At 55.7% G+C, this 54,513-nt stretch carries 60 protein-coding genes (2 of these 60 only partly in view); 23 read left to right on the forward strand and 37 right to left on the reverse strand.

Annotated elements, in window-relative coordinates:
* Positions 1-862: the end of an NAD-dependent DNA ligase LigB gene (gene ligB, locus OJ965_RS03050; RefSeq protein ID WP_265137751.1), read on the forward strand. Its footprint begins 890 nt before the window's first position; only the last 862 of its 1,752 coding nucleotides appear in the window; the start codon falls outside the window, past its left edge; its stop codon occupies positions 860-862.
* Here ligB and OJ965_RS03055 read toward each other — a convergent pair.
* From OJ965_RS03055 to OJ965_RS03095, 9 genes are all read right to left on the reverse strand, one after another.
* Positions 800-1,417 (reverse strand): trimeric intracellular cation channel family protein, encoded by a 618-nt coding sequence (locus tag OJ965_RS03055; protein WP_009088129.1) that lies wholly within the window; start codon positions 1,415-1,417, stop codon positions 800-802. The genes ligB and OJ965_RS03055 overlap by 63 nt on opposite strands.
* Positions 1,418-1,849: 432 nt before the next feature.
* Positions 1,850-2,494, reverse strand: coding sequence for an oligosaccharide flippase family protein (locus tag OJ965_RS03060; RefSeq protein WP_111207998.1), 645 nt, complete (start codon positions 2,492-2,494; stop codon positions 1,850-1,852).
* A gap of 762 nt (positions 2,495-3,256) precedes the next feature.
* On the reverse strand, positions 3,257-3,652 hold the full coding sequence (locus tag OJ965_RS03065; protein WP_009088126.1) for a hypothetical protein: 396 nt from the start codon (positions 3,650-3,652) through the stop codon (positions 3,257-3,259).
* Between the two features lie 135 nt (positions 3,653-3,787).
* Entirely contained in the window at positions 3,788-4,930 is a 1,143-nt protein-coding gene (locus OJ965_RS03070) for an alanine racemase (RefSeq protein ID WP_265137752.1), read from the reverse strand.
* 218 nt (positions 4,931-5,148) lie between these two features.
* A complete protein-coding gene (gene lpxP, locus OJ965_RS03075; RefSeq protein ID WP_009088122.1) occupies positions 5,149-6,072 on the reverse strand; it encodes a kdo(2)-lipid IV(A) palmitoleoyltransferase in 924 nt (307 codons plus the stop codon).
* Entirely contained in the window at positions 6,050-6,226 is a 177-nt protein-coding gene (locus OJ965_RS03080) for a hypothetical protein (RefSeq protein WP_158000249.1), read from the reverse strand. Before OJ965_RS03080 ends, lpxP begins: the two co-directional genes overlap by 23 nt.
* Positions 6,227-6,639: 413 nt before the next feature.
* On the reverse strand, positions 6,640-7,119 hold the full coding sequence (locus OJ965_RS03085) for a DUF943 family protein (RefSeq protein WP_154929311.1): 480 nt from the start codon (positions 7,117-7,119) through the stop codon (positions 6,640-6,642).
* On the reverse strand, positions 7,119-7,931 hold the full coding sequence (locus tag OJ965_RS03090; RefSeq protein ID WP_154929309.1) for a DUF3289 family protein: 813 nt from the start codon (positions 7,929-7,931) through the stop codon (positions 7,119-7,121). Before OJ965_RS03090 ends, OJ965_RS03085 begins: the two co-directional genes overlap by 1 nt.
* Before the next feature lie 297 nt (positions 7,932-8,228).
* Positions 8,229-9,092, reverse strand: coding sequence for a YicC/YloC family endoribonuclease (locus OJ965_RS03095; RefSeq protein WP_009088118.1), 864 nt, complete (start codon positions 9,090-9,092; stop codon positions 8,229-8,231).
* A gap of 157 nt (positions 9,093-9,249) precedes the next feature.
* Here OJ965_RS03095 and OJ965_RS03100 point away from each other — a divergent pair, with 157 nt between their 5' ends.
* A complete protein-coding gene (locus OJ965_RS03100) occupies positions 9,250-9,675 on the forward strand; it encodes a DUF3574 domain-containing protein (protein WP_265137754.1) in 426 nt (141 codons plus the stop codon).
* 35 nt (positions 9,676-9,710) lie between these two features.
* Here the strand turns inward: OJ965_RS03100 and OJ965_RS03105 are convergent, their stop codons facing one another.
* On the reverse strand, positions 9,711-10,895 hold the full coding sequence (locus OJ965_RS03105) for a NupC/NupG family nucleoside CNT transporter (protein WP_140029956.1): 1,185 nt from the start codon (positions 10,893-10,895) through the stop codon (positions 9,711-9,713).
* Between the two features lie 149 nt (positions 10,896-11,044).
* On the opposite strand from OJ965_RS03105, the gene rph reads away from it, so the two are divergent.
* Together rph and pyrE are read left to right on the forward strand one after the other, a co-directional pair.
* Positions 11,045-11,761 carry a ribonuclease PH gene (gene rph / locus OJ965_RS03110; protein ID WP_009088115.1) on the forward strand — a complete coding sequence of 239 codons (717 nt, stop codon included), beginning with the start codon at positions 11,045-11,047 and terminating at the stop codon, positions 11,759-11,761.
* 49 nt (positions 11,762-11,810) lie between these two features.
* Entirely contained in the window at positions 11,811-12,452 is a 642-nt protein-coding gene (gene pyrE / locus OJ965_RS03115; protein ID WP_009088114.1) for an orotate phosphoribosyltransferase, read from the forward strand.
* A 28-nt stretch (positions 12,453-12,480) separates the two neighbouring features.
* Here pyrE and slmA read toward each other — a convergent pair whose 3' ends face one another.
* From slmA to coaBC, 3 genes are all read right to left on the reverse strand, one after another.
* Positions 12,481-13,077, reverse strand: coding sequence for a nucleoid occlusion factor SlmA (slmA, locus tag OJ965_RS03120; protein ID WP_009088113.1), 597 nt, complete (start codon positions 13,075-13,077; stop codon positions 12,481-12,483).
* Positions 13,078-13,195: 118 nt separating this feature from the next.
* Positions 13,196-13,654 carry a dUTP diphosphatase gene (gene dut, locus OJ965_RS03125; RefSeq protein ID WP_033736106.1) on the reverse strand — a complete coding sequence of 153 codons (459 nt, stop codon included), beginning with the start codon at positions 13,652-13,654 and terminating at the stop codon, positions 13,196-13,198.
* Positions 13,632-14,852 (reverse strand): bifunctional phosphopantothenoylcysteine decarboxylase/phosphopantothenate--cysteine ligase CoaBC, encoded by a 1,221-nt coding sequence (coaBC, locus tag OJ965_RS03130; protein WP_058957376.1) that lies wholly within the window; start codon positions 14,850-14,852, stop codon positions 13,632-13,634. Before coaBC ends, dut begins: the two co-directional genes overlap by 23 nt.
* Before the next feature lie 180 nt (positions 14,853-15,032).
* Here coaBC and radC point away from each other — a divergent pair, with 180 nt between their 5' ends.
* From radC to mutM, 4 genes are all read left to right on the forward strand, one after another.
* Positions 15,033-15,689 carry a RadC family protein gene (radC, locus tag OJ965_RS03135; protein WP_009088110.1) on the forward strand — a complete coding sequence of 219 codons (657 nt, stop codon included), beginning with the start codon at positions 15,033-15,035 and terminating at the stop codon, positions 15,687-15,689.
* 240 nt (positions 15,690-15,929) lie between these two features.
* Positions 15,930-16,166, forward strand: a complete 237-nt coding sequence (gene rpmB / locus OJ965_RS03140; protein ID WP_006121249.1) for a 50S ribosomal protein L28 — start codon at positions 15,930-15,932, stop codon at positions 16,164-16,166.
* A gap of 20 nt (positions 16,167-16,186) precedes the next feature.
* Entirely contained in the window at positions 16,187-16,354 is a 168-nt protein-coding gene (gene rpmG, locus OJ965_RS03145) for a 50S ribosomal protein L33 (protein ID WP_001051798.1), read from the forward strand.
* 69 nt (positions 16,355-16,423) lie between these two features.
* Positions 16,424-17,233 carry a bifunctional DNA-formamidopyrimidine glycosylase/DNA-(apurinic or apyrimidinic site) lyase gene (gene mutM / locus OJ965_RS03150; protein WP_265137757.1) on the forward strand — a complete coding sequence of 270 codons (810 nt, stop codon included), beginning with the start codon at positions 16,424-16,426 and terminating at the stop codon, positions 17,231-17,233.
* Here mutM and coaD read toward each other — a convergent pair.
* The 11 genes from coaD to rfaD form a co-directional block, all read right to left on the reverse strand.
* Complete coding sequence (coaD, locus tag OJ965_RS03155; RefSeq protein WP_046100859.1) at positions 17,230-17,709, reverse strand: pantetheine-phosphate adenylyltransferase; 480 nt, start codon at positions 17,707-17,709, stop codon at positions 17,230-17,232. The two genes, mutM and coaD, sit on opposite strands and share 4 nt — an antisense overlap.
* A complete protein-coding gene (locus OJ965_RS03160; RefSeq protein WP_265137759.1) occupies positions 17,706-18,482 on the reverse strand; it encodes a glycosyltransferase family 2 protein in 777 nt (258 codons plus the stop codon). Before OJ965_RS03160 ends, coaD begins: the two co-directional genes overlap by 4 nt.
* A complete protein-coding gene (gene waaA / locus OJ965_RS03165) occupies positions 18,482-19,756 on the reverse strand; it encodes a lipid IV(A) 3-deoxy-D-manno-octulosonic acid transferase (RefSeq protein ID WP_009088102.1) in 1,275 nt (424 codons plus the stop codon). The genes OJ965_RS03160 and waaA overlap by 1 nt, the downstream gene beginning before the upstream one ends.
* Before the next feature lie 92 nt (positions 19,757-19,848).
* Positions 19,849-20,994 carry a glycosyltransferase family 4 protein gene (locus OJ965_RS03170; RefSeq protein WP_265137760.1) on the reverse strand — a complete coding sequence of 382 codons (1,146 nt, stop codon included), beginning with the start codon at positions 20,992-20,994 and terminating at the stop codon, positions 19,849-19,851.
* Positions 20,987-22,063, reverse strand: coding sequence for a putative lipopolysaccharide heptosyltransferase III (rfaQ, locus tag OJ965_RS03175; RefSeq protein WP_265137761.1), 1,077 nt, complete (start codon positions 22,061-22,063; stop codon positions 20,987-20,989). The genes OJ965_RS03170 and rfaQ overlap by 8 nt, the downstream gene beginning before the upstream one ends.
* 73 nt (positions 22,064-22,136) lie before the next feature.
* Positions 22,137-23,123: a glycosyltransferase gene (locus OJ965_RS03180; protein WP_223812786.1), complete on the reverse strand. Its 987-nt coding sequence runs from the start codon at positions 23,121-23,123 to the stop codon at positions 22,137-22,139.
* Between the two features lie 325 nt (positions 23,124-23,448).
* Positions 23,449-24,438, reverse strand: coding sequence for a glycosyltransferase family 8 protein (locus OJ965_RS03185; protein ID WP_150030372.1), 990 nt, complete (start codon positions 24,436-24,438; stop codon positions 23,449-23,451).
* Positions 24,439-24,447: 9 nt separating this feature from the next.
* Positions 24,448-25,524: a glycosyltransferase family 9 protein gene (locus tag OJ965_RS03190; protein WP_009088095.1), complete on the reverse strand. Its 1,077-nt coding sequence runs from the start codon at positions 25,522-25,524 to the stop codon at positions 24,448-24,450.
* On the reverse strand, positions 25,521-26,498 hold the full coding sequence (gene rfaC / locus OJ965_RS03195) for a lipopolysaccharide heptosyltransferase RfaC (protein ID WP_140924075.1): 978 nt from the start codon (positions 26,496-26,498) through the stop codon (positions 25,521-25,523). Before rfaC ends, OJ965_RS03190 begins: the two co-directional genes overlap by 4 nt.
* Complete coding sequence (gene rfaF / locus OJ965_RS03200; protein ID WP_009088091.1) at positions 26,486-27,541, reverse strand: ADP-heptose--LPS heptosyltransferase RfaF; 1,056 nt, start codon at positions 27,539-27,541, stop codon at positions 26,486-26,488. Before rfaF ends, rfaC begins: the two co-directional genes overlap by 13 nt.
* A 17-nt stretch (positions 27,542-27,558) precedes the next feature.
* Positions 27,559-28,491, reverse strand: a complete 933-nt coding sequence (gene rfaD / locus OJ965_RS03205) for an ADP-glyceromanno-heptose 6-epimerase (RefSeq protein WP_265137764.1) — start codon at positions 28,489-28,491, stop codon at positions 27,559-27,561.
* Positions 28,492-28,721: 230 nt separating this feature from the next.
* On the opposite strand from rfaD, the gene OJ965_RS03210 reads away from it, so the two are divergent.
* Positions 28,722-29,918: a glycine C-acetyltransferase gene (locus tag OJ965_RS03210; protein ID WP_265139253.1), complete on the forward strand. Its 1,197-nt coding sequence runs from the start codon at positions 28,722-28,724 to the stop codon at positions 29,916-29,918.
* 10 nt (positions 29,919-29,928) lie between these two features.
* Positions 29,929-30,957, forward strand: a complete 1,029-nt coding sequence (tdh, locus tag OJ965_RS03215) for an L-threonine 3-dehydrogenase (RefSeq protein ID WP_265137766.1) — start codon at positions 29,929-29,931, stop codon at positions 30,955-30,957.
* Positions 30,958-30,985: 28 nt separating this feature from the next.
* Here the strand turns inward: tdh and OJ965_RS03220 are convergent, their stop codons facing one another.
* The 4 genes from OJ965_RS03220 to envC all read right to left on the reverse strand — a co-directional run bounded on the left by OJ965_RS03220 (position 30,986) and on the right by envC (position 35,429).
* Positions 30,986-31,897, reverse strand: a complete 912-nt coding sequence (locus OJ965_RS03220) for a hypothetical protein (protein ID WP_265137767.1) — start codon at positions 31,895-31,897, stop codon at positions 30,986-30,988.
* The gene (locus OJ965_RS03225) at positions 31,890-33,119 is read right to left on the reverse strand and encodes a glycosyltransferase (protein ID WP_058957366.1); all 1,230 of its coding nucleotides are present in this window, start codon (positions 33,117-33,119) and stop codon (positions 31,890-31,892) included. Before OJ965_RS03225 ends, OJ965_RS03220 begins: the two co-directional genes overlap by 8 nt.
* A gap of 102 nt (positions 33,120-33,221) precedes the next feature.
* The gene (locus OJ965_RS03230; protein WP_058957365.1) at positions 33,222-34,124 is read right to left on the reverse strand and encodes a divergent polysaccharide deacetylase family protein; all 903 of its coding nucleotides are present in this window, start codon (positions 34,122-34,124) and stop codon (positions 33,222-33,224) included.
* A gap of 3 nt (positions 34,125-34,127) precedes the next feature.
* Positions 34,128-35,429 (reverse strand): murein hydrolase activator EnvC, encoded by a 1,302-nt coding sequence (gene envC / locus OJ965_RS03235; RefSeq protein ID WP_111207968.1) that lies wholly within the window; start codon positions 35,427-35,429, stop codon positions 34,128-34,130.
* A gap of 252 nt (positions 35,430-35,681) precedes the next feature.
* Between envC and OJ965_RS03240 the strand changes: the two genes are divergently transcribed.
* The 5 genes from OJ965_RS03240 (at position 35,682) to cysE (ending at position 38,809) form a co-directional block, all read left to right on the forward strand.
* Positions 35,682-36,113 carry a rhodanese-like domain-containing protein gene (locus OJ965_RS03240; RefSeq protein ID WP_140029944.1) on the forward strand — a complete coding sequence of 144 codons (432 nt, stop codon included), beginning with the start codon at positions 35,682-35,684 and terminating at the stop codon, positions 36,111-36,113.
* Positions 36,114-36,139: 26 nt separating this feature from the next.
* Entirely contained in the window at positions 36,140-36,394 is a 255-nt protein-coding gene (gene grxC / locus OJ965_RS03245) for a glutaredoxin 3 (RefSeq protein ID WP_008926942.1), read from the forward strand.
* Positions 36,395-36,432: 38 nt separating this feature from the next.
* The gene (secB, locus tag OJ965_RS03250) at positions 36,433-36,903 is read left to right on the forward strand and encodes a protein-export chaperone SecB (protein ID WP_009088070.1); all 471 of its coding nucleotides are present in this window, start codon (positions 36,433-36,435) and stop codon (positions 36,901-36,903) included.
* Entirely contained in the window at positions 36,903-37,919 is a 1,017-nt protein-coding gene (gene gpsA, locus OJ965_RS03255; RefSeq protein ID WP_181161969.1) for an NAD(P)H-dependent glycerol-3-phosphate dehydrogenase, read from the forward strand. Before secB ends, gpsA begins: the two co-directional genes overlap by 1 nt.
* A 68-nt stretch (positions 37,920-37,987) precedes the next feature.
* Positions 37,988-38,809 carry a serine O-acetyltransferase gene (gene cysE, locus OJ965_RS03260; protein WP_009088067.1) on the forward strand — a complete coding sequence of 274 codons (822 nt, stop codon included), beginning with the start codon at positions 37,988-37,990 and terminating at the stop codon, positions 38,807-38,809.
* On the opposite strand, the gene trmL is transcribed toward cysE, so the two are convergent.
* The 3 genes from trmL to cpxR are packed head-to-tail and all read right to left on the reverse strand — an operon-like array spanning position 38,806 to position 41,390.
* On the reverse strand, positions 38,806-39,279 hold the full coding sequence (gene trmL / locus OJ965_RS03265) for a tRNA (uridine(34)/cytosine(34)/5-carboxymethylaminomethyluridine(34)-2'-O)-methyltransferase TrmL (protein WP_265137775.1): 474 nt from the start codon (positions 39,277-39,279) through the stop codon (positions 38,806-38,808). The genes cysE and trmL overlap by 4 nt on opposite strands.
* Positions 39,280-39,315: 36 nt before the next feature.
* A complete protein-coding gene (gene cpxA / locus OJ965_RS03270; protein WP_009088064.1) occupies positions 39,316-40,695 on the reverse strand; it encodes an envelope stress sensor histidine kinase CpxA in 1,380 nt (459 codons plus the stop codon).
* On the reverse strand, positions 40,692-41,390 hold the full coding sequence (gene cpxR / locus OJ965_RS03275; RefSeq protein WP_009088062.1) for an envelope stress response regulator transcription factor CpxR: 699 nt from the start codon (positions 41,388-41,390) through the stop codon (positions 40,692-40,694). The genes cpxA and cpxR overlap by 4 nt, the downstream gene beginning before the upstream one ends.
* A gap of 148 nt (positions 41,391-41,538) precedes the next feature.
* Here cpxR and cpxP point away from each other — a divergent pair, with 148 nt between their 5' ends.
* The 6 genes from cpxP (at position 41,539) to OJ965_RS03305 (ending at position 47,020) form a co-directional block, all read left to right on the forward strand.
* Positions 41,539-42,048 (forward strand): cell-envelope stress modulator CpxP, encoded by a 510-nt coding sequence (cpxP, locus tag OJ965_RS03280; protein WP_046100843.1) that lies wholly within the window; start codon positions 41,539-41,541, stop codon positions 42,046-42,048.
* Between the two features lie 455 nt (positions 42,049-42,503).
* On the forward strand, positions 42,504-42,659 hold the full coding sequence (locus OJ965_RS03285; protein ID WP_003851267.1) for a con-10 family general stress protein: 156 nt from the start codon (positions 42,504-42,506) through the stop codon (positions 42,657-42,659).
* Positions 42,660-42,890: 231 nt separating this feature from the next.
* Entirely contained in the window at positions 42,891-43,793 is a 903-nt protein-coding gene (gene fieF / locus OJ965_RS03290) for a CDF family cation-efflux transporter FieF (protein WP_009088059.1), read from the forward strand.
* 205 nt (positions 43,794-43,998) lie between these two features.
* Complete coding sequence (gene pfkA / locus OJ965_RS03295; RefSeq protein WP_265137779.1) at positions 43,999-44,961, forward strand: 6-phosphofructokinase; 963 nt, start codon at positions 43,999-44,001, stop codon at positions 44,959-44,961.
* A 144-nt stretch (positions 44,962-45,105) separates the two neighbouring features.
* On the forward strand, positions 45,106-46,095 hold the full coding sequence (locus OJ965_RS03300; protein WP_009088055.1) for a sulfate ABC transporter substrate-binding protein: 990 nt from the start codon (positions 45,106-45,108) through the stop codon (positions 46,093-46,095).
* Between the two features lie 151 nt (positions 46,096-46,246).
* Entirely contained in the window at positions 46,247-47,020 is a 774-nt protein-coding gene (locus tag OJ965_RS03305; protein ID WP_167432373.1) for a CDP-diacylglycerol diphosphatase, read from the forward strand.
* A 26-nt stretch (positions 47,021-47,046) separates the two neighbouring features.
* On the opposite strand, the gene tpiA is transcribed toward OJ965_RS03305, so the two are convergent.
* Together tpiA and OJ965_RS03315 are read right to left on the reverse strand one after the other, a co-directional pair.
* Positions 47,047-47,814, reverse strand: coding sequence for a triose-phosphate isomerase (gene tpiA / locus OJ965_RS03310; RefSeq protein WP_009088051.1), 768 nt, complete (start codon positions 47,812-47,814; stop codon positions 47,047-47,049).
* A 120-nt stretch (positions 47,815-47,934) separates the two neighbouring features.
* Positions 47,935-48,525: a DUF1454 family protein gene (locus OJ965_RS03315; protein ID WP_009088047.1), complete on the reverse strand. Its 591-nt coding sequence runs from the start codon at positions 48,523-48,525 to the stop codon at positions 47,935-47,937.
* A gap of 96 nt (positions 48,526-48,621) precedes the next feature.
* On the opposite strand from OJ965_RS03315, the gene OJ965_RS03320 reads away from it, so the two are divergent.
* Positions 48,622-49,056, forward strand: coding sequence for a DUF805 domain-containing protein (locus OJ965_RS03320; RefSeq protein ID WP_009088044.1), 435 nt, complete (start codon positions 48,622-48,624; stop codon positions 49,054-49,056).
* On the opposite strand, the gene fpr is transcribed toward OJ965_RS03320, so the two are convergent.
* Positions 49,047-49,793: a ferredoxin--NADP(+) reductase gene (gene fpr, locus OJ965_RS03325; RefSeq protein WP_009088043.1), complete on the reverse strand. Its 747-nt coding sequence runs from the start codon at positions 49,791-49,793 to the stop codon at positions 49,047-49,049. The two genes, OJ965_RS03320 and fpr, sit on opposite strands and share 10 nt — an antisense overlap.
* A 273-nt stretch (positions 49,794-50,066) precedes the next feature.
* Here fpr and emrD point away from each other — a divergent pair, with 273 nt between their 5' ends.
* Positions 50,067-51,260, forward strand: coding sequence for a multidrug efflux MFS transporter EmrD (gene emrD / locus OJ965_RS03330; RefSeq protein ID WP_084690423.1), 1,194 nt, complete (start codon positions 50,067-50,069; stop codon positions 51,258-51,260).
* Here the strand turns inward: emrD and glpX are convergent.
* The 3 genes from glpX to OJ965_RS03345 all read right to left on the reverse strand — a co-directional run.
* The gene (gene glpX, locus OJ965_RS03335) at positions 51,250-52,260 is read right to left on the reverse strand and encodes a class II fructose-bisphosphatase (RefSeq protein ID WP_058957357.1); all 1,011 of its coding nucleotides are present in this window, start codon (positions 52,258-52,260) and stop codon (positions 51,250-51,252) included. The two genes, emrD and glpX, sit on opposite strands and share 11 nt — an antisense overlap.
* 96 nt (positions 52,261-52,356) lie before the next feature.
* The gene (gene glpK, locus OJ965_RS03340) at positions 52,357-53,868 is read right to left on the reverse strand and encodes a glycerol kinase GlpK (protein WP_009088036.1); all 1,512 of its coding nucleotides are present in this window, start codon (positions 53,866-53,868) and stop codon (positions 52,357-52,359) included.
* A gap of 30 nt (positions 53,869-53,898) precedes the next feature.
* Positions 53,899-54,513, reverse strand: the 3' portion of a protein-coding gene (locus OJ965_RS03345; protein ID WP_009088034.1) for an MIP/aquaporin family protein. Its footprint extends 240 nt past the window's final position; the window shows 615 of its 855 coding nt (coding positions 241-855); the start codon falls outside the window, past its right edge — the gene reads right to left on this strand; it ends in the stop codon at positions 53,899-53,901.

Raw genomic sequence — 54,513 nt, forward strand, 5'->3', positions numbered from 1 at the left:
GCCGGGCGAGGGGAGCTGGGCCGTTGCCTGGAAATATGAGCCTCCTGAAGTGAGCGCGGAAGTGCTCTCGGTCGATTTCCCCATCGGCCGGACCGGGAAAATCGCGGCGGTTCTCAATCTGCAGCCGGTTCAGCTGGATGATAAGACCGTCAGACGGGTCAGCATCGGATCGCTGCGTCGCTGGCAGGAGATGGACATCGTTGCAGGCGATCTGATTACGCTGAGCCTGGCTGGCCAGGGTATTCCCCGGCTGGAGCGGGTGATCTGGCGCGTGGCAGAAAGGCACTACCCTCAGCCTCCCGATGCGGCGCGCTACACGCCGCTGAGCTGTTTCACCTTCAGTGCCGCATGTCAGAAACAGCTGCTGGCAAAATTACGCTGGCTCAGCCAGAAAGCGGTGCTGAATATTCCGGGCGTAGAGCGCAGCACCTGGCTGCGCTTACTGGAAAGCGGCGCAATGACGCACCTCTTTGGCTGGCTGACGTTAACACCGGAACAGATCGCCGCCGCAACAGGCCTCTCTCCGGAACGGGCAATGGCGATCTGGCACCGCTTTAATCTCACCCGCCAGCAGCCCCTTCGCCGCTGGGTGGCGGCGTCAGGCATTTCGCTACCACGCAAGGCGCTGAACACGCTGCCCGACAGGCAGTGGGAAAGCTTAACGCAGCGGGATGTGATGGCCTGGCAGACCCTGCCGGGTGTGGGCGCAGCACTGGCCCGGCGCCTCGTTGCGCAGTTTCATGATGCCCGGCTGCAGGCCGTGATCGCGTTCCTGCAGCAGCAGAACATCCCCGCCTCCTCAATGCTCGGGATGGGGATAGTTGAAAATGGGCAAACCGAGACGGAAGCGCAGCGCCAGTAAGCGCGCAAAGAATCCGAACAGCAGAGTAATGATGATGACGGCTTCATGCGCCAGGGTTGTTTTCAGCAGCAGGATATACATCCAGCCCGAGGCGAAGGCGATACCGGCGTAGAGCTCTTTCTGAAACACCAGCGGAATGCGATTGCAGAACATGTCGCGCAATACGCCGCCGAAGACACCCGTAATCACCGCGCTGATGGCGGCAATAATCATGGCATGCCCGGAATCCAGCGCAACCTGTGCGCCAATGATGGAAAAGACCACGAGGCCCAGCGCATCCAGCACCAGAAACACTTTGCGCAGGTGTGTCATCAGGGGAGCCACAAATGTCGTCACCACCGCTGCTGCCGCAACGATCATGATGTATTCAGGGTGCTTCACCCAGCCCAGCGGATAGTGACCGAGCAGAATATCGCGCACCGACCCGCCGCCAATGGCGGTCACCGAGGCGATAATAATGACGCCGAACAGATCCATTTTGCGGCGACCGGCCGCTAGCGCGCCGGTCATGGCTTCGGCGGTAATACCAATGATGTAGAGAACAGTCAGTAACATAGCAGGCTCCAGTGAGACGGCGACAAGGCTACGGCATTACCTTAGCGCCAGCGACTGAGATTTTCTGGCGAGCGGCGTCCGGGATGAGCGCAGTTTATACCAGCCAGCGATGGCGTCAGCATATAAAGGCTCTCTGACGAGCGGACTGAGCTGAACGCATGAGAAAATCTGAGATGAAGGCGCAGAGATCCGGGGCATGTTTCTGTCCGGATTGCGCTTACGCAGAACGGGGGACGTCGTGACCGCAAAGGCTTTTTCGCTACCCGGCGAAGATTCATCCGGACAGGAAGGAATAAGCAGAGGTGAGGATAGAGGAAATAACCGGTCAGAGGGAAAAGATATCCGGCGCAATAAAAAAGAAAGGCGTGCTGGTTAACAGCACGCCAACGCATCGTTTCGGATGCTCAGAGCCCACCTTACAGACTTATTATATTATTTGTTTCTTGCACGAATTTTAGCAAAGGCATTCAGGCTAAAACGATATTCTGGCTGGAACCATGAACGACCGTAGTAGCAGTAAATCAGCATGCGAATAGACGCCATCGCCAGATAACCCCAGATTGCACATAATACGGAAGGTGTCAGCCAGACGGTAAATAAGGTCACGCCCAGTCCGGCCAGTACTGACGATGTTTCCGCAAAGGCGATACGGGTGTACTGTTTTTCGCGCTGTAATATCGCACGATAATGCTGGCCCTGTGGAATAATAATAAAGACCACTGAGACCATCTGCAGCATTAATGCCAGCTCGGGCTGATCAAACAGGTTACTGAGCAGATGGCTGCCAGAAAAGAGCAGGCCAAATATTGCCACACCCACCAGGACATTTCCCCAGTAAAGGATGGACAGATCATTGATCGAGAGCATGCAGCGGCGGATCAGTGAGTTTGAGAAGCCACGATCGGCCAGCGTATCGATAGCCAGCAGAGCAATCACGGCGATCGCCAGCAGGTTCAGTTCGTTTGCCTGCAGAATCTGCGCCAGCAACGAAAGCTGCAGAACGCCGATGCCAATAATTTTAATGGAAGAGAGCAGAGACCATTTTGCGCTATTAAGACTGCTTTCGCGTATTGCCATAATATACTCGTTAGAGTCCGGCGACTCTGTGAGAATGTTGTCTTTGTGCAACGGCAAGAGATGATTGCTGTGACACCGTTAATGAGTGCAATTCTTTCTGAGCGGAGTCCTGGAGAAATTTATCAGGCTTGCCCTGTTATTATGTGCTGCTTTAAATAATCCCGGAAAGTATCCCTGGTAAAGTCCCTGTTTCGTGTCATGGCGGAATTCCCTGCTATCACAAAGAATTCCGCCAGATCACGAATAAATCCTGTTGTTTTTTTATATTCTCCTGCCAGCATCCTTGCGGCAAACTCAACGCTTTCATTTAACGATGCGCTGAGCGGTCCATGACTTTTTACTGCTTTATCATTATGGGTATTGCTGTGTGTGAAATGATTTATACATTGTTTTATTTAATTTAACACCATAAGAAAAGTCTGATAACGGGGCCGCAGAAATAAATGGTTTCACTTTGTGCATGATAAATATTAAATCCTCAGTGGTGGCATAATAAACGCCGATTAAGGATTAATGTGTGCAGGAAACAATCAAAACATGCAGGAGGTATTAAAAGCCCTGAAATCCCGGGGAATCCCTGCTTCTGACAGGGTTTTCCCAGGAATTTTCCTGGAAGGGAAGCTTAAGCAGGGTTGTTACTAATGGTGAAGGCGCGGTCACCAATCAGATAAGTGCTTTATGCTTTCTCCGCGCAAATTTTTCTGTTTTTTTTCATTCCCGTCCAGCCATAATTACAGAAAGAAATCGCGCTAAGTTATTGATTTACTGAGTCAGCAGATGATTGAGCTTTTCAAGATCGTTGCTAACCCATTCAATATCCTGCTTAAATTTCTCATCAGAGGTAAATGGCTGGCGATAGACCGTCACCATCACTTCGGCGCCCTGTTCATTCGCTATCACGCGCATAGGCACGTAAATCTCTCTGCCAGAGCCGCTATCAATCCAGTGATCCATCACACCAAACGGATTATGGGGCGAGAAACGGAGCTTCACATTTCCCTGCGGGCCTTTAGCACGCCAGCGATTGCCATCAGGTTCTAACGCGCTGTGCGTCAGGCCGGAAGCCCACTTAGGAAAAAATTCGGGCTTCCAGATGGTTTCATAGAGATCTAACCAGTGGCGCGGAATCGTCAGGCTCAGCGTGCGCGAGGAGAGCATATAACCTCCGGGGGAGAAGCAAAAATGCATTAAAGCACGGCCACCGGTATGTTAAAACGTTGTAACGACAGAAGTGTGGTGCTGGCAGGGTTTCGTACAGGGCGCAGACAGCGTAAGGCGCTGTCTGCAACAGATTCAGATGAAGTTACCGCGCGCAGACACCGCCTGTTCTTCACTCTGGCCGGTAGCGTGACGCAGAACAAAGCCATCTGACTGGGCCATTACGGCGCAACTGTGATTGGGGAAAATGCGCAGCAGCGTGCCGACTTCAGGGCGATGATGCTGATAGAGCAGGAACCCATGTTCTTCCGATAGTTTCGTAACCTCATAGGTCTGACCTGCTTCATCCACGGCAATGCCAAAGCCGCTGGCATTGGTGCCGTGCGGCCCTTTATCCGAACTCAACATTTTTGATCCTGCATCCACAATCACAAAGTGATCGTTCACCGCGACCACACGGGTAGTCACGCTCATTGCCAGCTGATCGACGCGGCTTAAACCGAGACGGCAGGCGGTCAGGTCCAGCAGGGCATAATTGCCGGGCCGGATTTCACTGGTACCGGGCGCAATATCTGCCGCCAGCGCGGTCGGGGTTGAGCCGACAGAAACAGGGCAGTCGCCAAACCCGGCAGCCTGCAACTTTAACTGCAGTCGCTGCATCAGGGCCATTTCCTGTCGGGCAATCTCAGCGATGGCCGCGACATGACCGGCACCATAAGCGTGACCTGCATGCGACACCAGTCCGGCAAAACGTAACCCTTTGTCCCGCAACGCCTGCGCTATCTCCTCAGCTTCATCGCTCTCAGGGTTGACGCCAATCCGGTGTAAACCGACATCAACTTTAATCGCCACCGCCAGTTCGCATTGCGGTTGCTGTTGCCAGGCCGCAGCTATCGCCTCCACACCCTGCAGTCTGTCCGCAATCAGTGTGACTTTCGCCTGGTGTTGCACGGCGAGACGCAGTAATTCTGCCACGCTCTGTGGTTGCACCACCGGATAGGCTAACAGCAGATCGCGAATGCCACCCTGAATGAAGGTGATGCCTTCACTGGGTTTAGAAACGGTGACGCCCTGTGCGCCGAGCGCAAGCTGCTGCTGAGCAATCCAGACGCTTTTATGCGTTTTGATATGAGGGCGAAGTGCAACGCCTGCCGCCTGTGCTTTTTGCTGCATCTGCTGCAGGTTCTGCTCCAGTCGCGCTGCATCCACTTCAATATAGGGGGTAGGGCGGTCATCAATCAGCGGACGCTGCCACTGCTGTTTATCGTTGATATCCATATGAAGGTCCGGCCTTGAGGTAATAAGGGTGTTTATGATTGCTGAATTAACGATCTGATACCAGTCTGCCCACTCGCCGCGTGAGGCCGGACAGCAGAAATGACAGGAACAGGTTAAGCAAAGCCCGACAGGGAACCGGAAGAGGACGCGAACGCCAGACTGCAGGAAGGAAAAGCTAAAAAAATAAAGCAGGCGCGTGGCCTGCTTTATCCGTTAACTCAGACGTAGAGCGATGCTTCACCCGGTGGCCGGGTTTTGAAGCGACGATGCAGCCAGAGATACTGCTCGGGCGCACGCAGGATCTGATTCTCAATGACTTTATTCATATAAGCCGCTGCCGCTGCCTCATCCGTATGCGGGTAGTTTTCCAGCATCGGTTCAATGATCAGGTGGTAGCCATAATTATCGGGATTACGGATCAGCATAATCGGCACCATCGCGGGCTTCGCCAGACGCGACAGGACAAATGTCCCATTGGTGGTGGCGGCTTTTTCTACCGCAAACAGTGGCGCAAAGGTGCTGCCTTTAGGGCCGTAATCCTGGTCCGGTGCGAACCAGACTGATTCACCCTGTTTCAGCGCATGCACCATACCGCGCAGGTCGCGACGGTCGATCATCGCTTTGTTTGAGCGCATCCGACCCCGGGTCTGTACATACTCCATTGCCTGATTGTTATGCGGGCGATACATCGCCATCATCGGCTGGCAGAGACCGCTGATGCGACCGCCCAGTTCCAGCGACATAAAGTGCACGCCAATCAGCATCACACCACGCTTTTCGTTCTGCGCCGCATGAAGATTTGCCATCCCGGTGACATTAAACAGACGCCTTACGGCACGATCCGACCAGAACCATGCGATACCGGTTTCTGCCAGTGCCATGCCCAGTGAGGCAAAATTGCCGGCGATCATCGCCTCTGTTTTTTCTTCACTGATGCCCGGAAAGCAGAGTTCAATATTCCGGCGGGTGATGCGCTCGCGGCGCTGCAGGAAATGACGGGAGATCTTGCCTGCACCGGCACCCAGACGCATAAGAAGAGGGTAGGGAAGCTGGACGATGAGCCACAGCACACTAAGACCAAACCAGGTAAACCAATAACGCGGATGCAGCAGCGAGCTGCTAAATTTTCCGGTGTTTTTCATTAAAACCTTCATGAGATAAATGGATGCATCGCATAAAGAACACTTCCATAAAGTCTCCAGGCGCTACAGCTGTACTGATTTCGACCAGCACTTTATCAAAAAGTGCCTTCAAAGAAAGGGAAACTACTGACTCCACAGGATTGACCAGTTTCATGGAACGAGCGCATTGAGGGTATTCAGACGGGTTTTTTGTGAAAAAGTATTTTTAATTCAGTGTATTAGGAGGCATGCTTCTGAAAGGGAAAACGTGACAAACGACCGTTCAGGAACAGTCCGGAAATGATTATTTATCTATCTTTACGAAATCCCGCGGCACTTAAGCAGCACGATCCTTCTGTATGCCACTACATCTCAGCCCACCCTGTACAAAAAGTGAGTAAGCTGCCATCGCTGACGCTTACTCACTTTCCACCATATAAAGGCTTACTCAATATTAAGAATCTTAAGGTTGATTGTTTGAAATTAGTAATGCATATAAATTAAGTAACTGATTTATTTTGATATTTTGATTTTTCTCACTAAGTCACTCTTCAGTGAGCACTGCTACAAGCTCGTCGGCTAACAAGCTTACTTAATGATTGTCGTAAATCGCTCACCTTTGACCAGTTCACCGGAAGGTTTTCGATAGTAAGACTCGCCATCAAGTCGGTAGTAAGTGTATCCATCTTTTGTTTTAGTGATGTCCATAATCCAGTTTGACTTGTCTATACAATTTTCATCTGATTTCATGTCATCAAAGCACAGTAAGTAGTCAGTGTCGTGGTCTGGAAAAGCACCTGAGTTTTTAGGAGCGAGCTTTTGATACTTACCATCAGATTTCCAGATTGAAACATTGTAGGTTTCACGGGAAAAAATGGTGTTGACTCCATTTTTATCCCACCATTTTATTTTATCACTATCTGAGAAAGGCATGTTTTTAACCAAAAAATCTTTTCTGGTATCAGAACCATGAATTGCTAGCACTTTTGGAGAATTAAAGAAGCTAACATAAAATAATGCTAACATTGTCAATGCCACTATAAAAACTGTACTCTTTTTGAATCTCATTAATTTCTCCTGCTATTTATTTCAAACTCAGCTTTCATATTTGTTAAGAAAGGTTTGAAAGCGAAGTGTTCCCATCTTTGAAGGACAAACCAAATACGAAACGCTCTGATAAAATGAAACTTAGGATTCATGATGTCATTTTTATCGAGGCCGAAATGATCTTGCCCTGTAAATGTTATTTTTGCTACATAACCATTATCAGTTATATCGAGCTGATTTATCTGTATGTTTGTAGCATGAATATCATGTATCGACATGCCTAATCCATTGAAGCTGTCAGCCCATCTATTGAACTTGGGAAGTATCGAATTTCTTAAAGCCTGTGTTATTAGATCTTTATCTGTATCTGATAAGCTTTTTTGTCCAGAAATGACAATCTTATCTAATGAAGACTTAATTACAGTAAGGGGGGAAAGTGGCGAAGATTGTCCGCTCAAAATTAGACTTTTATATGCGCTATCAAGAAAAGGGCTGGAATAAATCTTTCCATTGCCGTGATAAAGATGCTTTACGAGATTGTTGAATATTTGGTGCTGTCCAAGATAATATGCAGGCATAGAAACACGAAGAAACTCATTGAAAAGAAGTTCAGCCATTTCTGATCTGGATTTTTGACGGGTATCCCGGAATGAGTTGAAGATTGATACTTCTTTTCCAGTCCAGGGATCAACCACTTCAGAAACATCATCCAGACCCAAATTGCCTCTGAGTTGCTTCTCAGTAAGATCACCACACTTCATATCATCAGTACTATAATCGTTAAACTTATGCTTTGTTTGATAGATCGTAGCAGGCAACGTTAATACTGACATGATAACCTCCTTGTGATATCAATATTTCGTACTCAATTTTAATATGATTAAAACTTTCAGAATCGCTACATCTGTAAAAAATCAACCCTTGTTTATTACAGTACAGTTCATAAAGCTACCACTCTAAAGATAGAACCGATCCCTGCAATGCTAAACGGCATAATTGAGAAAGTGAAGTGGTGTGTGTCTCACTTTTCATTTTGATTCAGTTTTTCCTGCTGAATTAACCGGAACTCAGGACCTATTTAAAAGCCCATTTAACATGGGCTTATGGATATCGGTGGATAGATATAAATATTACTCGATATTCTGAATCTGCTCGCGCATCTGCTCGATCAGTACTTTCAGCTCAATGGCTGAAGCGGTGATATCGGCGTTAATCGATTTTGACGCCAGCGTGTTTGATTCGCGATTAAACTCCTGCATCATGAAATCGAGACGACGGCCCACGGCCTCTTTCTTTTTCAGGATGTTGTAAGTCTCTTTAACGTGCGCATCCAGACGATCCAGCTCTTCAGCGACGTCAACACGCTGCGCCATCATCACCAGCTCCTGCTCAAGGCGATTATTTTCCAGCTGGACTTCCGCATCTTCCAGCTTAGCGACGAGGCGCTCGCGCTGCCATTTGATCACTTCAGGCATCTGTGCGCGAACCTTACTGACTTCCTGTGAAACGCCTTCCAGACGCTGTTCAATCATCGCTTTCAGCGCGGTGCCTTCGCTTTCGCGAGCCGCAACGAAGTTATCCAGCGCATTGTCCAGCGCCTGCAATAACTGCGTGTTGATGGCATCCAGATCCTGCTCCTGGGCAGACATCACGCCAGGCCAGCGCAGAATATCCAGCGGATTAATCGCGCCTTCATCGCTCTGCATTTTGACCCAGTTAGCGGCCTGAACCAGCTGTTTTGCCAGCGTTTCGTTCAGCATCAGCTCGCCCTGTGCGCTGGGATCGGCGTCATAACGCAGGTTGCACTCGATTTTCCCGCGCGTCAGACGCTGGCGAATGCGCTCGCGGATAACCGGCTCCAGCCCGCGAAACTGTTCCGGCAGGCGGATATAGGTTTCCAGATAACGCTGGTTCACGGAACGCAGCTCCCAGGCGGCGCTGCCCCATTCGCCTTTGGCTTCGCTGCGGGCATAAGCGGTCATACTGCGGATCATAAGTGGCACTCTTTTACGGAAAGATGGGTGAAGTATAGCGAGGCGAGCCACGGCATAACAGGCATAAGCGTCTCACAGGGCAATAACGAACGCTTTACGCCTTCAGTGACAGCCACTTATGATGACCACTGACCCCCTGTGTGAGGATTACTGATCGATGTCTCGCGTGATTGCTCTTCCCGTTATGCTGGCGCTGCTGCTGTCAGGTTGCCAGACTCGCCATCCGGCACCCACTAAACCGCAACCGATCTGCGCGGGTGGCGACATGATGATGCAGACCACCTTGTGGTTTGGACTGAGTAAGCCCGATGGCGGTTCGGTCAGCTCACTCGACTGGATGAACTTCGTGGACAATGAGGTCACGCCACGCTTCAAAGCGGGCCTGTCGGTCTATGACGCTAAAGGTCAGTGGCTGGGGGAAAACGGGAAGCTGGCACGAGAAAACAGTAAAGCGCTGCTGCTGATACACGGCATCGATCCCGCCATCAACCATGATATTGAGGCGCTACGCAGCCTCTATAAAAAACGCTTTCATCAGGAGTCGGTCATGCGGGTGGATGCGCCCGTCTGTGTCGGGTTCTAGGGCGAAGGGGCGGCAGAGCCACCGCCCCTGCATCATCAGATAAACAGACCGGCAAAGGCCGCAGAAAGCAGGCTGACCAGCGTAGAGCCGTAAACCAGCTTCCAGCCAAAGCGGGACACCACATTACCCTGCGTCTCGTTCAGGCCTTTTATCGCTCCCGCCACGATGCCGATTGAGGCGAAGTTGGCGAAGGAGACCAGGAAGACCGACAGAATCCCCAGTCCGCGTGCGCTCATACCTGCCGCTACCTTCTGCAGCTCGATCATCGCCACAAACTCATTTGCCACCAGCTTGGTCGCCATAATAGTGGCCGCCTGCAGGGCATCGGCTTTGGGAATGCCAATCAGCCAGGCCAGCGGATAGAACAGATAGCCGAGAAGCTGCTGGAAGCTGTACCCGAACAGCGCCGCGAACAGCGCGTTAACGGCGGCAATCAGGGCGATAAAGCCAATCAGCATAGCCAGAATGATCATGGCCACTTTGAAACCCGCCAGGATGTACTCGCCGAGCATCTCGAAGAAACTCTGCTCTTCATGCAGTTTTTCCAGGGCGATAGGCTGCTCATCCTGCTGTTTCATCGGGTTGATGATCGACAGGATGATAAAGGTGCTGAACATGTTAAGCAGCAGTGCGGCAACCACATACTTTGCTTCGATCATCGACATGTAGGCGCCGACAATCGACAGCGACACGGTAGACATCGCGGTCGCCGCCATGGTGTACATCCGGCGCGGCGGGATATCTCCGAGGATCCCTTTGTAGGCGATAAAGTTTTCCGACTGACCGAGAATCAGCGTGCTGACGGCATTGAACGATTCCAGCTTGCCCATGCCGTTAATTTTCGACAGCAGCGTTCCGAAAATACGGATCAGTAGCGGCAGGATACGCCAGTGCTGCAATATGCCGATCAGCGCGGAAATAAAGACAATCGGGCAGAGCACGCCGAGGAAAATAAAGGCCAGCCCCTGTTTGCTCATGCCGCCAAACACGAACTCCGTGCCCTGTGCGGCGAAGCCCAGCAATGTCTCAAAGAAGCCGGCGAACGAACTGACCAGCGCCAGCCCTCCGGCAGAGTGAAGGAAGAACCAACCCAGCGCGGCTTCCACCACAATCAGTTGAATAATAAAGCGCAGGCGAATCTGTTTACGGTCATGACTGACCAGCAGCGCAAGGGCGAAAATCACCACCAGCGCCAGCAGGAAATGAAGAATGGCGGCCATATGTTTTTTAATCAGAGTGAAAGGAACGCGCATTTAGCCACAGCTGGCGCGGAATTTCATCTGGAGCCTGCGCCCGACCAGCGCAAGAGACAGCGGGCATGGAAGTCCGTATAATGCGCAGCCAATCATTAGCAAGCCGGAGATAACCCATGCGTCCAGCAGGCCGTCGCGCACAGCAGGTGCGTCCAGTCACATTGACCCGCAATTACACCAAACACGCAGAGGGTTCCGTTCTGGTGGAGTTCGGCGAAACGAAAGTGCTTTGCACTGCCTCCGTAGACGAAGGGGTTCCGCGTTTCCTTAAAGGGCAGGGCCAGGGCTGGATAACAGCTGAATATGGCATGCTGCCGCGTTCGACCCACAGCCGCATGGCGCGTGAGGCCGCAAAAGGCAAGCAGGGTGGCCGCACGCTGGAAATTCAGCGTTTGATTGCCCGCTCACTGCGCGCCGCCGTCGATCTGAAAGCGCTGGGAGAATTCACGATTACACTCGACTGTGACGTGATCCAGGCCGATGGCGGCACCCGCACCGCGTCCATCACCGGCGCCTGTGTGGCGCTGGCCGACGCGCTGAACAAACTGGTCGCCAGCGGCAAGCTGAAAGCCAATCCGATGAAAGGCATGGTCGCCGCTATTTCCGTAGGGATCGTGGCGGGCGAAGCGCTGTGCGATCTGGAGTATGTGGAAGATTCAGCCGCAGAAACCGACATGAACGTCGTGATGATGGAAGATGGCCGCATGATTGAGGTTCAGGGCACCGCCGAAGGCGAGCCGTTCAGCCATGAAGAACTGCTGGCACTACTGGCGCTGGCACGCGGCGGAATTGAGGAGTTAATTCAGGCGCAGAAAGCGGCACTGAACAGTTGATGTAACAGGCGACCACAGAGTCGCCTTTTCTTTATTTGAGGAGTGAGAAATGAAAGCCTGGCAGCGTCAGTTTATTGAATTCGCCCTGAACAAACAGGTGCTGAAGTTCGGTGAGTTCACTTTGAAGTCCGGACGTAAAAGTCCCTATTTCTTTAACGCCGGTCTGTTTAACAGCGGACGGGATTTAGCGCTGCTGGGACGCTTCTACGCGCAGGCGCTGGTGGATGGCGCTGTCGATTTCGATCTGCTCTTTGGCCCGGCCTACAAAGGTATTCCGATTGCGACCACCACCGCGGTGGCGCTGGCCGATCATCATGACCGCGACGTGCCTTACTGCTTCAACCGCAAAGAAGCCAAAGATCACGGCGAAGGCGGCCTGCTGGTGGGCAGCCCGCTGCAGGGCAAAGTGATGCTGGTTGATGACGTGATCACCGCAGGTACGGCGATTCGTGAGTCGATGGATATCATTGGCGCGCACAACGCTACGCTGGCGGGCGTGCTGGTTTCGCTTGATCGTCAGGAGCGTGGCCGCGGTGACATGTCAGCCATTCAGGAAGTGGAACGTGATTATGGCTGTAAGGTGACGGCGATTATTACGCTGGCAGACCTGATTACGTGGCTGGAAGAGAAGCCGGAGATGGCCGATCACCTGGCTCAGGTGCGTGCCTATCAGCAGGCGTACGGGATTTAACACGGGCGGGCGTGATGCCCGCCTTTGCTCAGACCAGCTGGGCCGCGATAAGTGGCCAGCGGCTATCGAAGTCTGCGGTAGGACTGAAGCGAAACTCCGAGCGGACATAGCGCGACAGTAAGCCTTCACAGAAGGCCAGCAGCTGACTCGCCAGCAGTGCTTCATCAGCCTGAAAGGCTTCACCCTCACGCATTTTACGCTCACGCATGACCTGTCGCAGCTGCACTTCAATCCGCTCAAACAGCTGGTTGATGCGTCCCTGCAGCCGGTCCTGCTCAAACATCAGCGCATGACCGGTCAGAATGCGCGTCAGTCCCGGATTACGCTCACCAAAACCCAGAATCAATTGCACGATCAGACGCAGGCGCGTCATGGTCTCTTTTTCATCTTTGAGGATCAGATTGATGCGGGTAATGAGACTGTCTTCGATAAACTCGATCAGACTGTCGAACATCCGTGTTTTGCTGGGAAAGTGACGATAGAGCGCCGCTTCGGATACGCCCACGTTGGCTGCCAGTTTGGCTGTGGTAATACGCTGACTGCCATCACCGGACTGCAGCATCTGCGCCAGCGCCTGCAAAATCTCTTCACGACGATTTCGCTTCACGACTTTTTTTTCTGCCATGACCTTAAAAACCCCTGAAATTCACCTGAAACAGGCAACACCTACGCATCTGCCACAAGAACGCGTCTCATGGCGATGAGGAAAAATAACGGGCGTAAGTGAAAGTCGGTATTACGGGTTACTGGCGGCCTGAGTGGCCGAAGCCGCCTTCGCCGCGCAGGCTGGCGTCAAACTCTTCTACCAGATTAAATTCCGCCTGCACTACCGGAACGAAGACCAGTTGCGCCATGCGGTCGCCAGGCTGCAGTGAGAAGCTTTCCTGACCGCGGTTCCAGACGGAAACCATCAGCTGTCCCTGATAGTCGGAGTCAATCAGACCGACCAGGTTGCCCAGCACGATGCCATGCTTATGGCCAAGGCCGGAGCGCGGCAGGATGACCGCAGCCAGATCGGGATCGGCAATATGAATCGCCAGACCGGTCGGAACCAGCGTCGTGGTGCCCGGTGCGATGTCGAGAACATCATCAATACAGGCGCGTAAATCTAACCCAGCGGAACCTGACGTAGCGTAGGTCGGCAGCGGAAATTCTTTGCCGACGCGCGCATCGAGGATTTTAACGTCTATTTTTTTCATCATAACGGCTGACAATCTCGTCTATTAATTGTTGGCCAAGGAGAGACTTATCGCTGAGCGGTAAGCGCTTTTCTCCATCCTGCCAAAAAAGGTGAAGAGCATTGGTGTCGCTATTAAACCCCTGTCCGGTTTGAGCGACGTTGTTAGCGCAGATCAGATCCAGATTCTTGCGCACCCGTTTTTGCCGGGCGTATTCTTCCACATTCTGTGTTTCAGCAGCAAATCCAACGACGAATGGCCGGTTTTCCTGAAGTGCGGCGACGCCGGCAACAATGTCGGGATTCTTTATCAGGTTCAGCGTGACGGTATCATCGCCGCCCTGTTTCTTGATTTTATCGGCCGCAATATCGGCTGCCCGGTAGTCTGCCACGGCTGCGCTTGCAATGAAAATATGTTGTTTATCTATCTCACCCATCACGGCGGCCTGCATCTCCAGCGCGCTGGTGACATCTATGCGCCGCACGCCGGCAGGGGCTGACAACGTGACCGGGCCGCTGACCAGCGTAACCGTTGCGCCGCGTCGGGCGGCGGCGGCGGCAATTGCAAACCCCATTTTTCCGGAGCTGTGGTTGGTGATGTAGCGCACCGGGTCGAGCGCCTCACGGGTCGGACCGGCGGTAATCATAATGTTGAGATGTTGCAGATCGTTGACGGGGGTGGCCCACGTGACCGCATGGTCCACAATCGCCAGCGGATCGAGCATCCGGCCGGGGCCGACATCGCCGCAGGCCTGGCTGCCGCTGTCCGGTCCCCAGATCAGCACGCCACGCGCCTGTAACAGCTCCAGGTTGTGCTGCGTCACCGCCGCGCGATACATCTGCTGATTCATGGCGGGTACCACGGCCACGGGCGAGGCGGTCGCTAACACGGCGGTGGTCACCAGATCGTTTGCCATACCGGCGGTGATACGGGCTATCAGGTCAGCCGTCGCCGGTGCCAGTACAATCAGGTCGGCCCACTTTGCCAGCTCAATGTGACCCATCGCGGCTTCCGCCGCCGGGTCGAGCAGATCGTCAAACACCGGATAGCCGGAGACGGCCTGTAAGCTGAGCGGCGTAATAAACGCCTTCGCGCCCTGCGTCATCATGACGCGGACATCGGCACCGCGATCGCGCAGGCGGCGTACCAGCTCCGGAGTTTTATAAGCAGCAATGCCGCCGCTTACGCCAAGAAGAATTTTTTTGCCGGCTAATCCCATCATGATGTTGGCCTCACTAAGCTCTCTGCCGCACGGGGCGGCGAATGCACGGACTTTATCACAAAAGTGCGGATGCGCCTTTTCACGGACTGCGTTTGCGAGCCGCCTCGAAGATTGTGGCTGCGCTGATGGCACCCCGGGCATGGCTGGGTCATGCTGAGGTTGATCTCAGGGAGAGCAGACATGAAAAACAGTGGACCACGGGAAAAACTGCAGAAGCTGGGCGCGCATGCCCTCAGCGATACCGAACTGCTGGCCATTTTTCTCCGCACCGGCTCGCCCGGGCAGAACGTCATTGAGCTGGCCGGACAGATGCTGCAGGAGTTTGGCTCGCTTTATCAGCTGATGACATCGGGCAAGGCGGCTTTCAGTAACATAAAAGGCGTTGGTGATGCCAAACTGGCCCAGCTGCACGCGATTGCCGAACTGGCGAAGCGTTTTTTTGCCAGCAAGCTGGCGCGCGAAAGCGTGATGGAAAATCCCCAGATCACCCGCCAGTATCTGCAAAGTTTATTAGCCCATCAGGAGCGCGAGATCTTTATGGCGCTCTTTCTGGATAATCAGCACCGGGTGCTGCGGGCACAAAAAATGTTCTCGGGGTCGATTAACAGTGTGGAAGTGCACCCACGCGAGATCGTCCGGGAGGCGCTGAAGCTCAACGCCGCCGCGCTGATTCTGGCGCATAATCATCCGTCGGGCATGGCGGAACCGAGCCGGGCTGACCGCCAGGTAACCCATAAAGTCAGCGAAGCCTGCCAGCTTCTCGACATCCGCCTGCTCGATCATCTGGTGATAGGTCATGGCGAATATGTCTCCTTTGCTGAGCGGGGATGGCTCTGATAGCGGGAAAATTCGCGCCAGGTGGCGGCTTTTTGCCCGATCATTCGGGATCTTTATCTGTTCGGGACTTGAGCACTTGGGCTGAGCGGCGTATACTACGCCACCTTTGAGAATCTCGGGTTTGGCGGTTAGGCCAGCTTAGCGGGTTCCATGGAACTCGCCTGGCGGGCTGCAAGCCTGACGAGGCGGCCAAAACCTAATTTTTAAAGCTCGAGCTGATTTGATTTTTGGAGAATAGACATGTCACGAGTCTGCCAGGTAACTGGAAAGCGTCCGGTGACCGGTAACAACCGTTCCCACGCAATGAACGCGACGAAACGCCGTTTCCTTCCGAACCTGCACTCACACCGTTTTTGGGTTGAGAGCGAGAAGCGCTTCGTTACTCTGCGTGTATCTGTAAAAGGTATGCGTATTATTGATAAAAAGGGCATTGATACGGTGTTAGCCGACATGCGTGCCCGTGGTGAGAAGTACTAAGAGTACTAAGGAACTGAATCATGGCTAAAGGTATTCGTGAGAAGATCAAGCTGGTTTCCTCTGCTGGTACAGGTCACTTCTATACCACCACGAAGAACAAACGTACTAAACCAGAGAAGCTGGAACTGAAAAAGTTCGATCCGGTTGTACGTCAGCATGTGATCTACAAAGAAGCTAAAATTAAGTAATTTTAGTGTTCTGCTAAAAACCCGGCTCCGGCCGGGTTTTTTGTTTGTGTAAAACGCTGAGGAGAGGGTATGCCAGAGTTGCCAGAGGTTGAAACCAGCCGCCGCGGTATCGAACCGCATTTGGTGGGTGAAACCATCCTTCACGCCGTGGTGCGTAATTCCCGTCTGCGCTGGCCTGTTTCACAGGAGATCCATGCGCTGAGCGATCAGCCGGTGCTCAGCGTGCAGCGCCGGGCGAAATATCTGCTGCTGGAGCTGCCGCATGGCTGGATCATTATCCACCTGGGCATGTCCGGCAGCCTGCGCGTGCTGCCGGAAGAGCGGCCTGCGGAGAAGCATGACCATGTTGATTTGATGATGAGCAACGGCAAAGTGCTGCGCTACACCGATCCGCGGCGTTTTGGTGCCTGGCTCTGGAGCAGCGAACTGGCAGGCAGCAGCGTGCTGGCGCATCTGGGACCGGAGCCACTGAGCGACCAGTTTGACGCGGCTTACCTGTTTGAGAAGTCACGCGGCAAGCGAACGGTGATTAAGCAGTGGCTGATGGATAACAAAGTCGTGGTGGGGGTGGGCAACATCTACGCCAGCGAGTCACTGTTTACCGCCGGGATCCTGCCCGATCGTGCCGCCGGCAGTCTGTCGCAGGTGGAAGCAGAGCTGCTGGTCAACACCATCAAGGCGGTGCTGTTACGTTCCATTGAGCAGGGCGGAACCACGCTGCGGGACTTCTTACAGAGCGACGGTAAACCGGGCTATTTTGCGCAGCAGCTGCAGGTCTATGGCCGGGCAGGTGAGCCCTGCCGGGCCTGCGGGACACCCATTATCAGCGGCAGGCATGGGCAGCGCAGCACCTACTGGTGCCCCCGCTGCCAGCACTAAGCCAGCTTAGCCAGCAATGCCTGATGGACGGGCGCGGACAGGAAGGCGGAGACATCACCGCCGTGACGCGCCACCTCTTTGACCAGCGAAGAGGAGATAAACGAGAAGCCCTCAGACGGCATCAGGAAAACGCTCTCCAGCGTCGGCAGCAGGTGACGATTCATCTGCGCCAGCTGCATTTCATACTCAAAGTCTGACACCGCACGCAATCCGCGCACCAGCACATTTGCCTGCTGGTCTCGCGCAAAATTGGCCATCAGGTCGCTGAATCCCACCACCTTAACGTTGGGCAGATGGGCCACCATTTCACTCGCCAGCGCCACGCGCTCCTCCAGGCTGAACAGCGGCTTTTTGCTGGGGCTGGCGGCAACGGCCAGAATAACCTGATCAAACATCTGCGCGGCGCGCGTCACGATGTCGAGATGGCCAAGGGTGACAGGATCAAATGTTCCGGGATAGATGGCTTTCGTGCTCATACCTGCCCTTTTTTCGCAGCCTGATTCAGCGCCCAGAGGGCGGCATATTTGTTAAAGGTATATTGTGCGTTGACCACCGCCAGTATCCAGCCCTGCTTTCCGTCGAGAAAACCGGCGCGCAGCAGCAGCGTTTTCACAAACGCGCCCAGCGTATGACTGAACAGCGAGAACAGACCGCAACGCTTACCACGCTGGTGGCGTTCCGTGGCCCAGGCTTCGGCATAGGCCAGTTGCTTACGCTGAAAAGCGATCAGATCGCGGCAGGTCAGATGCTGTAAATCGCCGGGTAACGCCACCACCGGTGCCCCGTCACGCTGCAGCGATTCATGCACCAGATTATCATTGTAGCGGAAGGTGCGCGGATAGAGCCGCATCACGCGGTCAGGGTACCAGCCGCTGTGGCGCATAAAGCGCCCCAGAAACAGATTGCTGCGGCCCAGGCTGTAAATCGTGCGGCCCGGCGGCGCGATAAGCACCTGCTCAATCGCCGCGCGCAGTTCCGGTGTGACGCGCTCATCGGCATCGATCATCAGAATCATATCGCCGGTGGCATAGTGCTGCGCGCGCTGGCGCTGGATGCCATACCCCTGCCAGTCATCGCTGTGGTAGACCTTCGCGCCAGCCTGCGTGGCAATATCGGCACTTTTATCGTGACTGCCTGAATCCAGCACGATAATCTCATCCGCCCAGCTGACTGAAGCCAGACAGTCTGGCAGCAGTTCCGCTTCATTTTTGGCGATCATAACGACTGAAAGACGCTGGCGTGCTGACATCAGTGAGCCCGTGGAGGTAAATGCGGTTCAAGTAACTGGAGCAGACGCTGTAACGCACCCTGGTTCTGGTGCAGCACGTCCACGGCATGACGGCCGTAATAACGACGATAGTCATCATCCTGCAACAGGTTGGTGACCTCTTTTTCCAGCGAGAACACGTCGGTGACGGTAATCAGTCCCTGGCCTTCCTGCAATTTGCCGCAGATATCTTTGAAGTTCCAGATATGTGGCCCCATCAGAACCGGAATCGCGTGCGCTGCAGGCTCCAGCGGATTGTGTCCGCCGCGCTCCACCAGGCTGCCGCCGACAAACGCCAGATCGGCAATGCCATAAAGCAGCATCAGTTCGCCCATCGAGTCGCCGATGACCACCTGGGTGGAGCCCGAGGGGATCTCGCCGCTGCTGCGCAGAATAAAGCTAAAGCCGCGCGACTGGGTCAGTTCACGCGCATCGTTAAAGCGCTCAGGATGACGCGGAACCAGAATCAGCAGCAGATCAGGGAACGTCTGCAGCAGGCGGCGGTGGGCATCCAGCACAATGGCCTCTTCGCCTTCGTGGGTGCTGGTGGCAATCCAGACCGGACGGCGTGGCGCCCACTGGCGACGCAGCGTGACGGCTCTGGCGGCCAGTTCTGGCGTGACAGAAATATCAAACTTCAGGCTGCCGGTGATCGCCAGCTGAGAGCGTTTCAGGCCCAGCTCCAGGAAGCGGTCGCCATCTTCACTATTCTGCGCTGCTATCAGCGTGATGCTCTGCAACAGCCTGCGCATGAATTTACCCAGCTTGCGATAGCCTTTGGCGGATCGGGCTGAGAGACGCGCGTTGGCGATCACCAGCGGAATGTTACGCTGATGCAGAATGCGGATGATGTTCGGCCACAGCTCGGTTTCCATGATGATCACCAGCCGGGGGTTGACCGTGTCCAGAAAACGATTAATCGATCCGGGCAGATCGTAAGGCAGATAGACGTGGTGCACATCTTTGCCAAAGGCTGACTGTGCACGCTCAGAGCCGGTTGGCGTCATGGTCGTGACGGTAATCGGCAGGGTCGGGTAACGATGACGCAGCGCGCGCACCAGCGGCACCGCGGCCAGGGTTTCCCCCACGGAAACCGAATGCAGCACAATGCCGTCGGGCTTCACTTTGCCAACGCAATAGCCATAGCGCTCCGCCCAGCGTTTGCGATACGCCGGTGCTTTACGACCGCGCAGCCACAGGCGCAGCCAAATCAGTGGCTGAATAAAGTAGAGCAATGCGGTGTAAATGGTCGTCATAGTTACCGTTACAGCAGGTTCGCGTCTAAAAACAGGTTAAAATCAGATGGCGGCATGTTATCAGAAACCCCGCATGCACTCATCCCGGATTGTCAGTTGGTACTCAATACCTGTTGATAAAGCGAAGTCAGCGCCTGTGCCAGCCGTTGCGGGCTATAGGGTTCAACTTTACGCCGGGCCGCATCACCCATGCGTGAATCTTCCGTCAGCGGCGGAATGGCGCAAACGGCCTGATTTAATCCGTTGATATCCAGCGCATCACAGACGAAGCCCTCCTGACCGGCGGTAATAAACTCAGCCCCCCCGCAGCCGGTGCTGGTAATAACCGGCAGGCCGCAGGCCATCGCCTCCAGCACCACGTTAGGAAAAGGATCGTAGAGCGTGGGCAGCAGCAGGCCGTCCGCCGCGTGATAAAACGGCTGCACATCCTGCTGTACGCCAACAAAGCGCAGGCGATCCAGGCAGTTCAGCTGGTTAGCCAGCTGCTGATAACGCTGCAGCTGTTTATCCTGACCCACCACAATCAGGTAACGGTCACTGGCGGCCAGCGCCTGAATCGCCGCTTTCAGCCCTTTACGCTCAAAGCCGGAACCGACGTAAATCAGTACGGTGGCCGCATCCGGCAGCCCCAGCTGCTGGCGGGTCGCATGGCGGGTCGCATGGCGGGTCGCTTCCGTGGCGGGCTGAAAACGACGGGCATCGATAGCGTTATGGATGACGTGAATTTTTCCGGCGTCGAGTGAGAAACAGCGCAGGATATCGCTCTTAACCATCTCTGAATTGCAGATCACCGCTTTCAGCGTCGGCGAGTTAAACATCTCCGCTTCCGCCTGCAGAACGTAGCGATGATAGGGACTGAGGGTTGCGCTCAGTCGTTGCCACGGTGAGACGATGCGGGCGCGCTGCTCCAGCCAGACGCGATGCACGCCATCACCCGCGCGAAAGATGTCACAGCCAGCGATGCGTTCATGACTCTGCACAATATCGAACTTTTCACGCTCCCAGCAGGCGCGTGCGGCACGGGCAAAGCCGCGCTCGCGGGAAACCCTGCCCAGCTTTGCAGGATTACAGATATGGAGATGCCAGTCCGGATTGGGCGTGCCCTGCCAGCTGCGGGTAATGATGTTGAGATCGAGCTGTTCGCTGCCCAGGGCTTCCAGCGCACGGGAGATAAAACGCTCAGCACCGCCATCCGGCCGGTATTTCTGCCGGACAATCGCCAGCCTTAACTTACTCATTCAGGAAGCTCCTCGCCGCCGCGACCACATCCTTCACCGGAATGGCTGACAGATAACGCTGATCCGTTCGGGTGTCGATAGAATCAGGTGAGGGCAGTGGGCCATAATCCCCCGCCCAGATGACATGGTTGTTGTTCCCCCAAGGCCGCCAGTGCTGCAGCTTGGTCGGGCCAAACAGGGCGATACAGGGCGTTTCCAGCGCTGCCGCCATGTGCATCGGCGCGGAATCGACCCCGATAAACAGCGTGGCGTGATCGATAAGCGCCGCCAGCTGCGGCAGCGTAAACTGACCCGCCAGCGACACGACATCTGGCGAGGCGCACAGCGCGCGGATGCGGTTGATCATCGCCAGCTCCTGTTTGTCCGGCCCGGCGGTCAGCACCACCTTCCGTCCAGCCCGTGCCAGCTCATCGACCGTGGCGGCCACGCTCTCCTCTTCCCAGCATTTAAAGCCCCAGCGTGAGGTAGGCTGAACCACGATATAGGGGGTAGTCACCTGATGCTCTGACAGGCGGGTCAGCACGATCTGCTGGTCAGCGTCACTGTAGTGCATCGAAACGCGCGCATTGTCGCTGCTGATACCGAGCGGGGCCAGCGCGGACATGTTCTGCTCAACGGTATGCAGTCTGCTGTGATTATGTGTCGGGACCAGCCGGTTATGACACCAGCGCCACAGGACGTTATCGCGTTTTTTAAAGGCGAAACCAATGCGCACCGGCGCAGCGGAGAGCCGGGTGATCAGCGCCGCACGCCACTGGTCTGCCAGATTAATCACCAGGTCATAATGGGCGTCACGTATGGCACGGATTAATGACCGTTCATGGCCCAGCTTGCGCCAGGTGCCCTCCTGCTTCCATTTCCGGTCGATGACGTGCAGATGGCGGATAGCCGGATGCGCTTCCAGCATCGGACGTGTCTCCTGATAGAGCAACACGTCGATGCTGGCCTGCGGATAACGCGCATGCAGCGCATTGATGGCGGGCGTGGTGAGCAGCATGTCGCCATGATGGCGCAGCTTAATCAGTAAAATACGTTTTGGAGAGATGTTTGCTGGAGTCAGGCTGGCCATAAACAAAGGTTCTCAGATTTCAGTGAACCGATTGTAGGGCAAACGCTTTTTAGGATAAAGCCAGCCTCAGGGGTTATTTATCGCGCCAGCGATAGAGCCGTCCCAGCCACAGCAGTAACTGATACCACTGCTTAATGCCGCGGGCGTTGCGTAACATGCGCCGGTGTGTCCGGGTCGCGAACAGATCGGCGATGATCGCCTGGCGTGCGCGGGCATCAGGCTCACGTCTCACGCTATGGCAGACACTGAGCGCTTCATGCGTCACCTGAGCGTGAAACGACGGGTAGATCCGCACGCGGTCACGATAGCGGATATTAATCTCTTCCAGCAGCCGCGCAATCTTCAGGTAGTGACGCTGATATTCGACGTTGCGCTCGCCGGTGCGTTTGCGGTTACTGATTGACGCGTCATGCATATAGTAGCGGTAGAGCACCGCATCGGTGTAACGCACGCGTTTTGCCAGCAGCATAAACTCGGTGGTCCAGGGAATATCCTGATGATGCAGGCCCGGCTCGAACTGCAACTGGTGCTGCTCGATTAGCGACCGGCGGTAGATGCCCAGCCAGACCACATGCATATAGCGGCGGGTTTTCAGCGCGGTATTGAGCCAGTCAGCGCCGCTCAGCACCGGCGTGCTGCGCAGGCGATCCAGTGGTATCAGGGGTTTTACCCGCTGGCTGTGTTTGAAAAACCATTCGGCGTTGCACTGTGCCGCATCCAGATTGTCCGTTTCCGCCAGCGTTACCAGCGTCTGGTACATCCCGGGCTGCATGGTGTCATCCGCATCCGGAAAGGTGACATATTTGCCGCGCGCTATCGCCAGCCCGGCGTTACGGGCGCGCGACACGCCGCCATTTTCCTGATGAATCACGCGAATGTGGGAGTGATGTTCTGCATAGTGGTCAGCGCGCTCGCCTGAGCCGTCAGTAGAACCATCATCGACGATTATGATCTCCAGCGAGGTCAGCGTCTGCGCCAGCAGTGCCTGCATGAACTCATCAAACATGCTGCCCGCATTGTACATCGGGGTAATGATACTCAGCAGAGGAGAAGTACTCATGACAATATCTGCACCAGCATTCTGTTCACTGTCAAAGGGCGTTGCCTCGTCATAAATCATTTCCAAATCAGCAGAATGGCATACATTAATCCACGATTATAAAACGGTGTCGCCTCCCTGCTTCACGAAAAACCACGCGCGCGCGTAATAATGCACTATCTGCCTCTTTTTTACGCAACGTGGCCGCGCCGGTAAACAGCATAGTGTGCCTGGGGTTTATCAGCAGCATTTTAAAAAGGATCTGGCAGACAGCGGTGGGGTCAGAGGGAAAAGATGGCGCGGCAGTCACCGCGCCCGGAGCGGTTTGACAGGTGGAGAGCGCTGACTAAAAAAATTTTAGCCTGACGTAATGCATCATCCAGCTCACGCTTTCTGCATACTGCTTCTGATGCCACTTGATACGGGCAAAGCGCTTCATCTCTTTATAATGTCTGGGTAAATCAAGAGGCTGAGAAGCCCAGGGCGAGCGCTGGTAATAGCTGTAGTAGAGCAGGGACAGGTCGCTGCCGGCCCAGGCATGCCAGGGCTTACACTTACCGGTGTAGTGAATCATCACGGTGTCAGCGGGCACGCGGGAGTGGTCCCAGACCTTGTTCGCGATGATGTCGTAGATGTGGTTGTAGCGATCCGGCAGGATCAGCACCTCATCCTCCAGCACAATATTCAGCGCATCCTGGTCAGGAAAACCGAACGCTGCGCCCCGGGTCACCAGAACCTCAGTGATCCGCGCGGTAGTCTGTCTGGCGAGCCAGCGTGGAATATTGATAAGCATAAAGCCGGAGTTGAAATAGTCATGGCGTTGCAGCCCGAGTCGCGCGCACTGGTTATGACGCGCACGCGGGGTATCGTTGCAGGCTGCCAGCGTATAGTCCGTGATATCCAGCGTGAACAGGGGGGAGTAATCGCCGACGACCAGCGTGTCCGCATCGATGTAGATTACCCGGTCGCTGTAGCGCGCCACCGTTTCAGGGATCAGAAAGCGGTAATGGATACTTTTGGGATAGCGCCCGACCGCCGGCAACTGATCGACCCAGGCACTGTTAAAAATATGCAGGGTGATGGCCAGACGATGGCCCGACGCCATTGAGCGCAGCTTTTCCACATCCTCTTTCTGCAGCGAGTCAGAGAAAATATGGGCGTGGAAAGCGGTGTCGGGGTGATGGCTGAGAAGTGAAAACAACGTAATACCCAGACCACGCGCGTAAGCGTGGTTGATGCCAAACGCAACGTGAACCGGATTATCATCCGCATCCGCAAGCGTGTTGACCAGCAGCTGACTTTGCTGAACGGCATCAGCAAGAGGGGTAATTGCCATTACGCTTCACTATTCCAGATTATGAGTAATAAACGTTTGTATTCTAGTCAGTTTGTCGGCATCCAGCCCGAATAATTTTTCAGCGGGCTGATCAAACTTAAATCGCGTGGCAAAAACAAAGGTCGATGCGGCGATATTGTCCGGTCCGATAAACAGGACATTATTAACCGGGCGCTGTTCCCTGATCTCACAGGGGCCATAGAGCATAATGACCGGTATCTGTCGGGCGTCAGCAATATAAGCATTACCGGAATCCGATGAAATATAAAAATCCATCTGCGAGATGGCCCATGGCACCTCTTCCAGCTTCAGCGCGCCAATCAGGCTGACAATATTCTCCTGCGGGCCGGTCAGGCTCAGTAATTCATCCAGCCACGGCTGCTCGGCTGGTGGACCAAAGACATAAAAGGTGCAGGGCAGTTCAGCCAGCGACGCCATCAGCTGCTGCCAGATGGCGGCAGGAATGGTTTTGGCCCGATTCCCGGCAGAAATGCTGATGCCGATTTTAATCCCGCTGCGCGGATGCAGCAGCGCGGCAGGAGGCGCAGGCGGCTGCCAGAGCGGTGACGTGGCGTGCTTGGGAAAATCGGTGTAGCGGTAGTCCCGATTAATCAGCTTCAGATAGCTGTCGAGCGTCAAATCCGTTTTCGCGTGGTCGACGATGCCACTGGCGCTGCGATAGAAGATCGCATGATAGGATTTACGCACATAGGTGCGCAGAAACTGTTTGTTCGGTGCATTGCACAGCGCCGCGAAAAAGAGATTAACGCTGTTGGGCTGAACCAGATAAACATGGTCATAACGGTTCATCAGCGTGAAGGCGAGTCTGAGTTTGGCAAAAAAGCTGCGCTTCGCCTCTTCAATCAGAAAATAGCGGCTGACCGTGTCATCGTGACGCGCCAGCGGCTCTACCGATTTGCTGATCAGCAGTTCAGACTGACCCAGAGCGCGCAGCATCGGGGTGATGTTAATAAAATCCCCGATCTTCGCCGTCTGAATCACCAGACTGCGGCCGGTGGGCCGGTAAAAGAGCCGCATCAGGGTGCGGAAAGGCAGCAGCAGCAGATAGATCAGCACATAGTTCATGGCGCATTTTTCCCGATAACGGCCTGCAGTTTCTCTGCCACGGCGTCAGCTGTCAGCTCCGCCAGATTGTGATTCGGGGCGCTCAGCGCCTGTTGGTTCTGCCCGTAGCCGCCAATCAGGCCTGGATCGGTCGGGCCATACAGCGTGAGATTAGGACGATCCAGTGCGGCGGTCAGATGGCTTAAACCGGTATCCACAGAGACCACCGCCCGCGCGCCTGCCAGCTGTCGGGCGATCGCTTCCAGCGTCAGCTTAGGCAGCACCTCGACATGCTCAAAACCTTCAGCCAGGCGCAGCGCACGCTGATGTTCATGTTCGGCACCCCAGGGCAGCTTCACCCGCAATCCGCTGGGCTGCATCTGCTCAATCAGCTGTCTCCAGTGGGATTCCGGCCAGTGCTTGTTGTCACGCGTTGTGGCATGCAGAAAGACCAGATAGTGATGCGCATCCGCGGGCAGATGATGCAGAAAATGTCCGGCAATCGCGTAGTCACCCTGGGTTTGCGGCTTTTCATAGCCCAGGCTTTTGGCGAACAGCTCGCGCGTCCGCTCAACGGCGTGCTGGCGTTTGCTGATCTCATGGCGGACGTCATACCACCAGCTGGCAAAAGGTTCACGCGCGCTGCGGCTATCCTGCCCGTGCTTTACCCCTTTGGATAAGCGGGTCACCAGCGCCGCGCTTTTGATCAGCCCCTGGGCATCAATCACGATATCGTACTCGCGCGACTGTAACGCGCGCTTAAACTGCACGCGCTCTTCACGCTGCTGACTGCCAAACCAGTGTTTGCGCCAGCGGCGAATCGCGACCGGCAACACCTGGTCCACGGCAGGGTGCCAGCCAGGGATCTGGGCAAAATTCTCTTCCACTACCCAGTCAAAACGGATGCCGGGAATGGCATGCATGGCATCGGTCAGAGCCGGCAGCGAATGCAGCACATCCCCCATTGAGGATGTTTTAACAATCAGGACGTGCATGGCACCTCCTGCGGCGCAAGGAGTTCATTCAGCGTCTGAAGAACGCGCTCAGGCTGAATATCAATTAGGCTCTGGTGATACCCCTGTTCGGCATCGCCCTTACGCACTTTGTGATAGCCGGTAATCAGGCGAATAATGCGCGCCTGGCGGGCCAGCGGTGGCGTAAAGTCAGGGCTGCTGGGTCCATAGAGTGCCACCAGCGGACGATCCAGCGCGGCGGCGATGTGCATCAGGCCGGAGTCGTTACTGACCACGGCGCGGCATTGCGCCAGCAGGATGACCGCCTGCTCCAGCTGGGTTTCACCCGCCAGGTTGCGGCAGTGGCTGCGACTCTCTTCCGGCAGTGCCGCGATGATCTCTTCACCGGTCGGGCGATCTTTGGCGGAACCAAACAGCAGGATCTGAAAGCCTTCGGCGATCAGCTGGCGGGCCAGGGCGGCGTAGTGGTAGTGCGGCCAGCGTTTAGCCGGACCAAATTCCGCGCCCGGACAAAAACCGATGATCGGACGCGTTGCGGTGAGCTGAAACTGTGCGGCCGTTTCCCGCATCTCCCGCTCTTCAACCTGCAACTTTGGCCACAGGAGCGGCTGCGGCAGCTGCGCCGCCGAGGCGACAGGCGTGTCGTAGCCCAGCGCCACGTAGCGCTCAACCATCAGCGGGAACGCGGCTTTATCCAGCACCCGCAGATCGTTCAGCAGGCCATAGCGCATCTCCCCCCGCCAGCCGACGCGGCGTGGTATGCCGGCAAAGAAGGGAACCAGCGCCGACTTAAAGGAGTTAGGTAGCACGTAGGCCCGGTCATAATGGCTGTCGCGCAGTGCCTTGCCCAGCCGGCGACGCTCGCCGAGTTCCAGCGCGCCATGGCCCAGGGGCATCGCCAGCGCCTGACTGACCTCCGGCATGCGTGACAGCAGGGGACGACACCATGCCGGTGCCATCACGTCTATCACCGCATCGGGATGTTCGGCCTTGAGGGTGCGATAGAGACTTTGCGACATCATCATATCGCCGACCCACGACGGGCCGATTACCAGAATTTTCATCGCCGGAGCAGCTTCCTTTATGCGTTGCGATTCAGCCAGACCATATAGTCAGCGACGCCCTGCGCCACCGTTTTAAACGGCTTGTCATAGCCCGCGGCACGCAGCTTCGTGAGATCGGCCTGGGTGTAAGCCTGATAACGGCCTTTGAGTTTTTCCGGGAACGGGATGTACTCAATCTGCCCTTTCTGATGAAACTTCAGCACGGCGTCGGCCACTTCCTGGAACGATTCGGCGCGGCCTGTGCCGCAGTTGTAGATCCCGGAGATGCCGTTTTCCCAGCACCACAGGTTTACGGCTGCCACATCATCAACGTGGATGAAATCGCGTTTGAAGCCGTCACTGCCTTCAAACAGTTTTGGATTTTCATCGTTGCTGATCTGGGTGTTCAGATGAAACGCCACGCTTGCCATGCTGCCTTTATGGCCTTCGCGCGGTCCATAGACGTTGAAGTAGCGGAAGCCACACACCGGCGAGTTCGCTTCCGGCAGCATCTGACGAACATAGTGGTCGAACAGCATTTTGGAGTAGCCATACACATTCAGCGGCTGCTCATACTGACGCTCTTCGATGAAGTTTTCATTGCGGCCGCCGTAGGTCGCTGCAGAAGAGGCGTAAAGGAACGGGATCTCGCGCTCCAGGCAGTAGTGCAGCAGCTCTTTGGAGTACTGATAGTTGTTCTCCATCATGTACTTGCCATCCCACTCGGTCGTGGAGGAGCAGGCTCCCTGATGGAATACCGCTTCAATCGGGCCTAAATCATCGCCCGCGATCACGCTCATCAGAAACTCTTCTTTGTCCATGTAATCGACGATATCCAGGTCGACTAAATTGGCAAACTTAGTGCCATCCTTCAGATTATCCACCACCAGAATGTCGGTGTGACCGCGATCGTTCAGCGCTTTGACGATGTTGCTGCCAATCATTCCTGCGCCGCCAGTTACGATAATCATGTTGTTACCTTCAATGTTGTGGGGTGAAACAGGAGGTTTCACACACGAATACCTCACATCATAACATTTCATCAGGGTGCAGACAGCCAGATGACTCTGTAACGCCACAGGGCTGCCACCTCGTGGCGTGAACTATGCTGCAAAAATGACATTCTGTTGGGCGTTTTATCGTTAATAAGCGCCCTGTTCAGTAAGATATGCCAGGTTTTTGCCATCTGAGGAGAGCAATGATGCCTGCGCAATTTTATCAACAACTTCGTCAGCAACTGGATGATGCACGTCAGGAAGGGCTGTTTAAACAGGAGCGGATCCTCACCTCTGCCCAGCAGACAGAGATAGCGGTAGATCACGGTCCGGCAGTGATTAACTTTTGCGCCAATAACTATCTGGGTCTGGCCAATCATCCGGCGCTGATTCAGGCCGCGAAGTCGGGAATGGATTCGCATGGCTTTGGCATGGCGTCGGTGCGCTTTATCTGTGGCACGCAGGACAGCCATAAGCAGCTGGAAAAGCGGCTGGCCGCGTTTCTCGGTATGGAAGATGCCATTCTCTACTCCTCCTGCTTTGACGCCAACGGCGGCCTGTTTGAAACGCTGCTGGATGCAGAGGATGCCATTATTTCCGATGCGCTGAATCACGCCTCCATCATCGACGGCATCCGGCTCTGCAAAGCACAGCGCTACCGCTACGCGAACAACGACATGACGGCGCTGCGGGATTGCCTGCAGCAGGCGCGCGATAAAGGTGCACGCCATATCCTGATCGCCACCGATGGCGTCTTCTCCATGGATGGGGTCATCGCCAATCTGCCCGCCATCTGCGACCTGGCTGAAGAGTTCTCTGCACTGGTGATGGTGGATGATTCCCACGCGGTGGGTGTTGTCGGAAATGGCGGACGCGGCACCCACGAATATTGTGACGTGATGGGCCGGGTTGACATCATTACCGGCACGCTGGGCAAAGCGCTGGGCGGCGCCTCTGGTGGCTACACCGCAGCAAAAGCGGAAGTGGTGGAGTGGCTGCGCCAGCGTTCCCGTCCCTATCTCTTCTCCAACTCGCTGGCTCCGGCGATTGTGGCCGCCTCGTTGCGGGTACTGGATCTGCTCAGCGAAGGCGATGGGCTCCGTCAGCGTCTCCGGGATAACGCCCGTTTCTTCCGGCAGCAGATGACCGCAGCGGGTTTTACGCTGGCCGGGGCCGATCACGCCATTATTCCGGTGATGCTGGGTGAGGCCAGCGTCGCTCAGCAGTTTGCCCACCTGCTGCAACAGGAAGGCATCTACGTTACCGGCTTCTTCTATCCGGTCGTGCCAAAAGGGCAGGCTCGCATTCGCACGCAAATCTCTGCGGCACATACCCAGCAGCAGCTGGAACGTGCGGTGGCCGCCTTTACCCGTATCGGTAAACAGCTGGGCGTCATCGCCTGAGGAGTCTGTTATGAAAGCACTCGCCAAACTGAAGAGGGAAGCGGGCATCTGGATGGTAACTGATGCGCCGGTTCCTGAGCCGGGCCACAACGACCTGCTGATTAAAATCCGTAAAACCGCTATCTGCGGCACCGATGTCCACATCTACAACTGGGATGACTGGTCGCGCAAAACCATTCCGGTGCCGATGATTGTGGGTCATGAATATGTGGGTGAAGTCGTAGCAACAGGTCAGGAGGTAAAGGGCTTTACGCCTGGCGATCGGGTGTCGGGAGAGGGGCATATCACCTGCGGGCATTGCCGCAACTGCCGCGCCGGGCGAACGCATCTGTGCCGGAACAGCATGGGCGTGGGCGTTAACCGTCAGGGCTGCTTTGCGGAATATCTGGTCATCCCGGCCTTTAACGCCTTCAGAATTCCCGACAACATTTCCGATGAGCTGGCCGCGATCTTTGACCCGTTTGGTAATGCCGTGCATACCGCGCTGTCGTTCGATCTGGTGGGCGAGGATGTGCTGATCTCCGGCGCGGGGCCTATCGGCATCATGGCCGCGGCGGTCTGCCGCCATGTCGGCGCGCGTAACGTCGTAATCACCGACATCAATGACTACCGACTGGCGCTGGCGCGAAAAATGGGCGTCACCCGCGCGGTCAACGTGGCCCGTGAAAATCTGCGCGACGTCATGCATTCGCTGGGGATGACGGAAGGATTTGATGTCGGACTGGAGATGTCCGGTGCGCCTCCTGCGTTTCGCGCGCTGCTCGACGTAATGAATCACGGCGGGCGGATTGCCCTGCTGGGTATTCCGCCGGGTGAGATGGCTATCGACTGGAATCAGGTGATCTTCAAGGGGCTCTTTATTAAGGGCATTTATGGCCGGGAGATGTTTGAAACCTGGTACAAAATGGCGGCGCTGATCCAGTCCGGTCTCGACTTAACGCCGGTCATTACGCATCGCTATGGGATTGACGACTTCCAGCAGGGCTTTGATGAGATGCGTTCAGGACGCTCGGGAAAGGTAATACTGAGCTGGGATTAACACACCGGCCGCCGCAGCGGCCGGATAATCAGCGTTGCTTCTTCTCTTCGTCGGTCAGATAGCGCACCTTGCGCGTGTAATCCTGACCTTTAAAGTGGAGCGGCTGTTGCGGATCGGCCAGATATTTTTGCCATTCCGACAGCGGAAAGCCGCCGTGTGCACCAACCACCTCCGCCGGGATCACCGCAGACTGACCGCCGATTTTCTTGGAGACCGGCCAGTTAGCCCATTCGCCCAGATTGACGGTTTTAATGTCCAGCATATCCAGCAGCACCGCGAGCGGCAGCTGATCGGTCGGCGGCTGACTGTCGTTCATCAGATGCCAGGTGTCATTAAACAGCGTCAGCCACAGCGGTGAAATACGCTGCCAGACCTCACGGGTCGCCGCCAGATAGGCGCCGTTAACGTGATCCACCAGATAAGGGCGGATACTGTGCGGGTAGTAGGCAGGAATCGCCTCCTGCGGCGCATCAGCCAGCTTGGCAATCATTTTTCCCTGACGAAAGCTGGAGTAGAGATGGCCAGGTTTCATCATGATCTCCGGCATCTTTAGCAGATTGAGGTCGGAATCGATCATCAGAATGCCGTCGCCTTTTGCCTGCAACGGGGCCTGCAGTTTGATTAAACGACTGCGATAGATCTGCTTGTAGCGATAGCGCTCTTCGCGATGCGGTACATCCAGCGTGGCTACGCGGGTTTTAGCGGGCAGGCTGCCAAAGGCGTCGGCAGGCTGATCGCTGACAATCACAATCTCCTCTGCCTGCGTGGCAAAGCGCGCCGCAAAATCGGCACTGAGCAGCGCCTCTTCGATATAGTCCGCGCCCGTGCAGGGGATTACGACAGAGGTAACCGGTACCGAGCCCTGAACTTCTTTTAGCGAATAAGGCAGGTTATGGCTCGCCCGGATATGGCGATAACGGGGATTTAAAAAATTAAGCATGAGGTTTCTTATTAGCGACACTTTGCAGAATATTTTCAACGCCGCTGATGTAGGTTTCAATGGCGTACTGTTCACGAACGCGTTTCGCTGCCGCATTGATCAGGCGCTGACGTAAGCCGGCATCCTGCCACAGCGCGGTTAAGTGCTGGGTCAGCTGCACCACGTTGCCATAATCAAACAGCAACCCGGTTTCGTCATGACTGATCAATTCGGCAGTACCGACCACACGGGAACCGATGACGGCGGTATTCACCAGCATTGCCTCCAGCACGACCCGAGGTAAGCCCTCACTGCGTGAGGCAAGAATAAACGTATCAAAGGCGGTGAGGTAATCCAGCGCATTGTTCTGAAAGCCCGTAAAGACCACATGCTGCTGGATATTCTCCGCCGTTGCGAGTTGCAGCAGGTGCTGGAGTTCCGGGCCGGCACCGACAATCACCATCCGCCAGTCTGCGTCGGGATGAGCCCGTTTGAAACGGCCCAGCGCCTGCAGAATGTGATGATTGGATTTACGTAATATCAGTGAGCCGATGGTGCCAAACACAAAGGTGGTCGGGGAGAGTTTAAAACGCTGGCGAACGTCGAGGCGGTCAGGTAAAGGCTGGTGGATGTCGATCGCATTGTTGACGGTAAAACAGCGTTCCGCATCAACACCGTGGCTGATCAGCGTCTTATTTACCCCCTGCGACACGGCAATAATCGCCTGGCAGTCCTGGTTCACCATGCTGACCAGTCGTGGTTCCAGCACCGGGTCGATACGGCAATGCTGCACCACCGCCACATCCAGGCTGCGCGCGGCCAGATAGCCCTCCACATTGGTGCTGGGCTGGTTATTCATGTAGAGCGTGTCGAATTTTCCCAGCTGGAGCAGGGAGTTAATTTTGCTGGCGTTGGGCATGATGCGCCAGCGTGTATCGATCTCATCGATAGCCCGCTTCTTCAGCTTTTTATTAAAAAACAGCAGCGCCCGCACGGCTTCTTTGACAAATTTTGCCCAGCGCGGCTGCCTGATCTGCGGGATGAAAAAGACCGGAATGGCCAGCGCATTGAGCGTGGCCTCAATGGTTTCGTCATTGCCACGGCTGTAGTTGTGATAGAAGCAGCAGGTAATATCAAATTTCTGACGATCGATACGTTTCAGCAGCTCCAGCATACTGTTGGTGCCGCCTCCCCACTCTCTGCCGTTATCCAGCAGCAGGATTTTTTGTTTATTAATCGTCATCCGTCTTACTATTCCCGCACCGCATGTTATGCCCGACCGGGATTATAGTAATTTTTACCTGCAATTGAACTTTAAGCTTAGCACTTAGCATTCATGGCAAATTCAGAACAGACTTTTCAGGGTGCTAAACAGCGGGCTGTGACTCACGCTTTCGCCTACCACTGTTAACGCCCGGGTCGCCGGAACCGGCGCAAGCGGCTGTTTCACTTTACACAGTTCTGCCGGCTGGAAGCGCGGTTTCGCCGGTTTCACCGGAACCGCTGGTGTCCGTGAGCCGCTGTGGCGTGTTTCGTTCAGCAACTGGCTGGGGCGAACCAGCGTAATGTCTGCGGGCAGAGAGGGCAGCATCTGCTGCAGCACCCGAACGGTGTTGGGGTGGGGATGACCGATAGCAATGGCATAACCGTCGCGCTGTGCCAGCTTCACCGCCCGGCTGAACTGCTGGCGGATAGCATTAATATCCTGACTGTCATCCAGGAACACCCGGCGTTTCAGAACTTTGACCTGAGTGCCCTGCGCGGCAGGAATCGCCTGGCTGTTGGCGATGGTCATGCTATCCAGGAAGTAGAGGTTATAGTGATTCAGCGCCTGCATTACCTTCTGCATACCGGAAAGGCTCGAGGTCATCCTGCTGCCCATGTGGTTGTTCAGGCCGACTGCGTAAGGCACGTTGCTGACCGCATTGCGCATAATGCGGGTGATCTCTTCGCTGCTCATCTCCGGGGTCAGCGTATCTTTTTCCAGTGGCTGTTTGCTGAGTGGCGCCATCGGCAGATGGATCAATACTTCGTGTCCACCCTGATGGGCTCTGGTGGCCATCTCCCGTGCATGGGGTGCGTTGGGCAGAACAGCCACTGAAATCGCCTGCGGCATCTGCAGAACTTTGTTCTCTTCGGCAGGCCGGTAGCCCACATCATCGATAACAATAGCCAGCTTGCCTGCCTGCGCCGCGAAGCTGAACAGCAGCGCGCTGAATAAAACGGAGATTTTTCGACGTTGCAGCAAAACTTATTTTCCTAACCACGGGAGTGGATTGACAGCCTGTCCCTGACGTCGGATTTCAAAATAGAGCGACGGGGTACCGCGCCCCCCGCTGGTGCCCACCAGGGCGATAGGCTGTCCTGCCTTCACCTGTGTACCCACGCTCACCAGTGCACTCTGGTTGTAGCCATAGAGGCTCATGTCGCCTTTACCGTGCTCCAGCACTACGACCAGACCGTAACCCTGCAACCAGTCGGCCATCAGAACCCGCCCGTCGGCAATGGCTTTCACCTCGGTGCCTTCCCGCGCATCAATCACCAGGCCTTTCCAGCGCAGTTCCCCCTGCAGCTGTTCACCAAAGCGATGTTCGATGCGTCCGCGCACCGGCCACAACGCCTGCCCGCCTGCGCGACCGAGTCCTCCGGTACGGGCAACCAGTTCGCGTTCGCTCTGGGTCGGCTGATAGCTGGAGCCTTTGGCTTTGGCCTGCGCCTGGCGCTGACGCACTTTTTCTGCCTCACGGGCTTCGCGCGCCGCGCGCTCACGCGCTTCCCGTTCTGCCCGGGCGATCTTATCCTGCAGACGGCTTTCGTTCTGACGCATCTCGACCAGATCGGCCTGATCTTTTTCCAGCGCGCTTTCCAGCGACGTAAGGGTTTTCCTGCGCGCGTCGCTCGCCTGCTGCAGCTTCTGCTGCTGGCCCTGCTGCTGAGCTAATAGTGCTTTCTGCTGCTGTTGCTTCTGCTCCAGCGTGGCGCGTTGCTGATCCAGGTCCTGACGTGTCTGTTGCAGTGAGGCGATACTTTTCTGGCGCGCCGCGTTCAGATAGCCAAAATAGGCCAGAATACGCTCGCTGCGCTGGCTCTCTTCTCCGCCCATCAACAGCTGTATACCGTTGTGCTGGCCCTGACGAAATGCGGCATCAAGCTGTTGCGACAGCAGGCTTTCCTGCTGGCTTTGCTGCTTCTCAAGCCGGGCGATAGAGGTGGTGAGCTGTTTAATATCGTTATTCAGGGCGGTGAGGCTGTTGCGGGTTTCGCGCAACTGACGGCTCGCCTGGGCGATGATTTTTTCCTGACTCTGCAACTGATCCAGTAATTTGCTGCGCTGCACTTTCTGCGCCTTAACGCTTTTCTCTTTTTCAGCAATGTTCTGCTGAATAGATTGCAGCTGAGATTTACTGTCTTCCGCACTCTGTGCCACAGCTGGCAACAACAGTGCTCCCGCGCAAAGCAGGCTGAGGGAGAGGGTGGACAACGGTGTGAACAACGGCCGATTTTCGCCGCTGGAACGGGTCCTTGTGTACAAAACGGTAGTTTTTCCCTTCATAGGCCAATGATTATTCCACGATGAATCGCCGCTTACCAGTGCTCCCCACCGGCATTTGCTTTACCAGTTATGTCCGCTTTCACAATGAGATGGATTAAGCCTTACGCCATTTTTGCTATTCAGCCACTTTTTTTGGAAAATGGCGCACAAATCGATACTCTCGCCGCATAGCATCTGTACATGCGAAGTGGCGCAGGTATACTCAGAACCCTTGTTTTAGCTTATTAGCCCGGTCTGGAGTCGTTACCCCTCATGCAAGAAATTATGCAGTTTGCAAGCAATCACCCCATCCTGAGTCTCGCATGGGTCGTTTTACTCATTCTGGTGATTGTGACTACCGTTAAAGGAATGTTCTCTAAGGTAAAAACGATCAGCCGCGGTGAAGCGACCCGCCTGATTAACAAAGAGGACGCGGTGGTTGTCGACGTGCGTTCGCGCGACGATTTTCGCAGAGGGCATATTTCAGGTGCGCTGAATGTGGCAGCCGCTGAGATTAAAAAAGGCAACGCAGACGAACTGGAAAAGCACAAAGCGCAGCCCATAATTGTGGTATGTGCAACCGGACAAAGCGCGTCTGATTCCGCTGCACATCTGAGTGCTGCTGGCTTCCCGCAGGTCTTTGTTCTGAAAGATGGCATCAGCGGCTGGAGCGGCGAAAATCTGCCGTTAGTTCGCGGTAAATAACCTGTAACCTGACAGAGGTGCGTAGCATGGCAAATGTTGAAATGTACACCAAGGCCACCTGTCCTTACTGCCATCGGGCGAAAGCGCTGTTAACGCAAAAAGGCGTGTCGTTCCAGGAGATTCCCATTGATGGAGACATGGCGAAACGCGAAGAGATGATCAAGCGTAGTGGCCGTACCACCGTGCCTCAGATTTTTATTGATGCGCAGCACATTGGCGGCTGCGATGACTTATTCGCACTCGATAATCGCGAAGGTTTAGATCCCTTACTGCAGGCGTAAGTTTACGCCGGACAATCTCATACATAGGATTTGGTCACATGTCAGAACATAACACGAACGAAATGCAATTCCAGATTCAGCGCGTCTTCACAAAAGATATCTCTTTTGAAGCGCCTAATGCCCCGCAGGTTTTCCAGAAAGAGTGGGAACCGGACGTCAAACTGGATCTGGATACTGCATCTTCTCAGCTGGCTGACGATGTTTACGAAGTGGTACTTCGTGTGACTGTAACCGCCAACGTGGGTGAAGAGACCGCTTTCCTGTGTGAAGTTCAGCAGGCCGGTATCTTTACCATCAGCGGTATCGAAGGAACGCAGATGGCACATTGCCTGGGCGCTTACTGCCCGAACATCCTGTTCCCGTATGCCCGTGAATGCATTACCAGCCTGGTATCACGTGGCACCTTCCCGCAGCTGAACCTGGCACCGGTCAACTTTGATGCACTGTTCATGAACTATCTGCAGCAGCAGCAGGGTGAAGAAGGTGCTCAACAACATCAGGATGCCTGATGACCACTCACGCTTCGATTAGCGTCATCGGTGCCGGATCCTACGGCACCGCTCTGGCGATTACGCTGGCCCGTAATGGCCATCCGGTACTGTTGTGGGGACATAACCCGGCGCATCTGGCGCAGCTTCAGACCGACCGCTGCAACACGGCTTTCCTTCCTGACGTTCCGTTTCCCGATAACCTCTCTCCTGAACCCGACCTGCAAAAAGCCATTGAAGCCAGCCGCGACATATTGATCGTGGTGCCGAGCCATGTCTTTGGCGACGTACTGCAACAGATTAAGCCTCATCTGCGGTCTGACTCGCGGATTGTCTGGGCGACCAAAGGGCTGGAAAAAGAGACCGGACGCCTGCTGCAGGATGTGGCGCGTGAGATTCTGGGCGAGTCCATCCCGCTGGCCGTGATCTCGGGGCCGACCTTCGCCAAAGAGCTGGCCGCAGGCTTACCGACGGCTATCGCGCTGGCCGCCACGGATGCGCAGTTTGCTGACGATCTGCAGCTGAAGCTGCACTGCGGTAAAAGTTTCCGCGTTTATAACAACCCCGATTTTGTCGGTGTCCAGCTGGGCGGCGCGGTGAAAAACGTGATTGCTATCGGAGCCGGCATTTCTGACGGTATCGGATTTGGCGCCAACGCGCGAACCGCACTGATCACCCGCGGTCTGGCTGAGATGAGCCGGCTCGGTGCTGCACTGGGCGCCGATCCCACCACCTTTATGGGGATGGCGGGCCTGGGCGATCTGGTCCTGACCTGTACGGACAATCAGTCGCGCAACCGCCGGTTTGGCATGATGCTGGGCCAGGGCGAAGATGTAGATAGCGCGCAACGCATTATCGGACAAGTTGTAGAGGGCTACAGAAACACCAAAGAAGTCAAAGCGTTGGCTTCAAGATTCGGTGTGGAAATGCCGATTACCGAGCAGATTTATCAGGTGCTGTATTGCGAAAAACCGGCGAGAGATGCAGCATTGAGCCTGCTGGGACGAACAAGGAAGGACGAAAACAGCACTGGCTAACGCAGGACGCGTAGCATCATCACCTGCAGCGCCCATTCAGGCGCTTTTTTTATCGGGAGAAAGCAGCAATGTCGTCTGATGAGTTAGAACTGGTCTGGAATAATATCAAAGCAGAAGCGCGAGCCCTGGCTGATTGTGAGCCGATGCTGGCCAGCTTCTTTCACGCGACATTGCTTAAGCATGAAAATCTCGGTAGCGCACTGAGTTATATGCTGGCTAACAAGCTGGCAAATCCGATTATGCCTGCCATCGCCATCCGCGAAATCGTCGAAGAAGCCTACCGTGAAGACCCGTCGATGATACTGTCAGCGGCTTACGATATTCAGGCGGTGCGTCAGCGCGACCCGGCAGTCGATAAATACTCCACCCCGCTGCTCTACCTTAAAGGGTTTCACGCCCTGCAGGCGTACCGCATCGGCCACTGGTTGTGGAATGAGGGCCGTCGTGCGCTGGCGGTTTATCTGCAGAATGAAATCTCCGTCTCGTTTGCAGTCGACATTCATCCCGCTGCCAGCATTGGTCACGGTATCATGCTCGACCACGCCACAGGCATCGTGATTGGTGAAACTGCAGTCGTGGAGAACGATGTCTCTATCCTGCAGTCGGTGACGCTGGGCGGCACCGGTAAGACCAGCGGCGACCGCCATCCTAAAATCCGTGAAGGGGTCATGATTGGAGCCGGTGCGAAAGTGCTCGGCAACATTGAAGTGGGCCGGGGGGCAAAAATCGGTGCCGGTTCTGTGGTGTTGCAGCCTGTGCCGCCGCACACCACGGCAGCAGGCGTACCCGCCCGTATCGTCGGCAAGCCAGGCAGCGATAAGCCATCAATGGATATGGATCAGCACTTCAACGGCAGCCTGGCGGGTTTTCAGTTCGGCGACGGCATCTAGTCCTTAATCAGCGCGCCGGCATAATCCAGCTGGCGCCACGCTTCATACACCACTACCGAAACGGCGTTCGACAGGTTCATGCTGCGGCTTTCTGCCCGCATCGGGATGCGGATTTTCTGCTGCGCCGGTAACGCCGCCAGTATCTCAGCCGGCAGCCCACGGCTCTCCGGTCCGAACAGCAGATAATCGCCCGCCTGATACGTCACAGCACTGTGTGCAGGTGTCCCTTTGGTCGTCAGCGCAAACAGACGCGCTGGTGCCTCTGAGGCGAGAAACGCCGCATAATCCGCATGGAATCTGATGGCCGTAAATTCATGGTAATCCAGCCCGGCGCGGCGTAAGCGCTTGTCATCCCAGGCGAAGCCAAGCGGCTGGATCAGGTGAAGCTGAAAGCCACTATTGGCGCACAGGCGGATGATATTGCCGGTATTCGGCGGAATTTCTGGTTCAAACAAGACAATGTTAAGCATTAAGGCCCCCGATGACAGGGGCCGAAGCATAACAAATTATTGCCGACCGGAGGAGTAGAGCGGTAACCAGAGAGTCAGTCTCAGACCGCCCAGTGGGCTGTCATCGGCTTTCACCCAGCCGCGATGCTGCTGTACGGCCGTGTCGACAATGGCCAGACCCAGCCCGGTGCCGCCCGATTCGCGATCGCGCGCTTCATCAGTCCGGTAGAAGGGACGGAAAATCTGTTCCCGATCTTCCGGGCTTACGCCAGGACCATCATCATCGACGTGAACCGTGATACCGGAAATATCGACGGAGAAGCTGACGCTGATGTGGGTGTGTGAATAGCGCAGCGCATTGCGCACGATATTTTCGAGCGCACTCTCCAGAGCGTGCGGATTGCCATAGAGCGGCCACGGGCCCGGAGGATAGGGGATATCCATCTTCTTGCCCATCTGCTCAGCTTCGAAACGGGCATCTTCCAGCACCCCATTCCACAACTGATTGGCCTTCATCGCTTCGCTGACCAGCGCATTCTTGTGCTGTGTGCGCGAGAGCACCAGCAGGTCGTTGATCATGCCATCAAGGCGTTGCGCCTCCATCTCAATGCGTCCCAGCTCTTTACTTTCACCCTGGCGACGACGCAGCAGCGCGGTTGCCAGTTGCAGGCGGGTCAGCGGGGTACGAAGTTCATGACTGATGTCCGATAGCAGGCGCTGCTGACCGGTCATCATCCGCTCCAGCGCACTCACCATCTGGTTGAAGCTCGACCCGGCGGCCAGAAACTCCTGCGGGCCTGACTCCAGTTCCGGGTGCTGGCGCAGGTTTCCGCTCGCCACCTCATCGGCGGCATATTTCAGCTTACGCGCCGGGCGCGCCAGGCTCCAGGCCAGCCACAGCAGCAGCGGGGAGCTGATCAGCATCGTCACGATAAGCAGCAGTAACGGGCGGTCAAACAGCAGATTGACAAAATCGAGCTGGGAGCTGTTGGCGGGACGGATCATGTAAAGCTGGTAGTTGTCTTCGCCATCCTGCACGGAGAAAGGCCCGACCAGCTCCACCCGACCATATTTCTTTTTCTGCGGATGATCGGCATTGTCAGACTGGCCGATAAAGTTACGGATCACCTGCATTTCGTTATGTTGCGCGCCGATCACCCGACCTTCGCTGGTGACTAACAGCAGTCGCTGACCCGGCGGTGCCCATTTTTCGACGGCACGGAACAGACGACGCCACCACATCAGATCGTTAGGGGGATCCTGTGACAGCTCGGCTTCGACGTGCTGCTCAATCATGATGCCCTGCCGCTGTTCACTTTCCAGCAGCGAGGTCATCTGACGTGAATCGAGTTTAGGCACCATGAGCACCAGCATCAGCACCAGCGCCAGGGTTAACCAGAAGATAGCGAAGATGCGGGTGGTCAGACTGCCAATCATGATGCCGAAACCATCAGATAGCCGCGGCCGCGTAACGTTTTAAACCAGGGATGACCATCACGGCGCTCAGGCAGCTTGCGACGCAGATTGGAGATATGCATATCAATGGCGCGGTCAAACGGCGTCAGACGCTTGCCCAGCACTTCCTGACTCAGGTGTTCGCGTGAGACCACCTGGCCCAGATGCTGCGCCAGCAGATAGAGCAGGGTAAATTCCGTGCCGGTCAGATCCAGCGTCACATCATCAAAGCTGGCCTCCTGACGACCGGGATTGAGACGCAGGCAGTCCACTTCCAGCGTCGGTGAGCTGTTATCGTGTTGCTGCTGCTGTTCACTCCAGTTCGAACGCCGCAGAATCGCGCGGATACGGGCCACCAGTTCACGATCGTTAAACGGCTTAGGCAGATAGTCATCTGCGCCCAGTTCGAGGCCCAGCACGCGATCCAGCTCGCTGCCGCGCGCGGTCAGCATGATGACGGGAGTCTGATGTTGCTGTCGCAGTTCTTTCAGGGTGTCGATACCGTTTTTCTTCGGCATCATGACATCCAGTAAAAGCAGATCAATAGAGTTGTCGAGCAGGTTCAGCGCTTGTTCACCATCGCTGGCCACTACCACTTCAAACCCTTCCATTTCTAACAGTTCTTTCAAAAGCGAAGTTAATTCGCGGTCGTCATCTACCAACAGGATTTTATTCATTTTTGTAGCCCTCCGCAGGCAAAATACCGTGTTCCTGGCGCACCTATCCATCGCTTTACGTAGTTTTACACCCCCTGACGGATGTTTGCAGCTGTCGCCGTACACTGGCTCTCGTTGAATCGCAAAACGGAACAAACTGGAGTACACGATGCGCAAATTAACCGCCGTCGTCCTTGCCTCAGCGATGACCCTGAGTATCGCCAGTGCAGGTGCTAAAGATGCGACGACGATTGACGAGATGCATCATGGCGGATTTCCGACAGGCAGTATGACGCAAAATCCGCAAAGCCACATGTTCGATGGCATTGAGCTGACGGAAGAGCAACGTCAGCAGATGCGTGACCTGATGCAACAGGCCCGACATGATCGCCCGGTGGTTCATATTGACGATATCGCAGCACTTCATGAGTTAGTGACTGCAGACCAGTTTAACGAAGCGGCCATCCGCAACAGAGCGGAAATTATCGCCAGAGTTCAGGTTGAACAGCAGGTTGAGATGGCACGCGTACAGAATCAGATGTTTCAGCTGTTAACGCCGGCTCAGCAGGCCACGTTACAGAAGAACTACCAGCGGCGGCTGAATGAGCTGCGCCAGTTTTCGAATTTGCAGTCGGCCTCATCGCTGCAGGCAGTGAGTAGTACCAGCAGTAACCAGTAACATAGTATCCCTGTTTTCCTTGCCATAGACACATCCCTGTCTTCCCCCGCCATGATGGCGGGGGTTTTTTTTATCTTTTTTTCACTTTTTCTGTTTTGACCCGAATCATCACCGCACAACAAAACCCCGGTTTTGTTAGCGCCTGTTGGCCCTTTACCGGCTTTTAGTTGCTGAAAGATGAACTGACCGGGGTTCTGGTTGCGTTTAAGCGCACCGGCAGGGCAAAACAGGGAAAAAATATTTTAACCCGTTGAAAAGAGTATATTTATTCGTCTGTTCGGAAAAATAAATACTATTTTTCAGTAAGATAGGGATTTTACCGTTGCGCTTGCTGGCGCCCTGGCTTTATCTACACTTAATCTTGTCACTGCAGGGAAGTGAAGTGATTTCGCGAAGTCTCAGGGAGCAACAACCACATTATGTAATCCCGAATGAATCTATTAACGGAGTAAATTATGGCAGAGCATCGTGGTGGTTCAGGTAATTTCGCAGATAATCCGCAAAAGGCCTCTGAAGCCGGTAAAAAAGGCGGCCAGAACAGCGGCGGCGGAAACTTTAAAAACGATCGTGAAAAAGCATCAGAAGCCGGTAAGAAAGGCGGCAAAAAGTAACAGCTGCAACGTTTCCTGAACAGACCTGAAACTCAGGGTCTGGCACTGATGTGTATGACACGCTGCCCCGTCCTTTTCAAAGGCCGGGGCTTGTTTTTATCGGTTGCCCCCGCCGTAAAGAACCTCTCTCCGTTGCGCCTCCTTAAGCATTGCCCGCCTCAGGGTGTTAGACTTCAGCCTTTCTTCCATCTGAATACGCCTCATCTGATGATGGGCTGCAGGGGATCCGGCATGCAACCCTCTTATGGCCGACTGGTAAAGCGTGCTGCGCTGGCCGCTACCCTTCTCGCGTCGGTGCTGTTGATCGTGAAAATCTTTGCCTGGTGGTACACCGGTTCGGTGAGTCTGCTCGCTTCGCTGGTGGACTCGCTGGTTGATATTGCCGCGTCGCTCACGAATCTGCTGGTGGTGCGTTATGCGCTGCAGCCCGCCGATGAAGACCATACGTTCGGGCACGGTAAAGCGGAATCGCTGGCGGCACTGGCTCAGAGCATGTTTATTTCAGGCTCGGCGCTGTTTCTGTTCCTGACCGGCCTGCAACATCTGGCGTCGCCGGATGTTCTGCGGGCTCCTGGTGTCGGGATTGTGGTGACGGTTGTCGCGCTGAGTTCAACCCTGTTACTGGTGGCCTTTCAGCGCTGGGTGGTGCGAAAAACCCGCAGTCAGGCCATTCGGGCTGACATGCTGCACTATCAGTCCGATGTGATTATGAATGGCGCGATTCTGATCGCCCTGGTGCTGAGCAGCTATGGTTTTGCAAGGGCAGATGCCCTGTTCGCGCTGGGAATCGGCATTTTTATTCTCTACAGCGCGTTGCGTATGGGCTACGACGCAGTGCAGTCCCTGCTGGATCGCGCATTGCCGGAAGAGGAGCGTCAGCAGATTCTGACGCTGGCAACGAACTGGCCGCAGGTGCAGGGGGTGCACGATCTGCGTACCCGCCAGTCCGGCCCGACAAAATTTATTCAGCTGCATCTGGAGCTTGAAGACCAGCTACCTCTGGTGCAGGCGCACCGTGTGGCCGATCAGGTTGAGAGGGCATTACGCGACGCCTTTCCCGGGTCAGACGTAATTATCCATCAGGACCCCTGTTCTGTGGTACCGTTCGAGAAGGAGGATTCTCCAGGTTTTTAACCTAAACGAATCAATTTGATACGTAAGGGACGACGTAACGCTAACATTGCTGCAAAAAATAGTGAAAAGTTGTCTGACCTGAATCAATTCAGCAGCAAGCCTTTGATATACTATCTGCCATCACATGTCGCGCTGGCCTTTAATGATGTTCAGCAGCGATCGACAGGCAGGATTAACCCTTCGTTTTAAAAATCCAGAGGTTGTCATGATCAAAAAAATTGGTGTATTAACCAGCGGCGGTGACGCCCCAGGCATGAACGCAGCTATTCGTGGAGTCGTGCGTTCCGCGCTGAGTGAAGGACTGGAAGTTTTTGGGATCTATGATGGCAATCTGGGATTGTACGAAGACCGCATGATCAATCTCGATCGCTACAGCGTCTCCGACATGATCAACCGCGGCGGCACCTTCCTGGGCTCTGCGCGCTTTCCTGAATTCCGTAATGAAGATATTCGCCAGGTGGCCATCGAGAACATGAAAAAGCGCGGCATTGACGCGCTGGTGGTGATCGGCGGCGATGGCTCCTACATGGGGGCGAAACGTCTGACCGAAATGGGCTTCCCCTGCATCGGCTTACCGGGCACCATCGACAACGACGTTGCCGGAACGGATTACACCATCGGTTACTTTACGGCGCTGGAAACCGTGGTGGAGGCCATTGACCGCCTGCGTGATACCTCTTCGTCGCATCAGCGTATCTCCATCGTTGAAGTGATGGGCCGCTACTGCGGCGACCTGACGCTGGCGGCGGCCATTGCGGGTGGCTGTGAGTTCATCGTGCTGCCGGAATTCCCTTATACCCGTGAAGAGCTGGTTGCGGAAATCAAAGCGGGCATCGCCAAAGGGAAAAAGCACGCTATCGTGGCGATTACCGAACATATCTGCGATATCGACGATCTGGCGCGCTTTATCGAAACAGAAACCAAACGCGAAACCCGTTCCACCGTGCTGGGCCATATTCAGCGTGGTGGCGCGCCCTGTGCCTATGACCGTATTCTGGCGTCACGCATGGGCGCTTACTCCATTGAGCTGCTGATGCAGGGCTATGGCGGTCGTTGTGTTGGTATTCAGAATGAGAAGATGGTGCATCACGACATCATTGACGCGATTGAAAACATGAAGCGTCCGTTTAAGCGTGACTGGCTCGACACCGCGAAAAAACTCTACTGATCCCTCTGCCGGGGTGTGCGTTACCGCACGCCCCGGCATCGCCAGCCTATATTCCCCACAGTTATAACCACTTATTTTTAATTCTTTAAGCTCTGTATTGGTTTATGTCACGCTACGCCCATAACGACATTGGGAGAGTGCGTAATGAACAAGTGGAGTATCGGCGTTACCCTGTTGCTGGCCTCAACCAGCGTTCTGGCAAAAGACATTCAGCTGCTTAACGTGTCCTACGATCCAACGCGTGAGCTGTACGAACAGTACAATAAAGCGTTCAGTGCGCACTACAAACAGGAAACCGGCGATAACGTCGTGGTGCGTCAGTCCCATGGCGGCTCCGGCAAGCAGGCAACCTCCGTAATTAACGGCATCCGGGCAGATGTGGTGACGCTGGCCCTGCAATCCGATGTCGATGCCATTGCAGAACGCGGGCGTATTGATAAAAACTGGCTTCAGCGTCTGCCGGATAACTCCGCCCCTTACACCTCGACCATTGTCTTCCTGGTACGCAAAGGCAATCCCAAAGGCATTCATGACTGGAGCGACCTGATCAAACCAGGTGTCTCTGTCATCACCCCTAACCCGAAAACCTCCGGCGGGGCACGCTGGAACTATCTGGCGGCCTGGGGCTGGGCGCTGGATCACAACAATGGCGATCAGGCTAAAGCGCTGGCTTACGTCAGAGCGCTGTTTAAAAACGTTGAGGTGCAGGATTCCGGTGCGCGTGGCGCGACCAACACCTTCGTTGAGCGCGGCATTGGTGACGTCCTCATCGCCTGGGAAAACGAAGCCTATCTGGCGGTGAACAAGCTGGGCAAAGATAAGTTCGAGATTGTGACGCCGAGTGAATCCATTCTGGCTGAGCCGACCGTGTCGGTAGTCGATAAGGTGGTGGACGAAAAGGGTACGCGTAAGGTTGCGGACGCCTATCTGAAATACCTCTACTCGCCGGAAGGCCAGACGATTGCCGCGCAGAACTACTACCGTCCGCGTGATGCTGAGATTGCGAAGAAATTTTCCAGCACCTTTGCGCCCGTGAAACTGTTCACCATTCAGGACAAGTTTGGTGGCTGGACACAGGCTCAGAAAGCCCACTTCGCCGATGGCGGCAGCTATGACCAGGTCATGAAACCGTAAGGCATGGCGGTCAGCGCATCTCTGCGCTGACCGCTTAACGCGACACCTCTCTCTTCTCCACCCCTGCTGCGCTATCAGCCAGAATTCCCCGTGACATTCTTTTCCCGCCAGGCGAGGATGCAGGCTGCGAAGCCACTCAGGAAGCGTTGTTATGCCGATACACCGTCATGCAGCCCGCGGGATGGCGATCCTGCTGGTGCTGGTCATTGCGGGGATGCTGGCGGCCGCACTGCATTTTAAAAAGAACAGTGATGCGCTGTGGCAGATCGTCAGCGAGAAATGTGTGCCCCACCAGCAGAGCAGTGGCAACCCTGCGCCCTGTCAGCGTGTCGATCGGCCACATCGTTATGCCATGCTGAAAGATATCCATGGGCCATTGCAGTTTCTGCTGATTCCGCTCGACAGGATCACGGGCATAGAAAGCCCGCGCTTACTTCAGCCAGCCACACCCAACTATTTTGCCTTTGCCTGGCATGAACGCTATCTGTTAGCCCAGCGGCATGGCTCGCCGATTGACGACCGGGTTCTGTCGCTGGCTATTAATTCAGAGTATGGCCGCACCCAGAACCAGCTTCATATTCACCTCTCCTGCCTGCGCCCCGATGTGCGTCGGCAACTCGATACGCTGACGCCGCAGCTTAACGGCCAGTGGCAGCGCAGCACGCTGCGTCAGCATCACTACTGGCTGCGTGCCCTGACGCCAGCCGAACTGGCGCAGCAGAGTGCCTTTATCCGTCTGGCCAGTGAGCGGCCACAGGCGCGCACAGAGATGGGGAAATATGGACTGGCGCTGGCGCAGTTAAGCGACGGGCGACTGGTGCTGATGGCGATAGAGCGAAACTGGCTGCTGCTGAATAGCGGGTCGGCGGAGGAGGTGCAGGATCATAGCTGCCAGCTGATTGCGCCCATAAAAAAGGCGGCTTAAGCCGCCTTTAATCTGTGTATCAACGCTTAGGCGCTTTTTGCCGCCGCCGCCGCTTTCACGATGACCGCAAACGCGTCAGCTTTCAGTGACGCACCGCCAACCAGCGCACCATCGATGTCAGGCTGGGTGAACAGCTCTGCCGCATTTTTGTCGTTAACGGAGCCGCCGTACTGAATGATGACCTGCTCCGCGACTGCCGCATCTTTCTTCGCGATGTGGTCACGGATGAATTTGTGCACGGCCTGAGCCTGCGCAGGGGTCGCCGATTTACCGGTACCGATAGCCCAGACGGGCTCATAGGCGATGACCGCACCATTGAACGCTTCAGCGCCCTGGGTTTCCAGCACGGCATCCAGCTGACGAGCGCAGACTTCTTCGGTTTTACCCGCTTCGTTTTCTGCTTCGGTTTCACCGATGCAGAGCACGGGAACCAGACCCACTGACTTCAGCACCGCGAATTTCTTCGCGATGAACTCGTCGCTCTCTTTGTGGTAAGTACGACGCTCTGAGTGACCGATAATGATATATTTCGCGCCGATATCTTTCAGCATCTCTGCGGAAACTTCACCGGTGAAGGCACCAGACAGGTTAACGTCTGCGTTCTGTGCACCCAGTGCAATGTGACTACCGGAGAGGGCGTGTTTTGCCTGCTCGAGATAGAGTGCCGGCGGTGCAATGGCAACGCCACAACCGTCAACGCCAGACAGTTCCTTGCGCAGACCGGCGATCAGTTCAGCTGTGATCTGCTTGCTGCCATTCAACTTCCAGTTACCCATAACCAGTGGATGTCGCATTCTATCCTCCGCATAACGCGATACATGAAAAATCGCTGCCAGCCGGCAGCGTTGTCTGCCAGACAGTATAGAGATCAAATGTTGCGATGGCTTTGCTTTTCGTCATTTTCGGCCACATCATCAGGGGCTGGCGAGCGCCAGTTTGACCGGCTCAATCGCAAAGGTCAGCCCCTTGTCACCGCTGTCAGAGACGACAAATCGCAGCGCGCCGTCGACCTGCGCATAGTAGGGTGAATCCTTGCCAGCATTCAGCAACGCCTCCAGCTTTTTACGCCCCTCTTCGGCACTTAATCCCGGCACAAAGAAGCGCAGCAGGGCGGTCATGTAGGCCAGCGCCTTTTGCTGCGAGGCGCTCTGATCCGGGCCAGGTAACGGCAGCCAGGTAATCTGCAACGTTTTGATTTTGCCGGTGCCGGGCTCCAGCGCCGTAGAGGCGTAGAGCGTCTCATTGATTTTGCTGGCAGCCCGCGTCAGGTTGCTTTTGTCACCGCGATTATCAATAGCGCGATACTCCGGCAGGATGAGCGCGGCATTGGCCAGATTATACTTTTCGCGAAACTGGCCGATAGTCATATCAAAGGTGGGCGCACCCGCCAGCAGATAGGGGGCGGGAGGCAACGCATCGGTCCGCTCCTGCGGTGGCGGATCGGCGGCAAAGACCGGAACCGTCAGCGCAAACGATAACAGCAGTGCGCCAGGCAAATTCTTCATTTTGTCGATCCTGTCCCGTAAACTCAGGCGCAAATTAAAACGGTTTTTATCCGCGAGGTCAAAAGCGCGGCAGCTCTCTTTTCCGGATGATAAAGCATGACGTTACAACAATGGTGTTTTTCCTGGCGCGGCCGGCTGGGACGACGTGATTTCTGGATCTGGCAGGCGGTCTGGCTGCTGACAACGACACTGCTCTTCGTGCTGGCGGCTAACGACTGGCTCGATACCCAGATGGCGGCCTTTGGCGTGGTCTGCCTGCTGTGGCCTGCCAGCGCGGTGATCGTCAAACGGCTGCACGATCGCGATCGTCCCGGCTACTGGGGGTTGCTGGTGATCGTGGCCTGGCTGCTGGTGGTGGGGAACTGGAGCATGCTGGCGGGCATCCTGCCCTGGCTGCTGGGACGCGCCATTCCCTTTGTTTTACTGGCGGGCCTGCTGCTCGACCTCGGCGTTTTTCGCGGCTCCCCCGGCGCTAACCGGTTTGGCCCGGCGACCCAGCCGGTGCGATACCGCTCAACGGCTCACCAGTAATGTTCGCTGGTGATATGCCCCGGCTTACGCTTAAGGTGTTTGCGCATCTCACGTGTCTCTTTCAGGAGTTGCTGAGTATCACGCACCATCTGCGGGTTACCGCACAGCATCACATGGCTGCTCTCTGCATCCAGTGTCAGACCGGTGGCCCGCTCCAGCTCGCCATTCTCAATCAGCGCAGGTACCCGGCCAGTCAGCGAACCGGCAATCTCTTCGCGACTTACCACCGTCTGAATCTGTAGCTGACCCTGATAACGCTGCTGCAGCTGCTGCATCAGCGGTAAAAAACTCAGGTCGGCCGCATAACGCGCGGCATGCACCAGCACGATATTTTCAAAGCGTTCCAGCCCTTCGCCCTGCTGCAGCATCGACAGGTAAGGACCAATAGCGGTGCCGGTCGCCAGCATCCACAGCGTCCTGCACGGCGGAACCTCATCCAGCACAAAGAAGCCCGCGGCTTCTTTGGTGACCATCACCTGATCGCCTGGCTGGAGGGCCTGCAGATGCGGGCTGAGCTTGCCCTCTGGCACCGTAACCAGATAGAACTCCAGCAGATCATCTTTCGGCGCGTTGACGTAGGAGTAAGCGCGCTGCACGCGTTCCCCCTCAATTTCCAGCGCCAGTTTGGCAAATTGCCCGGCGATAAAGGGATCGACCGGTGCCGTCACCCGCAGACTGAACAGCGCATCCGTCCAGTTTTTGACTTCCTTTACTTCAGCATTGACCCACTCAGCCATACTCACTCCCTGGTTGTTGATGATTCAGGCAGGTCACTATTTTCGCGGCTGCCCGGCGCTATTGCCAGCCTGCGCCCTCGCAAAGGCTCGAATCGACAAACCGTTGCATTCCCTTTACAGGCTGGTGCATAAACTTGACAGGCGCAAGCCAGGACCTTTTCGTCTGCCTCTCGCTTTGTCACCTAATCCTGATATTTTGCCCGCCATAATAAGATGTCCGGCGGGTGAACCGCTGTTTTAACCTCCTTTCACAGAAAGATATTTTGTATAACCATGATGACGAAACTGGAAAATCGCCCGCTGCTGGTGATGCTGATTGTGCTGGTGGCCGTGGGTCAGATGGCGCAGACCATTTATGTTCCGGCTATGGCGGTAATGGCCGATGCGCTGAACGTGCGGGATGGCGCGCTGCAACGCGTGATGGCGGCCTATCTGATGACCTATGGCGGATCGCAACTGATCTACGGCCCGCTGTCGGACAGCGTGGGGCGGCGCCCGGTGATCCTGGCAGGCATGCTGATCTTTATGATCGGGGCGGTGACCGCGCTGATGGCGACCTCGCTGGATATGCTGGTGCTTGGCAGCGCCGTGCAGGGGCTGGGAACCGGCGTGGCTGGCGTGATGGCCCGCACCATGCCGCGCGATCTTTATGAGGGTCACGCGCTGCGCCGTGCTAACAGCCTGCTGAATATGGGCATTCTGGTCAGCCCGCTGCTGGCGCCGGTGATTGGTGCGCTGCTGACCCAGCTCTTTGGCTGGCATGCCTGCTTTGCCTTCCTGCTGCTGCTCTGCCTGACGGTAACCGGTGCGATGGCGCGCTGGCTGCCGGAGACCCGGCCGCAGAGTGCAGAAGTGACGCCCTTCTTTAAACGCTACGCCCGTCTGCTCAGCGACGCGAATTTCGTCCGCTACATCGTGCTGCTGATTGGCGCGCTCGCCGGAATTGCGGTATTTGAGTCGAGCTGCGGTGTATTACTGGGCGGCGTGCTGGGCCTGCACAGCCTGACTGTCAGTATCCTGTTTATTCTGCCGATTCCGGCGGCCTTCTTTGGCGCCTGGTTTGCCGGCCGCGAGCAGGGCTCCTGGCATAGCCTGATGTGGTGGGGCGTGAACAGCTGCCTGCTGGCGGGCATTCTGATGTGGATCCCGGCGTGGTTCGGCGTGATGAATATCTGGACCCTGCTGGTGCCGGCCGCGCTCTTCTTTTTTGGTGCCGGTATGCTCTTTCCGCTGGCAACCTCTGGCGCTATGGAACCTTATGCCTGGCTGGCGGGTAGCGCGGGCGCGCTGATTGGCGGGCTGATGAACCTGGGCTCGGGTCTGGTCGCGTGGCTGTCAGCGATGATGCCGCAGCGCGACCAGTTCAGTCTGGGGATGCTGATGTTCTTCACGGCGCTGGTGATGCTGCTCTGCTGGTTGCCGCTCTCACGTCAGCCGGAGCGCGGCAACCAGGCGGTTACAGGATAAACGGATGAAGCGCCGGATCCTTGCGGTCAAGATAGTGAATCGACTGGATACGGCGGATGGTGCGTGATTTACCGCGAATCAGCAGGGTTTCGCTGGTGGCGATATTGCCCTGACGCGTAATGCCTTTCAGCAGCTCGCCACTGGTAATGCCGGTGGCGGCAAAGACCACGTTGTCGTTGCGCGCCATCTCACTCAGCGTCAGCTTTTTCCCCGCCTCAATCCCCATCTCTGCACAGCGCTGCAGCTCCTGCTCGCCGAGCAGACGGTTTTCCGCGCTGTCGCCCTTAACGTGATGACGCGCCAGCAGCCGGCCCTGCATATCGCCGTCCAGCGCCCGGATGACGGCCGCAGAGACCACGCCTTCCGGCGCACCGCCGATGCCATACATCACATCCACTTCGCTGTCCGGCATGCAGGTCAGAATGGAGGCGGCCACGTCGCCATCCGGGAAGGTGAAGACCCGCACACCCAGCTGCTGCAGCTGACCAATCACCGCGTCATGGCGGGGTTTTGCCAGAATCGACACGGTTAACTGCGACAGCGGCTTGTTCATCGCGATAGCGATATTACGCAGGTTGGTTTCCAGCGGCAGGTCGAGATCGATTGCCCCGTGGGCGGCCGGTCCCACAATCAGCTTCTCCATGTACATATCGGGTGCGTGGAGAAAACTGCCCTTGTCGCCCACGGCCATGACGGCCAGCGCGTTAGCCTGACCCAGCGCCGTCATGCGGGTGCCTTCAATCGGATCGACCGCAATATCGACCGCGTCGCCGCGACCGGTGCCGACTTTTTCACCGATATAGAGCATCGGGGCTTCGTCGATTTCGCCTTCGCCAATCACAATCTGGCCGTCGATCTCAATGGAGTTGAGGACGTGACGCATGGCATGAACAGCCGCGCCATCGGCCGCATTTTTGTCGCCGCGCCCTAACCAGTGATAGCCCGCCAGAGCGGCAGCTTCGGTTACGCGGGAAAATTCAATGGCAAGTTCTCGTTTCATGGTCTCTGCCTGACAAAAAACAGACAGGCAGTGTAACACAGCGGGAGAGTGGGGCGGGGAAAAGGCCCGCGACGCAGACGGTCGCGGGCCCCGGTATTACTCTTCTTCTTCCCACGCCTGCGCGCGGGCGACGGCTTTTTTCCAGCCGGCATAGCGGAAGTTACGTTCGGTGGTTTCCAGGCTTGGGCGGAACTCACGCTCAATCACCGATTTTGCACGGACTTCATCCAGATCCTGCCAGAAGCCGACAGCCAGACCTGCCAGATATGCTGAACCCAGCGCCGTAACTTCACGCACTTCCGGACGCTCAACACGGGTGCCGAGGATGTCAGACTGGAACTGCATCAGGAAGTTGTTGGCCACCGCGCCTCCATCCACACGCAGCGCCTGCAGACGGGTGTTCGCATCGTTCTGCATCGCTTCCAGAACGTCGCGGGTCTGATAAGCGATCGACTCCAGCGTGGCACGGATGATGTGGTTAGCGTTCGCACCGCGCGTCAGACCGAAGATCGCGCCACGGGCATACGGGTCCCAGTAAGGTGCGCCCAGACCGGTGAATGCCGGCACCATGTAGACGCCGTTGGTATCTTTCACTTTCATCGCAAAGTATTCAGAGTCAGCGGCATCGCTGATCAGCTTCATCTCATCGCGCAGCCACTGAATCGAGGCACCCCCGATGAACACCGCCCCTTCCAGCGCATAGTTCACTTCACCACGCGGGCCACAGGCGATGGTGGTCAGCAGGCCATGCGTTGAGGTTACCGCTTCAGTACCGGTGTTCATCAGCATAAAGCAGCCGGTGCCGTAGGTGTTTTTCGCCATGCCAGGCTGGACGCAGAGCTGGCCATAGAGCGCCGCCTGCTGGTCACCGGCAATACCGGCGATAGGAATACGCGTGCCGCCTTTACCGCCGATGTTGGTCTGACCATAGACTTCAGACGACGATTTCACTTCCGGCAGCATTTCACGCGGGATATCCAGGATATCCAGCAGGCGCTGATCCCACTCCAGCTTGTGAATGTTGAACATCATGGTACGGGAGGCGTTGGTGTAATCGGTGATATGCACGCGGCCCTGGGTCATTTTCCAGACCAGCCAGGTATCAACGGTGCCGAACAGCAGCTCGCCACGTTTCGCACGCTCACGCGCGCCTTCAACGTTATCGAGGATCCACTTCACTTTGGTGCCGGAGAAGTAGGGGTTAATCACCAGACCGGTGGTGTGCTGGATATACTCTTCCAGTCCCTCTTTCTTCAGTTTGTTACAGTAGTCGGCGGTGCGGGGATCCTGCCAGACGATGGCGTTATAGACCGGCTTACCGGTCTCTTTGTCCCAGACGATAGCGGTTTCGCGCTGATTGGTGATACCGATAGCGGCAATTTCATCGGAGCGAATATCGGCGTGTGCCAGCACTTCAACCAGCGTGGAGCTTTGAGAGGCCCAGATATCCATCGGATCATGCTCAACCCAGCCCGCTTTCGGGTAGATCTGGGTAAATTCACGCTGCGAGACGGCGACGATGTTGGCGTCGTGATCGAGGATCACGGCGCGTGAACTTGTTGTGCCCTGATCGAGCGCGACAATGTATTTTTTATCTGTGGTAGTCATAAATTCAGTCCTGATGATAAAAGGTGAAACTTACGCTTTACGCTGCTGAGCGCGTGCAACCGGTTTGTCTGCAGGAACACTGGCAGGTTCCTTCGCGGTGCCTGGCAGATAGCGGCCAATCAGTGCGCGATAACCTACGGCACCCAGGCAGGCACCGACCAGCGGACCAAAAATCGGAACGAGGAAGTAAGGGATGTCACGACCGCCGGTGAAGGCAACGTTACCCCAGCCTGCCAGCCATGCGAAAATCTTCGGTCCGAAATCACGTGCCGGGTTCAGGGCAAAGCCGGTCAGCGGACCCATTGCGCCACCAATTACCGCGACCAGCAGGCCGATCAGCAGGGGTGCCAGTGGGCCGCGTGGGATGCCGTTACCGTCATCCGTCAGACCCATGATGACCGCCATCAGTACCGCCGTGATGACCATCTCAACCAGGAATGCCTGACCGACACCGATGTGCGGGTTAGGATAGGTTGAGAAGATGCCCGCCAGGTCGAGACTCTCAACCGTACCGCGCACCATCTGATGGCTCTGCTCATAGTCAATAAAGAGGCTGTAGTAGAGGCCATAGACCAGCGCTGCGGCACAAAAGGCGCCGGCAACCTGTGAGATGATGTAAGGCAGAACTTTACGTCCTTCAAAATT

Origin of the sequence: Pantoea anthophila (assembly GCF_026104315.1) — a bacterium.
Lineage (GTDB): Bacteria > Pseudomonadota > Gammaproteobacteria > Enterobacterales > Enterobacteriaceae > Pantoea > Pantoea anthophila.

Excerpts from the sequence above, each read along its gene's own strand:
- tdh (WP_265137766.1), top strand. The coding sequence starts at position 29,929 with ATGAAAGCACTCGCCAAACTGAAGAGGGAAGCGGGCATCTGGATGGTA.
- rfaF (WP_009088091.1), bottom strand. The coding sequence starts at position 27,541 with ATGAAAATTCTGGTAATCGGCCCGTCGTGGGTCGGCGATATGATGATG.
- OJ965_RS03170 (WP_265137760.1), bottom strand. The coding sequence starts at position 20,994 with ATGAGTAAGTTAAGGCTGGCGATTGTCCGGCAGAAATACCGGCCGGAT.
- pfkA (WP_265137779.1), top strand. The coding sequence starts at position 43,999 with ATGATCAAAAAAATTGGTGTATTAACCAGCGGCGGTGACGCCCCAGGC.
- OJ965_RS03070 (WP_265137752.1), bottom strand. The coding sequence starts at position 4,930 with ATGGATATCAACGATAAACAGCAGTGGCAGCGTCCGCTGATTGATGAC.
- tpiA (WP_009088051.1), bottom strand. The coding sequence starts at position 47,814 with ATGCGACATCCACTGGTTATGGGTAACTGGAAGTTGAATGGCAGCAAG.
- mutM (WP_265137757.1), top strand. The coding sequence starts at position 16,424 with ATGCCAGAGTTGCCAGAGGTTGAAACCAGCCGCCGCGGTATCGAACCG.
- trmL (WP_265137775.1), bottom strand. The coding sequence starts at position 39,279 with ATGCTTAACATTGTCTTGTTTGAACCAGAAATTCCGCCGAATACCGGC.
- OJ965_RS03180 (WP_223812786.1), bottom strand. The coding sequence starts at position 23,123 with ATGAGTACTTCTCCTCTGCTGAGTATCATTACCCCGATGTACAATGCG.
- grxC (WP_008926942.1), top strand. The coding sequence starts at position 36,140 with ATGGCAAATGTTGAAATGTACACCAAGGCCACCTGTCCTTACTGCCAT.
- OJ965_RS03060 (WP_111207998.1), bottom strand. The coding sequence starts at position 2,494 with ATGGCAATACGCGAAAGCAGTCTTAATAGCGCAAAATGGTCTCTGCTC.
- rfaQ (WP_265137761.1), bottom strand. The coding sequence starts at position 22,063 with ATGGCCAGCCTGACTCCAGCAAACATCTCTCCAAAACGTATTTTACTG.
- envC (WP_111207968.1), bottom strand. The coding sequence starts at position 35,429 with ATGAAGGGAAAAACTACCGTTTTGTACACAAGGACCCGTTCCAGCGGC.
- OJ965_RS03100 (WP_265137754.1), top strand. The coding sequence starts at position 9,250 with ATGTCTCGCGTGATTGCTCTTCCCGTTATGCTGGCGCTGCTGCTGTCA.
- slmA (WP_009088113.1), bottom strand. The coding sequence starts at position 13,077 with ATGGCAGAAAAAAAAGTCGTGAAGCGAAATCGTCGTGAAGAGATTTTG.
- glpK (WP_009088036.1), bottom strand. The coding sequence starts at position 53,868 with ATGACTACCACAGATAAAAAATACATTGTCGCGCTCGATCAGGGCACA.
- pyrE (WP_009088114.1), top strand. The coding sequence starts at position 11,811 with ATGAAAGCCTGGCAGCGTCAGTTTATTGAATTCGCCCTGAACAAACAG.
- OJ965_RS03105 (WP_140029956.1), bottom strand. The coding sequence starts at position 10,895 with ATGGCCGCCATTCTTCATTTCCTGCTGGCGCTGGTGGTGATTTTCGCC.
- cpxP (WP_046100843.1), top strand. The coding sequence starts at position 41,539 with ATGCGCAAATTAACCGCCGTCGTCCTTGCCTCAGCGATGACCCTGAGT.
- OJ965_RS03055 (WP_009088129.1), bottom strand. The coding sequence starts at position 1,417 with ATGTTACTGACTGTTCTCTACATCATTGGTATTACCGCCGAAGCCATG.
- rpmG (WP_001051798.1), top strand. The coding sequence starts at position 16,187 with ATGGCTAAAGGTATTCGTGAGAAGATCAAGCTGGTTTCCTCTGCTGGT.
- OJ965_RS03085 (WP_154929311.1), bottom strand. The coding sequence starts at position 7,119 with ATGAGATTCAAAAAGAGTACAGTTTTTATAGTGGCATTGACAATGTTA.
- coaBC (WP_058957376.1), bottom strand. The coding sequence starts at position 14,852 with ATGATGGGATTAGCCGGCAAAAAAATTCTTCTTGGCGTAAGCGGCGGC.
- OJ965_RS03065 (WP_009088126.1), bottom strand. The coding sequence starts at position 3,652 with ATGCTCTCCTCGCGCACGCTGAGCCTGACGATTCCGCGCCACTGGTTA.
- OJ965_RS03080 (WP_158000249.1), bottom strand. The coding sequence starts at position 6,226 with ATGAAACTGGTCAATCCTGTGGAGTCAGTAGTTTCCCTTTCTTTGAAG.
- fieF (WP_009088059.1), top strand. The coding sequence starts at position 42,891 with ATGCAACCCTCTTATGGCCGACTGGTAAAGCGTGCTGCGCTGGCCGCT.
- cysE (WP_009088067.1), top strand. The coding sequence starts at position 37,988 with ATGTCGTCTGATGAGTTAGAACTGGTCTGGAATAATATCAAAGCAGAA.
- rpmB (WP_006121249.1), top strand. The coding sequence starts at position 15,930 with ATGTCACGAGTCTGCCAGGTAACTGGAAAGCGTCCGGTGACCGGTAAC.
- secB (WP_009088070.1), top strand. The coding sequence starts at position 36,433 with ATGTCAGAACATAACACGAACGAAATGCAATTCCAGATTCAGCGCGTC.
- OJ965_RS03315 (WP_009088047.1), bottom strand. The coding sequence starts at position 48,525 with ATGAAGAATTTGCCTGGCGCACTGCTGTTATCGTTTGCGCTGACGGTT.
- OJ965_RS03190 (WP_009088095.1), bottom strand. The coding sequence starts at position 25,524 with ATGAACTATGTGCTGATCTATCTGCTGCTGCTGCCTTTCCGCACCCTG.
- gpsA (WP_181161969.1), top strand. The coding sequence starts at position 36,903 with ATGACCACTCACGCTTCGATTAGCGTCATCGGTGCCGGATCCTACGGC.
- rfaD (WP_265137764.1), bottom strand. The coding sequence starts at position 28,491 with ATGATTATCGTAACTGGCGGCGCAGGAATGATTGGCAGCAACATCGTC.
- cpxA (WP_009088064.1), bottom strand. The coding sequence starts at position 40,695 with ATGATTGGCAGTCTGACCACCCGCATCTTCGCTATCTTCTGGTTAACC.
- OJ965_RS03160 (WP_265137759.1), bottom strand. The coding sequence starts at position 18,482 with ATGTCAGCACGCCAGCGTCTTTCAGTCGTTATGATCGCCAAAAATGAA.
- cpxR (WP_009088062.1), bottom strand. The coding sequence starts at position 41,390 with ATGAATAAAATCCTGTTGGTAGATGACGACCGCGAATTAACTTCGCTT.
- radC (WP_009088110.1), top strand. The coding sequence starts at position 15,033 with ATGAAAAACAGTGGACCACGGGAAAAACTGCAGAAGCTGGGCGCGCAT.
- rfaC (WP_140924075.1), bottom strand. The coding sequence starts at position 26,498 with ATGCACGTCCTGATTGTTAAAACATCCTCAATGGGGGATGTGCTGCAT.
- glpX (WP_058957357.1), bottom strand. The coding sequence starts at position 52,260 with ATGAAACGAGAACTTGCCATTGAATTTTCCCGCGTAACCGAAGCTGCC.
- OJ965_RS03240 (WP_140029944.1), top strand. The coding sequence starts at position 35,682 with ATGCAAGAAATTATGCAGTTTGCAAGCAATCACCCCATCCTGAGTCTC.
- OJ965_RS03285 (WP_003851267.1), top strand. The coding sequence starts at position 42,504 with ATGGCAGAGCATCGTGGTGGTTCAGGTAATTTCGCAGATAATCCGCAA.
- OJ965_RS03185 (WP_150030372.1), bottom strand. The coding sequence starts at position 24,438 with ATGGCAATTACCCCTCTTGCTGATGCCGTTCAGCAAAGTCAGCTGCTG.
- OJ965_RS03320 (WP_009088044.1), top strand. The coding sequence starts at position 48,622 with ATGACGTTACAACAATGGTGTTTTTCCTGGCGCGGCCGGCTGGGACGA.
- lpxP (WP_009088122.1), bottom strand. The coding sequence starts at position 6,072 with ATGAAAAACACCGGAAAATTTAGCAGCTCGCTGCTGCATCCGCGTTAT.
- OJ965_RS03090 (WP_154929309.1), bottom strand. The coding sequence starts at position 7,931 with ATGTCAGTATTAACGTTGCCTGCTACGATCTATCAAACAAAGCATAAG.
- OJ965_RS03210 (WP_265139253.1), top strand. The coding sequence starts at position 28,722 with ATGCCTGCGCAATTTTATCAACAACTTCGTCAGCAACTGGATGATGCA.
- dut (WP_033736106.1), bottom strand. The coding sequence starts at position 13,654 with ATGATGAAAAAAATAGACGTTAAAATCCTCGATGCGCGCGTCGGCAAA.
- rph (WP_009088115.1), top strand. The coding sequence starts at position 11,045 with ATGCGTCCAGCAGGCCGTCGCGCACAGCAGGTGCGTCCAGTCACATTG.
- coaD (WP_046100859.1), bottom strand. The coding sequence starts at position 17,709 with ATGAGCACGAAAGCCATCTATCCCGGAACATTTGATCCTGTCACCCTT.
- OJ965_RS03095 (WP_009088118.1), bottom strand. The coding sequence starts at position 9,092 with ATGATCCGCAGTATGACCGCTTATGCCCGCAGCGAAGCCAAAGGCGAA.
- fpr (WP_009088043.1), bottom strand. The coding sequence starts at position 49,793 with ATGGCTGAGTGGGTCAATGCTGAAGTAAAGGAAGTCAAAAACTGGACG.
- OJ965_RS03300 (WP_009088055.1), top strand. The coding sequence starts at position 45,106 with ATGAACAAGTGGAGTATCGGCGTTACCCTGTTGCTGGCCTCAACCAGC.
- OJ965_RS03220 (WP_265137767.1), bottom strand. The coding sequence starts at position 31,897 with ATGCTTAATTTTTTAAATCCCCGTTATCGCCATATCCGGGCGAGCCAT.
- OJ965_RS03305 (WP_167432373.1), top strand. The coding sequence starts at position 46,247 with ATGCCGATACACCGTCATGCAGCCCGCGGGATGGCGATCCTGCTGGTG.
- emrD (WP_084690423.1), top strand. The coding sequence starts at position 50,067 with ATGATGACGAAACTGGAAAATCGCCCGCTGCTGGTGATGCTGATTGTG.
- waaA (WP_009088102.1), bottom strand. The coding sequence starts at position 19,756 with ATGACGACCATTTACACCGCATTGCTCTACTTTATTCAGCCACTGATT.
- OJ965_RS03225 (WP_058957366.1), bottom strand. The coding sequence starts at position 33,119 with ATGACGATTAATAAACAAAAAATCCTGCTGCTGGATAACGGCAGAGAG.